Consider the following 44,202-nt stretch of genomic DNA (forward strand, 5'->3'; position numbering starts at 1 on the left):
TACTACCAGCTGCGCTGGGAACTGCTGCGTAAACCCTTCAATCTGCCCGTCGGTTCCGAACGGGACGAATACGATACCGTCGCCATCCACCGCCTGATGCTGGCCCCTGATGGCACGCCCATTGCCGTCGGCCGGCTGTTTGTCGGTGGTGATGAGGCCCAGATCCGCTTTATGGCGTTGCGCCCCGAGTTTCGCGGTCAGGGGCTGGGTGCCCGCATGGTGGAAGATCTCGAACAACTGGCCCGCAGCGAGAAGGTGAAGCGGCTGGTGATGAATGCCCGCCAGGAGGCGGTGGAGTTCTATCGCAAGTGCGGCTTCCTCGAAGTGGGGGAAGGCCCCGTCTCTTTTGGCCGCATTCCGCACCGCCAGATGATCAAGTCTCTCAGCCCCTTGCAGACCATCCAGTATCGCCCCGAGTGGTGTCAGGACCTGACCACCCGCTGGTCGCGGGGCATCCCCATCAGCGAGAAAATGGGGGTACACATCACCCACTACGACGGCCAGACCTTCCATCTCAAGGCCAATCTGGCGGCCAACCTCAACGTGCACGACACCATGTTTGCCGGCAGCATCTACAGCCAGTGCGTGCTGGCGGGATGGGGCCTGATCTGGTTGCAGCTCAAGGAGGCGGGTCTGGTGGGGGATACTGTGCTGGCGGAGGGGAACATCAAGTATTACCGCCCGGTCAACGAGGAGCCGGAGGCGCGGGTGGCCCGCGAGGGAATGCCCGCCGTGCTGGCGCCGCTCAAGGTGGGAGAGTCGGCCAAGTTCAGCCTCAAGATCAAGCTGTTCAGTGGTGACAAGCTGGCGGCCGAGTTCCTCGGCCACTACGTGGTGCAGCCCATCAAGCGGCCCGGTCAGCAGGCCTGACGTTTTTCTCCTCGCAAGATTGCAACAAGGCCTCATGATGAGGCCTTGTTCGTTTTACTGCTCGCTGGCCGGCGTGGGCGCTTGGGCGGGCTGTGCCGGTCGCCAGAGCGGGCTGTTGCGCCCCTGGGCCGGATAGCGCACCCCCACCTCCCAGCCACAGGAGGCCTGCTTGGCCGGGAACTCCCAGCTTAGCACGGGGGCATCGAGCGGGCCGCGCCAGTGGCTCAGCAGCTCGGCGCAGCGCTGGCCATTCAGGGCGCCGAGATCCAGCTGCCACTGTTCGTTGACCAGGTCTATGCCTCCCTGCAGGGCGAGCAGGTGAGTGATGGTGGAGGCGCCGGCCTGTTCTATCTGCAACTGGCCCTGCTCCACCTTGCCCTGCAGCTTGATGCGGTAGAAGGGGGTGTCCCCCGCCTGCATGGCCTGCCACAGCTGATCCGGGCTGAGGGTAGGCGGGGTGGTGCCCTTGAACCACTCATCCAGCAGGGGATCTATCTGCACCTTGTCCCAGAAGGGTTCGTTGGCATCGAGGGCAAAGCTTCCCTGCAGAGTGCTGCGCCACTCGCCTGACGTGTTGCCGTGCAGGGCTTGCAGGTCGGCGCTCAGATCGACCTTGCCGGCGAAGGAGATGGGTGAGTGCAGCAGCTTGCTCCACTGCACCAGATCCAGCTTCTCCCCCTTGAGCTGCAACCGGCTGGTCTGGCCCGGTTCCTTGCCCCACTGGCCGCTCAGGCTGAGGGAGCCCTCGTCGGGCAGCGAGCTGGTCAGCTTGTTGAGCAGCCAGGCACTGGGGGTCAGCTCGCCGTCCAGCTCGCCGTTGCGGGCACTGAGGCCATCCCACACCAGCTCGAACCACTGGCTCTCTATCCTGGCCCGGCCGAGCAGGGGGGCGGGCTGTTGGCCCCGTAGGCCGAGATCGGTCAGATAAAGCTGCCAGCCGGTCAGCGACAGCGGCAGGGCATCGTCGAACGAGAGCACCTTGAGCTTGTCGAATGCCAGCTTGCGGATGTCGATCTGCTGTGGCCGCCAGCTCTGCCAATCCTGCCACCACCCCTGTGGCAGGCTGATGTCCATGCCGCTCAGGGCCATGTCTTTCAGGGTCAGCTTCTGCTGCTGGGTATCCATCGCCAGCTCCAGATTGAATTCGCCTTCATAGGCCTTGCCCTGCACCTCGGCGTCGATCTGCTGGGGCGAGAAGGAGACACGTCCCTTGAGATCTTCCAGCTGGAACAGGCCGCGGCCGAGATCGCCGAGGGCGCCTTCGATGTAGCCGGTCGGCGTGCTGCCGGCCTGCCAGCTGAAGGCGGTGAGCTGACCGTTGAAGTTGTTGAGGGAGATCTCCTGTGCGATGGCGCTGATGCTCACATCACGTATCTGCCCCACGTCCAGGCTGATGCGGCGCAGCGGCAGCGCCTGGTGTCCCGCCTGTCCCCACTCGACCCGCATGCCCTGCGCCTTCAGATTGCTCAGCCGCAGGCTGCGGGCGGGCCAGTCCAGCTCCATGCCGGTTTCCAGCAGGCCGTCGAACAGGTTGGTGGTCAGCTTGTCGGTGCTCAGCACCTGGCCTTCCAGCCGGCCCTTGAGGTTGAGGCGGGAGAGGGCAAAGGCGGGGGTTGTCAGCTGATTGATGTTGAGGCTCAGGTTGGCCTGGGATGGCCGCACCGGATTGAGCAGTTGCCAGTCGTTGAGCGTGGCGTTGAGGCCGCTCAGGGTCAGCTCGTCACTCTGCAGGCTGAGCCGATCGATGGTGCTGTCGCTGATGGTGAGGGAGCGCACCGGCAGGTTCGGCAGCTGGTTGGGCAGCGGCAGCCTGATGACGGGGCGGATGAGATCGAGGTGGGCGATGCGCACGTCCCGGTTCAGCCAGTCGATGCTCTCTATCTCCAGATAGAGTTTGTCGAGGGTGACGGCGTCGCCATAGCTCACCTGCTCGGCCAGCAGGGTGTAGGGATGGAGCGGGTTGAACACCAGCCGCCCTATGGTGACGGGCACCCCTGTCTGCTGGCTGATCCAGCTGGCGATGGGGCCCTTGGCCCGCTCTGCATCGAACAGGCCGAGGCCGACCCAGACAAACAGCAGCAGGAAGGCAAATGTATAGAGCAGGCCGCGTAGCCAGGAATTCATGGGGGCTTTCCTCCTGTTTCGGGATGGTTGTCAGGCGTTGGAGTAGTGATCTCGCAGACCCAGCCAGCGGCGGATCAAGGGGTCCACGTGGGAACCGTGTCTGTCCATCAGGCAATGTGCCCATCTTCTGCATTTGCCTTGGTCAGGCATTGGAATAGTGATCCCGTAAACCGAGCCAGCGCCGTATCAAGGGATCGACATGGTTTGGATGACGGTCCATGAGGAAGCGCGCCATCTTCTGCACCTGCGGGATGAGCGACTGGTCACGCACCAGGTCGGCGATCTTGAGATCGGCGAGGCCGGTCTGGCGGGTGCCGAGCAGTTCCCCCGGGCCGCGCAGCTCGAGATCGCGCTGGGCGATCAGGAAGCCGTCGTTGGTCTCCCGCAATACCCCGAGCCGGCTCTGGGCCGTTTTGGACAAGGGGGCATGATAAAGCAGCACGCAGTGGGAGGCCACAGAACCGCGACCGACCCGGCCGCGCAGCTGGTGCAGCTGGGCCAGTCCGAGCCGCTCCGGGTTTTCGATGATCATCAGGCTGGCGTTGGGCACGTCCACTCCCACCTCGATGACGGTGGTGGCGACCAGCAGCTGCAAAATGCCCGCCTTGAACTCCTCCATCACCCGCTGCTTTTCGACCGGCCGCATCCGGCCGTGCACCAACCCGATATGCAGGCCGGGCAGCTGGTTTTGCAGCTCGGCGGCAGTATCCTCGGCGGCCTGGCACTCCAGCGCCTCGGACTCCTCGATCAGGGTACAGACCCAGTAGGCCTGCTTGCCCTCTTCACAGGCCAGCTTGACCCGCTCGATCACATCCGGGCGACGGCTGTCCGGCAGCGCCACCGTGGTGATGGGGGTGCGGCCCGGTGGCAGCTCGTCGATGATGGAGGTGTCGAGATCGGCATAGGCGGTCATCGCCAGGGTGCGGGGTATGGGAGTGGCGGTCATGATGAGCTGATGGGGATGGACTCCCTCCCGCTCCCCTTTTTCGCGCAGGGCGAGGCGCTGGTGCACCCCGAATCTGTGCTGTTCATCGATGATCACCAGCGCCAGGCGCTGGAATACCACCTGCTCCTGGAAGATGGCGTGGGTGCCCACCACCATCTTGACGCTGCCGTCGGCGATGGCGGCGAGCTGAGCCTCCCGCGCCTTGCCCTTCTGCTTGCCCGCCAGCCAGCCGACTCCGATGCCGAGCGGTGCCAGCCAGTGGCCGAAGTTGATGGCGTGTTGCTCGGCCAGCAGCTCGGTCGGGGCCATCAGCCCCACCTGGCAGCCGTTGCCGATGGCTTGCAGTGCCGCCAAGGCCGCGACCAGCGTCTTGCCTGAGCCCACGTCGCCCTGCACCAGCCGCATCATGGGGTAGCTGCGTTGCAGATCCTGGCCGATCTCCGCGACTACCCGGTTCTGGGCGCCGGTGGGAGTGAATGGCAGGGCGCCGAGCAGTTGTTCGACCAGCGCGGGCGCCGGCTTGAGGACGCGGGCCAGCTGGGTTTGCGCCTGGGCACGGACTTTCAGTACCGAGAGGTTGTGGGCCAGCAGTTCCTCCAGCACCAGTCGCTGCTGGGCCGGGTGTTGGCCGCTTTCGAGCAGCGCCAGCGCCGCCGAGGGGGGCGGGCGATGAAGCAGGCGCAGGGCGGCGGCCAGTTCGATCTGCTGGGGATAGAGGCCGGCGGGCAGCAGCTCTTCCACTCCGTACAGGTCGAGCTGGGCCAGCGCCTGATCGGTGAGGTTGCGCAGGGTGAGCTGGCGCAGCCCTTCCGTGGTGGGGTAGACGGGGGTGAGCGCCTCTTCGGTCTGACCGGCTTGTTCTTCGCCGAGCAGCTTGTACTCGGGGTGGGCCATCTCCAGCCCGTATTTGCCGGGGCGCACCTCGCCGAAGCAGCGGATCAGGCGGCCCTGGCCCAGGCTGTTCTTCTGGGCGGCGGTGAAGTTGAAGAAGCGCAGGGTCAGGGTGCCCGTGCCGTCGCTGATGCGACAGACCAGCATGCGGCGGCGGCCTATCACCAGCTGAGTGTCCTGGATTTCGCCCTCGACGGCGCCGTGCAGCCCGGGCGGCAGATCGCCGATGGGCCACACCTGGGTACGGTCCTCGTAGCGCAGGGGGAGGTGGAACAGCAGATCCTGTACCGTCGCCAGCCCCAGCCGCTCGAGTTTCTCCTGCATCTTGCTGCCGACGCCCTTGAGGCTGTCGAGGGAGATTTTATCCAATTTCATCAATTAGATGCCCGAAAACACTGTAAATATGTCCAGATGATAGGGGTTGTTGATGGCTCGATGCAAGCCGCGTTGCAGTGAGTCGGGCCGGCTGGGCGGCTGGAAAAAGGCGGTAGCCGCATGTGACAAAGGCCTGCCGAAAAACGGGAGGCCTTTGTTGCAGCTGCCTGCGGGCGGAAGCGGGGGCGATGCGCTCCGGCGTCAGATGATGCGTTTGAGCAGGATATGAGCCCTGACCCTGTGGATCCGGGCCAGCAGCTTGCGCACCTGTTCCGGGTAGTCCTTGATCTGCTCAATCTGATCGAAGTGGCTGATCCGCTTGGTGTTGGCGAGTATGTTCTCCCGCTCCCCGTTGAACTGGGCACGCAGGTGATGGCGACGATCGTACACCAGCAGACCGTTCTCCAGATCCAGCGCCCAGGCGCGGGGGTTCAGGTTGTTGCCGGTGAGCAGCGCCCACTCGTCATCCACGAAGATCCCCTTGAGGTGGTAGGAGTTGCGCTCGCAGCACCACAGCATCAGGTTGAGACGGCCGGCATCGATGTGATGCTGGTTGCGCTCGGCAAACTTGCGCAGATTGGTCTCGTACAGATAGGGCAGGCCGCCTATGGTGGTGAATTTCTCCTCCGGCGGGATGAAGAAGTCGTTGGCCGTCTTGTCACCCACCACTATGGTCACCTTGCAGCCGCGCTTGAGCAGGGCCTCGATGTCCTTGTTCAACTCCTTGGGCGGGTTGAAATAGGGGGTGCAGATGAAGATCTCCCGCTCGGTGGCACGCACCAGGGTACGGATCATCTTGTTGAGCTGATTGCCCCGCTTGCCCAGTCCCGTCATCGGAGTGATGGCGATTTCCTGGCTGTTGACCGGCATGCTCTCGAAGCGGTACTGGCCCAGGCGCAGGTTGTGCTTGAAGCGGCGGATCGGCCCCTTCAACTGCTTGGCAGTGGGGATGTCGGTGCGATCCAGCCGCTGCACCGCTTCGCTCTTGAGGAAGAGATCGTCCACATAGTGGACCATGCAGCGGGTCAGCTCAGGGCTGGTGATCTGGTGATAACGGTCGAAACGGTAGCGATCCTGCTGATGCAGGTAGATGTCGTTGAGGCTGGCACCCGAGTAGAGCAGGGTGTCATCGAAGATGAAGCCCTTGAGGTGCAGCACGCCGAGCAGTTCGCGCCCCTTCACCGGCACGCCGTAGATAGCGATCTGGTGTTCGTGGCGGGCGGCCATTTCCTGATACATCAGGTGGTTGCCCCCCTGCTTGCCCTTGCCGATCAGACCGCGCTGGGCACGGTGGAAGTCGACGAAGAGCTTGATGTCCAGGGCCGGATTGCGCTGCTTGGCGGCGTAGAGGGCGGACAGTATCTCCCGTCCCGCTTCGTCATCCTGCAGGTAGAGGGCCACCAGATAGATGCGGTGAGTCGCGCTGGCGATGAGCGAAAGGATCCGGCTCTTGAAGTCCCGGGCGCTGTTGAGCACCTGAAACTGATCTGCGGCGACGGCGATCTGGGGCAGACGAGCCAACAGCTGTCGATAGTGTGCCGATGAATGCATAGAGAAACCTGAAATCACTGCGTTAAGCGTTCCACTCGGAGCGATGGATAGGCGATTCTAGCAACCTCGACCTGTTAGCCAAAGAAAGAATCGTCATAAAGATGAAAAAGGCCTCACATTGGAGGCCTTTTTGACAGCAGTTATGTTCAAAGGAAGCTGTAGATGATCATCGCCATGACGCCGCCGGTGGTGCCTATGATGGTCTCCATCACAGTCCAGGTCTGCAGGGTCTGCTTCTCGGAGAGGCCGAGATAGCGGTTGGCCAGCCAGAAGCCGGAGTCGTTGACGTGGGAGAGCACTATGGCCCCGCCACCGATGGCAATGGTCACGGCGGCCAGCTGGGCACCGTTCAGCCCGAGCGGTTCCAGCATGGGCAGCAGCAGGCCACAGGCGGTCAGCATGGCGACGGTGGCGGACCCCTGAATGACCCGCACCGCGGCCGCCAGTATGAAGGCCAGCGCGACTATGGGCAGGCCGGAATCCGCCAGCATGTTGCCGAGGGCGGCACCCACCCCGGAATCCACCAGGATCTGCTTGAACACGCCACCGGCGCCGGTCACCAGTATGATGACGCCGGCTGGCTGGATGGCACTGTTGCAGACGCTCATCACCTCATCACGGGACATGCCACGGCGGATCCCCAGCAGATAAAAGGCGGCCAGACAGGCGACCATGATGGCGGTGAAGGGGTGACCGATGAACTCCAGCCAGTTGTGCAGGGTGGATCCTGCCTCGACGAAGCGGCCGACTATGGTCTTGAGACCTATCAGCAGCAGCGGCAGACCGATCAGGCCCATGGCCAGTCCGAATGAGGGCAGGGTCTTGCAGTCGTCGTGGGCGCTGCTCTGGGCATCGGCGGGCAGCGGTACATCCACCACCTTGCTGATCAGCTCCCCGAACAGCGGGCCTGCCAGGATCAGGGCCGGCACGGCGGCGATCAGGCCGAACAGAATCATGTAGCCAAAATCGGCCCCCAGCTGGGATGCTACCAGAATGGGGCCCGGTGCCGGAATAAGGAACGCCTGGCAGGTGGCGATGCCCGCCAGCAGCGCTATGCCTATCTTCACCACGCTGCCGCCGCCGCGACGGACGATGGCAAAGGCCACCCCGATCAGCAGCACCACGGCCACGTCGAAGAAGAGCGGCAGAGCGCAGATGAAGCCGGTCAGTGACATGGCCCAGTTGGCGCGCTTGACGCCGAAGGTACCGAGCAGGGTATGGGCCACCCGGTCGAGGGCACCGGTGACCTCCATCACCTTGCCGAACATGGCGCCCAGCGCCACCACCACGGCGACGAAGCCCAGGGTGCCGCCCATCCCTTTCTGGATGGTGTTGGCGATCTCGGCCGGGTTCATGCCGGCGGCGAGGCCGGCCACCATGGAGACCAGGATGAGGGAGACGACCGCGTGCAGGCGGGCCTTCATCACCAGAAAGAGCAGCAGCACTATGGAGCCGGCGGCCGTCATGATCAGGGAGAGGTCAGACATTGTTGTGCGTTCCTTGTTCCAGATTCAGTATCGACACCCTGCCGATCCGTCGGTAGGCCATATCTTTATGATTTATTTAGATTTATGGCCAGGGCGCAAGCTCGCTTGCCCAGGTGACTGTGAGTTCGCTCAGTCTGTGGCAGACTTCACATTTCTTGTTGTTACCGGTAACATGTTACCGGTAACGTGCTAAGTTAGAACCCATCGGCAGCACGATTTTTGAAAAATGGGATAGAGGTCAAACAATGGCGGGCAAGAGCATTATCGTGATGGGTGTGTGTGGTAGCGGCAAGTCCAGCGTCGGCCTCAAGGTGGCCCAGGCGCTGGGTGCCAAGTTCATCGATGGTGATGACCTGCATCCCAGAGCCAATATCCAGAAGATGGCCGGTGGCAACCCGCTCAACGACGAGGATCGCGCCCCCTGGCTGGAGCGGATCCGTGATGCGGCGTACAGCCTGGAACAGAAGAACGAGGTGGGCGTCATCGTCTGCTCGGCCCTCAAGAAGCAGTACCGCGACCAGATCCGCGAGGGCAATGACTCGGTGCATTTCCTGTTTCTGGACGGTGATCAGGCACTTATCCTCGAACGTATGCGGGCACGCAAAGGCCATTTCATGCGGGAAACCATGGTACAAAGTCAGTTCGATACCCTGGAGCGCCCGGATGGCGAGGCCGGTGTATTTCACATCGATATAGATGGCACCTTCGAGCAGGTGGTTGATCGGGCCGTCACAGCATTGGAGCAAGCCCAATGATCCATCAGGTTATTTCCAGCGTCACTGCCCGCATTCGCGAGCGCAGTGCCGCCCGTCGCCAGGCGTTCCTGGCCCGTATTCAGCGCCAGGCCGAGCAGGGCAAGACCCGCGCCGCCCTGGCTTGCGGCAACCTGGCCCACGCCGTGGCCGCCTGCAGCAGTGACGAGAAGGGTCGTATCCTCGACATGACCCGCGCCAACGTCGGCATAGTCACCGCCTACAACGACATGTTGAGTGCCCATCAGCCCTATCAGGGCTACCCGGACATCATCAAGGCCGCGCTGGCCGAACTGGGTCACAGCGCCCAGGTGGCGGGTGGCGTACCGGCCATGTGCGACGGCGTGACTCAGGGTCAGCCAGGGATGGACATGTCCCTGTTTTCCCGCGATCTTATCGCCCAGGCAACCGCGCTCTCCCTCTCTCACAACACCTTTGACGCCACCCTGCTGCTCGGTATCTGCGACAAGATAGCACCTGGCCAGATCATGGGGGCGCTCTCCCACGCGCACCTGCCCACCGCCTTCGTGCCGGCCGGCCCCATGGCCAGCGGCATCAGCAACGATGACAAGGTGAAGGTGCGCCAGCAGTACGCCGCCGGTGAACTGGGCCGCGATGCCCTGCTGGAGATGGAGTGCGGCGCCTATCATGCGCCGGGCACCTGCACTTTCTACGGCACTGCCAACACCAACCAGCTGGTGTTCGAGGCCATGGGCCTGATGCTGCCGGGCTCCGCCTTCGTCCATCCTCACAGCGAGTTGCGCCACGCGCTCACTGAAGAAGCCGCCCGTCGCATCAGCGCCATGATCCCTGGCTCCCCTGCCTACCGCCCCTTGAGCGAGGTGCTGGACGAGCGCGCCCTGGTCAACGGGCTGGTGGCCCTGCTCGCCTCCGGCGGCAGCACCAACCACAGTATCCACATGGTGGCGCTGGCGCGGGCTGCCGGCCTGCACCTGACCTGGGACGACATCAGCGATCTCTCCGATGTGGTGCCGCTCTTGGTGCGCATGTACCCGAACGGCCCGGCCGATGTGAATGCCTTCGAACAGGCGGGCGGCGTGCCCGGCCTGATGCGTCGTCTGGCGCAAGAGGGGCTGATCCACATGGATGCCACCCCTGTGTTTGGCGAGATGCAGGATTACCTCAGCCGTCCGGCTCTGGTGGATGGCGAGCTGGTGTGGCAGCCAGTGGGTGAAAGCACGGATCCGAGCGTGCTCTCACCGACCGGTTCCGTGTTCCAGGCCACCGGCGGCACCAAGCTGCTGGCGGGTAATCTGGGCCGCGCCGTGGTCAAGGTCTCCGCCGTGGCCCCCGAGTATCGCGTTATCGAAGCGCCCGCCCGGGTTTTCTCCTCCCAGCATGCGGTGGAGGCGGCCTACAAGGCTGGCAGCCTCAATCAGGATGCCGTTATCGTGGTGCGCCACAACGGCCCGGCGGCCAACGGCATGCCGGAGTTGCACAAGCTGATGCCTGTGCTCGGCAACCTGCAGAAGGCAGGTTACAAGGTAGCACTGGTCACCGATGGTCGCCTCTCAGGCGCCTCCGGCAAGATCCCGGCTGCCATCCATGTCACCCCGGAAGCCTTGCACGGCGGCGCCATTGGCCTGCTGCGCGATGGCGATCTGCTGCGGGTGGACGCGGTGACTGGCCGCCTCGATTGCCTGACCGATTTGAGTGGCCGTACCCAGGCCGAGATTGACCTCACTCTGGAACAAGAGGGGTGGGGCCGTGAACTGTTCAGCGTGATGCGTCGCGCGGTATCGAGCGCCGAGTGCGGCGCCACCATCTTTGATTAAGGAAGCGTTATGCAAAACTGGAAAGTGACCCCTGCCGAGGTGTTTGCCGCCTCCCCGCTGGTTCCTGTGATGGTCATCAACGAGCTGGAGCAGGCCCTGCCAATGGCCAAGGCGCTGCTCGACGGCGGCATCTCGGTATTCGAGATCACCCTGCGCACCCCGGTGGCGCTCGATGCCATCGCCCTCATCGCCAAGGCGATGCCGGATGCCATGGTCGGTGCAGGCACAGTGCTCAACTGCGCGCAGTTTGACGCAGCCGTGGCCGCCGGTGCCCGCTTCGTCATCTCCCCGGGGATGACACCGGCGCTGCTGGCCCATGCGGCCAACAGCACGGCGCCGCTGATCCCGGGCGTTGCCACTGCCTCCGAGGTAATGCAGGCGCTGGAAGCGGGTTATGATCACTTGAAGTTCTTCCCGGCCGAAGCGAACGGCGGCACCAAGGCGCTGGCTGCCATTGCAGCACCGCTTCCCCAGATCAAATTCTGCCCCACCGGTGGCATAGGCCCGAAAAACGTGGCCGACTATCTGGCGCTGAAATGCGTCGCCACCGTCGGCGGTTCCTGGATGCTGCCGGCCGATGCGGTCAAGAGCGGCAACTGGGAGGAGGTGACTCGCCTCTCTCGCGAAGCGGTCGAGCTGGTTAAACGCTAAGCGCCAGTAGTGCAGAAAAATCATACAGGCCACCCTAGGGTGGCCTGCTTTTTGGTCGTCCTAATGGTGAAAAAGCCATTTGCAGCACGCAGCCTGCTCCCTTATGGTTATGGCCGGTTTCTCTCCGGCTGGCCGACATGTCCTTTCTCCATCGTTCCTGCCCGCAAGGGCACTTCACCCCGCTGCACTGCCATCCACAGGCCCAGTATTGCTACATGCACGATGGCGGCGGCGTCATCACTGGAGGCGGTGCCAGCGAGCTGCTGGTCGCCGGCCAGCTCTGTTTTATTCCTACGGGCTGGGAGCACGAGTTTCGCACGCTGCGCCACACCCGTATCTCGCTCATCTATACAGCGCCGTCCGGGCATGACCCTTTTGGCCTGCGTCAGGTGACCCCATTGCTGGCCGGTCTCTTTGCCCGTCTTACCGAGTTGGGGGAGGGAAGCGAGCGCGAGGCCTATTTGATGGTGATCGGCCACGAACTGGCACGCGCTGTCCCCCAGGCGGCTCAGCCTGCGCTTGCAGCCAATCTCGATCCACGCCTGCTGCGGGTGCTGGAGCGGGTCTGTCAGGCTCCCTCTGTCAACATTGTACTGGCGATGCTGGCAGAGGATTGCGGCGCCTCGGTACGCACCCTCAACCGACTCTTTCTCCAGCAGTTGGGTTGCACCTTTCGTCAGTGGCGGGAGCAGGTGGTGATGGGACGGGCGCGTCAGCTACAGCATCAGGGGCTAACCTTGGCGCAGATCGCCGACCAGCTCGGCTATGAGGATCCTGGTGCCTTCTCTCACGCTTTCCAGCGCTTTGTGCGGTGCGACTCAGCGCCGTGAACCTATGTCCTCGTCCTGCGCGCTGCCAGTCAGCAGGCAGGTTACCTCGTCGGTCTGGCAGATCTTGCCGTGGTGAAAGGTAAAGAGGCCGCTTACCTTGCAAACGAGGGGGAGGCCATCGTGACGGGTGGCCCGCACCACATGGGTCGAGTGCACCCTATCCCCCTGCGCGATTGAGGCGACGAACTCGATGGTGGCTTTGGCCAGATGATCTCTCAGCGCCGCAATGTGCTGGCGGAAAGCCGCGTAGTCGAGCTGCTCGCCATTCACTTGCTGGCAGTAGTCCGGAGTGAACCACTGGTCGAGTTCGGCAAGGGTAAAGCTGGGATCGCAGATCACGTGTTGCAGGCAGGTTTGCAATCTCTCGGTGTTGTTCATCTTCTGCTCCTGATGATGTGGTCGGGATGTCGGGCCAGCATAGATCAGGGGACGGAGAGAACAGGCGGGAGGATGCGCCATCATGGCTGGTAAATGCGCCATGATGACAGGGGTCAGCCCAGGCTGTCCCCTTCATAGAGAGAGAAGCCCATATCCTTGCGGGTGTCGGGCAGTGGCTGGCCGCTGAGTCGGGCCAGCAGCATGGTCGCCGCCTCGCGGCCTATCTCCTTGCGCGGGGTGACGATACTGGCCAGCTTGGGGGTCATGGCATGGCCTATGTCGAGGGCGTTGCTGCCGGCGATGGCGATCTGCTGGGGCACGGGTATCCACTTGGCCTGACACTGCAGCAGGGCGCCCACCGCCAGGTCATCGTTGGTGCAGAACAGGCCGTCGAGGTCGGGGTAGCGCACCAGCGCCTGATCCAGCAACTGACCACCCAGGGTGAAGCTGGAGGACTGCTCGGTCAGCAGGTGCTGGCCGGTCAGGCCATAATCGCCCATCGCCTGGTAGTAACCCTCCATCCTCAGCTGGGTGCGCACGTCGAGACGTGCCCCCAGGTAGACCAGCTTGCGTCGGCCCCGGCGCAGCATCTCTGTTACCATGGCCCGGGCGGCGGCCCTGTGATCCATCCCCACCACCATGTCGATGGGGGTTTGCGGCAGATCCATGGTTTCCACCACAGGAATGCCGGCGGTGGCGATCATTTTGCGGGTGCGCTCCGTGTGCTGGCTGTCGGAGAGGATCAGGCCGTCCACGTGATAGGAGAGCAGGGAGGCCACCTGCTCCTCTTCCCGTTCCGGGTTGTAGCCGTAGTGGGCGAGCAGGGTCTGGTAGCCGGCGGGCCGGGTCACCGACTCTATGCCATGCACCACGGCGGAGAAGACCTGGTTGGAGAGGGAGGGGATCAGGATGCCGATCGCTCTACTGGTGGCGTTGGATAGAATGTCCGGCGCCCGGTTGGGGATGTAGCCCAGCGCCTCCACTGCGGCGGCGATCCGCTCACGGGTGCCCTCGGCCACGGCCTGCGGATCGCGCAGGTAGCGGCTGACGGTCATCTTGGTGACCCCGGTCTGGTCGGCTATGTCCTGCAGAGTTGGGCGGCGCTTTCGGGTATCGTTCATCTCGGGATCCGGCAAAAATGTTACAGGTAACATTACCGTTTTTGTTTAACAAAGTCAGCATATGACGCCATCGGCAGAGGACTATTCGCATGATCAAGGGCAAGTGCTTCGAGGGGAAGCGTTTCGAACAGCAGGATGTGGCGCAAGAGTGCTTCACTGAGTGCCGCTTCATCGACTGCAACTTCTCCTGGCTGGACTTGAGCGAGAGCCGCTTCGTCGACTGCAGTTTCTACGAGCGGGAGCGCGAGCTGGGCTGCCAGCTGCAGGGCTGCGATCTGCGGGAGGCGAGCTTTCTGCGCTGCGATCTGACCCTAGCGGATCTCAGCCGCAGCCAGTGTCTGGGGCTGGAGATGCGTGACTGCCAGGCCATGGGCATCAACTTTGCCCGCGCCAGCTTCGCCAACCAGATCACCGTCAAGAGCTACTTCTGCGAGGCGCATCTTACCGGCAACAATTTCAGCTACGCCAACTTCGATGGCTGCCTGCTGGAGCGCTGCGAGCTCAGTGGCAATCGCTGGCAGGGAGCCAGCCTGCTGGGGGCCTCGCTGGCCGGCTCCGATCTGAGCGGTTCAGAGTTCGGCCAGATAGAGTGGACCAGCTTCAACCTGCAGGGCTGCGATCTGCGCCAGTGCGATCTGCCCGGGCTGGATCTGCGCCGGGTCAAGCTGGACGGGGTGCAGATCAATGAAGAGCAGCAGCAGGGGCTGCTCGAACAGCTCGGCCTCATCGTCTTCCCCTGATCCCGGTGGTCGAAAACGGGGTAAGTTTTCGTCATTCGATGCCGCCGACAGGGTCGTCGGCGACGATCAAAAAAGCCTGCGTCATGCAGGCTTTTTGCCATCTAGTGGGCGGGATCAGCGTTTGGCCAGCCACTTGGTCGGGTTGATGGCTTCACCCTGATAGCGGATCTCGAAGTAGAGGCCGGGTCTGTCCTGGCCGCCACTGTCGCCGACCAGCGCCACGGGTTCGCCCTGTTCCACGCTCTGACCCACCTGACGCAGCAGCGACTGGTTGTGACCGTAGAGGCTCATGTAGCCACGGCCGTGGTCGATCACCAGCAGCATGCCGAAGCCATCCAGCCAGTCGGCGTAAACCACCTGGCCCGGTGCGACCGCCTTGACCTGGGTTCCTTCGCTGGCGCCAATCAGGGTGCCCTTCCACTTTAGCTCGGCGGTGCGGGCTGAACCGTAGGAGATAAGGATCGGGCCCTGCACCGGCCAGCGCAGGCTGCCGTTGGTGCTGAGACCGCCGTAGCCGCCACTGCTTGGCTTGGAGCTGCTGCGCGCGGCGGCTTGCTGCTCCGCCACCCGGTTCTGTTGTTCGGTTACTTTTTGCTGTTGGGCGGCGAGCCGTTGTTGCTCGCCGACCTTCTGCTGCTCGGCCGCGATCCGCTGCTGTTCTGCAATCCGTTTCTGCTCGGCGGCCAGGCGTTGGGCCTCCAGGCGGCGCTGGCGCTCCTGTTCGGCTTTCAGCTTGGCCAGCCGCTCCCGCTCGGCCCGCTCACGACGCTCCTGCTCTTCCCGCTGGCGACGCAGCTCTTCCAGCCGGGCCTTCAGGGCTTTCTCCGCCTTGACCAGCTTGGTCAGCTTCTGTTCGTCGTTTTGCACCGATTGTTGCAACTGGTTGCGTACCTTGGCGCGGCTCTGTTGGCTGGCCAGCAGGGCCTGATGGTGCTCCTGCTGTTCGCTTAGCAGGGCTTGCAGCTTGCTCTCGGTCTCTTTGGTAGCCAGCTGGTTTTTGGCCAGCTTGGTGCGGGTCGCACGCAGGGCGTCGATGGCCTCGATGCGAGCCTTGTTGAGGTAGTCATAGTAATCGAGAGAGCGGCTCAGTTTGGCCGGATCCTGCTGATTGAGCAGCAGTTTGAGGTAATCGTGGTTGCCCGCCTGGAAGGCGCTTTCCGCCTGCTTGGCCAGCAACTGCTTCTGATGGCTGGCCTGTTGTTCCAGATCCAGCTTGTCCTGTTGCAGGCCAACCAGTTTTTGCTGATTCTGTTTCAGCTGTTGTTTGGTCTGCTCGAGCTTGGCCGCCGCGGCCGAGATGGCCTGCTCATCGGCCTTGAGCTGGGTGTTGAGTTTGGCCAGCTCCTGCTTGCTGAGCTTGATGGTTTTCTGTTGCTCTTTGATCTGGGACTGCATGGTGCCGAGCTGCTGATTGGCAGCCAGGGCCTTGCCAGCGACAAACGACAGGCAAAAAAACAGCGCGCCGGCCAACAGGCCGACGCGACTGGTTTTGTTTGAAATAACTTCGCATCCCCGCATGGGGAAGGATTATTTCAGAATCATCAGGGGCTTGCCAGTCATTTCCGGCGGTACCGGCAGACCCATCAGGGTCAGCATGGTTGGAGCCAGATCGGACAGTTTTCCACCTTCAACCACCTCGGACTTGCGACCGAAATAGATGAGGGGAACCGGCAGGTTGGTATGGGCTGTGTGGGCTTGACCCGTCTCTTCGTCCAGCATCTTCTCGGCGTTGCCGTGGTCGGCGGTGATCAGGCATTCGCCACCGACTTCGGCCAGGGCCTCGGTGACGCGACCGATGCAGTGGTCAACCGCTTCACAGGCTTTGACGGCCGCATCGAACACGCCGGTGTGGCCGACCATGTCGCCGTTCGGGTAGTTGCAGATGATGGTGTCGTACTTGCCGCTCTTGATGGCAGCAACCAGTTTGTCGGTCAGCTCTTCGGAGCTCATTTCCGGCTGCAGGTCATAAGTCGCCACTTTCGGGCTGGCAACGATTTCGCGGTCTTCACCGGTGAAGCAGGACTCTTCGCCACCGTTGAAGAAGAAGGTGACGTGGGCGTACTTCTCGGTTTCGGAGATGCGCAGCTGGGTCTTGCCCTGCTTGGCCAGCCACTCACCCAGGGTGTTCACCAGGGCAGTCGGCGGGTAGGCACAGGCAGTTTTGATGTCGGCCGCGTATTCGGTCAGCATCACGAAGTTCAGCGCAGGGGTGGCGGCACGGGCAAAGCCGGTGAAGTCACTGTCAACGAAGGCGCGGGTGATTTCACGGGCGCGGTCGGCACGGAAGTTCATGAAGATCAGGGCATCGCCATCCTGCATGGGGGCGGCAGCACCGATGCGGGTGGCCTTGACGAACTCGTCGTTCTCGTCGCGGGCATAGGCGGCGGCCAGGGCTTCGCTGGCGCTGTCGGCGGTGAACTCGCCCTTGCCCTGAGTCATCAGGTCATAAGCTTGCTGCACGCGATCCCAGCGGTTGTCACGGTCCATGGCAAAGTAGCGGCCGATCATGGAGGCGAAACGACCCTTGCCCAGACGGGCAAACAGGGCATCGAACTGTTCGATGGAGGACTGGGCGGAGCGCGGCGGTACGTCGCGGCCATCCAGGAAGGCGTGGAAATAGATCTGCTCGGCGCCACGTTTGGCGGCCATCTCGATCATGCCCATGATGTGCTCTTCGTGGCTGTGTACGCCACCCGGGGACATCAGACCCATGATGTGAACGGCTTTGCCCTTGGTCACGGCAGAATCGACAGCCTTGGCCAGTTCGACGTTCTGGAAGAAGTCGCCGTCCTTGATCTCTTTGGAGATGCGGGTCAGTTCCTGATAGACGATGCGACCTGCGCCAATGTTGACGTGACCCACTTCGGAGTTACCCATCTGACCATCCGGCAGACCCACGTCCAGGCCGGAGCCGGAGATCAGGGTGCTGGTGTAGTCACGGGCGAGACGGTCGAGGTTGGGAGTCTTGGCGGCAGCGACGGCATTGTGCTCTTGCTTGGTGCTGTAGCCCCAACCGTCCATGATGACCAGAACCAAAGGTTTCTTAGCTGTTGACATAAGGCTATGTCCTCTCGGATAGGAATGAATTGCGGGAAGTGAAACTAGCGTAATATTACTACATCTGCCGAAATAGTCACCTGATAGCCAAGCCCAGACCCGCCGTCGTTCAGGACTGTTGCCAGCCTGTTTCCCCTTTGTCGCCGGCTTGTCTCCCGGCTCGACGAATCCCACTCCCAAAGCGTCGGACGCCACTTTTTATTCCGATCCTTTATCGTGCCCCTGCCCGATGGGAGCTCGCTCCCGCTTTGCCGCCAAGATGGCTGATCTTGGTGGGGTCCCCATGTATACTCGGGCCCTTGTCTTGGTCCCTGGATAGTAGAAGATGCAAGAGTATTTGGATTTTGCGGCCCGTAACCCGCTGCTGACCGCAGCCTGGTTCGGCCTGGCAGGCACTTTGGTTTACACCACTGTGCGTGCTCGTTTTTCTCCGGTTAAGACGGTGAACAACCACACGGCTACCCTGCTGATCAACCGTGAAAATGCCACTGTGGTGGACATTCGCAGTCAGGAAGAGTTTGCCAAGGGTCATCTGGCCGGTGCCCAGCACCTGCCGCTCAGCCAGATCCAGAGCAATAACCTGGGTCCGGTTGAAAAGCATAAAGATGCCCCCATCATAGTGGTGTGCGAGTCGGGGATGACCGCTGGTGGCGCGGGTCGCCAACTGAGCAAGGCCGGTTTCAAGCAGGTGTATGTGCTCAGCGGTGGCATGGCCCAGTGGCGTGCAGATAATCTGCCGGTGACCAAAAAACGCTGATTTAAGGGCCTGCGCCCACATATTTTCTTAAAAAGGAATCAAACGAAATGGCTGACGAAATCAACAACCAGGAAGTACAACCGGAATTCCACATCCAGCGTGTCTACACCAAGGATGTCTCTTTCGAAGCCCCGAATACCCCGCACATCTTCCAGAAAGAGTGGCAGCCGGACGTCAAGCTGGATATGGACACCAAGACCAACATCCTGGCTGACGGCGTGTATGAGGTTGTGCTGACCCTGACCGTGACCTGCAAGCTGGAAACCGAGACTGCCTTCCTGTGTGAAGTGCAGCAAGCCGGTATCTTCACCATAGGCAACCTGCCGGAGCCGCAACTGGCTCACTGCCTGGCCGCCTTCTGCCCGAACATCCTGTTCCCGTATGCCCGCGAAGCTGTGGCCAACATGGTGAGCAAGGGTTCCTTCCCGCAGCTGAACCTGGCACCGGTCAACTTCGATGCCCTGTTTGCCCAGCACATGGCGCAAGCACAGGCCCAGCAGGCGACTGCGGAAGCCTGATAATGGCTGACCAGATCGCTATCTCGGTCTTGGGGGCGGGGTCTTATGGCTCCGCCCTTGCCATTTCTCTGGCGCGCAACGGTCATCCGACCCTGCTGTGGGGTCATGACCCTGCCCATGTCGCCGAGCTGGAACAAGACCGCTGCAACAAGGCTTTCCTGCCGGATGTCCCTTTTCCCGCCGATCTGCAACTGACCGCCGATCTGCAGGCGGCGGTGCAAGCCGCGCCCGTGCTGCTGCTGGTGGTGCCGAGCCATGTGTTCGGCCAGGTGCTGGCTCAGATCAAACCCTTCCTGCGCCCCGATACCCGTATCGCCTGGGCCACCAAGGGGCTGGAACCTGACAGTGGCCGCCTGCTGCAAGACGTGGCCCGTGAGGTGCTGGGTGAGGCGATCCCGCTGGCGGTGATCTCCGGTCCCACCTTCGCCAAGGAGCTGGCCGCCGGCCTGCCGACCGCCATCTCGGTGGCGTCGACTCACGATGGCTTCGCCGATGACCTCTCGCTGTTGCTGCACTGCGGCCGCTCGTTCCGGGTCTATACCAATCCGGACTTCGTCGGTCTGCAGCTGGGCGGCGCCGTCAAGAACGTCATTGCCATCGGCGCCGGTCTATCCGACGGGCTGGGATTTGGCGCCAACGCCAGAACCGCGCTCATCACCCGGGGTCTGGTGGAGATGCAGCGTCTGGGGGCGGCCCTGGGTGCCGATGCCAAAACCTTCATGGGGATGGCGGGGCTCGGGGATCTGGTGCTGACCTGTACCGACAACCAGTCGCGCAACCGTCGCTTCGGTCTGGCTCTCGGGGCCGGTAAGAGCGTGGATACCGCCATGGCCGAGATAGGTCAGGTGGTGGAAGGTTATCGCAACACCAAGGAGGTACATCTGCTGGCGGCCCGTTGTGGCGTCGAGATGCCCATCTGCGAGCAGATCTTCCAGGTGCTCTATCAGGACAAGAACCCGAAAGAGGCCGCCATCGCCCTGCTCAGCCGGGACAAGCGCGACGAATAAGCCATCCGCTGATGCCTGATAGCAAAAGGCCCCGCCAGATTGGCGGGGCCTTTTCATGTGTGGTCGAAGGGGAGCAACTCTGATGGATACTCGCCACTGGCACGGGATCAATAGTAGGAGTGATCGCCGCGCTGGTGCTCGGTGGCATCTTTGACGCCGTTGAGCTCGCCCGGGAATTTCTCCAGCAGCTGCTTCTCGATCCCCTCTTTCAGGGTGTAGTCGACCATGGAGCAACCGTTGCAACCGCCGCCAAACTGCAGGATGGCCAGCTTGTCTTCGGTCAGCTCGACCAGGGTGACCTTGCCGCCGTGACCGGCCAGCATGGGGTTCACCTCGGACATCAGCACATATTCGATGCGGTCGATCAGGGGGGCATCGTCGGCCACTTTGCGCATCTTGGCGTTTGGCGCTTTGAGGGTGAGCTGGGAGCCCATCTGATCGGTGACGAAGTCGATGGTGGCATCGACCAAGAAGGGGGCGCTCAGAGGGTCGACTAGGCAGTCGAAGCCGCTGAAGGGCAGGTGCTGATCTTCCGGATCGACCGCGTCGGGTGGGCAATATGATACGCCGCACTCGGCATTCTGGGTTCCCGGATTGACCACAAACACCCGGATATTGGTGCCATCAGGCTGTTTTTCCAGCAGTTTACGGAAATGGGCCTGGGCGGTGTCGGAAATGCTGATCATCACTATCCTCATAAACCTGAGTGTACGACTAGGGTATTCATGATAACTCGCTTGGCAGTGCTTGGGTAGCATGCAGATGGCGCCGAGCATATGTCAAATATACCTATGGCCGCCTGATGTAACTGAGCCTGCGGGATACATGCCGAGGATTATTGAGGATGTTTGCGGGGGCTGCATACATCTCTATGGCAGCCTGATATGCCTGCTCTTGCGGTATCCATATTTGAGTGTCACTTGAGGTGTTTGAGCGTGCGGCAAATGGCCCACACCTCCACTTTCGCGATGCCGCTCTCGTGCAGCACGCGGGTGAGCTGACCCGCCGTCGCCCCTGTGGTCACCACATCGTCGAGCAGGGCTACGTGCCGATAGTGGTGGGGCTGGATCTGGAAGGCGCCGCGCAGATTCCGTCGCCGCTGAGCGGCACTGAGCCGGGTCTGCTGCGGGGTGGCCCGGGTTCTGCGCAGCAGCCGGGTGTCGCAGGGGATACCGGTGATCTCGCTAAGGGTGATGGCTATCTCCTCCGCCTGATTGAAACCGCGCCACCACTGTCGCCACCAGTGCAAAGGAACCGGAATGATGGCCTCGGGGAGATCGTCTCTCTCCAGATGATCGGCCAGCAGACGGGCGAGCAGCGGCGCCAGCAGGATCTGGCCAGAATATTTCAGCTGCGGTATGAGCATGGAGTAGGGGGTCTGGTAATCGCCAATGACCTGCAGCCGCTGCCAGGGCGGTGGCTTGCGCTGGCAGCGCCCGCAGACAGGTTCGGTTTCTCCGCCAGGTTCCGGCAAGGGGGACGCACACAGGCTGCATTTGCGATAGGGCTGGTGGAGGGCCTGCTGGCACCAGCTGCAGAGCAGCGGCTGTGTATCGCAAGGCTGTTGGCAGAGCAGACAGTGGCCCTGCCAGTCGGCATGGTTGCCAAGGATCGGACTTGCTTTGGCGAGCAGCCGCTTTAACATGCTGACCCCAAGAGAATGAACAGGGATCTTGAGTCTAGATGAGCGTATCGGTAGAGCGATGTGGTCAGGGGCCCGATCTGGTGCTGTTGCACGGATGGGGCATGAATGGCGCAGTCTGGCATGGTATTGCCCAGCAGTTGGCGGCCCATTATCGGCTGCATCTGGTGGACTTGCCCGGGTTTGGCAACAGCCCGCTGGCCGACGGGATTGATTACTCCTTGCCATGGCTGGCGGAGCAGGTCGCTGCCGTCTTGCCGCAGAAGTGCCATCTGCTCGGCTGGTCCCTCGGTGGTCTGGTAGCGAGTCAGTTGGCGCTGACCGAGCCTGAGCGATGCCATTCGCTCATCACGGTAGCCAGTTCCCCCTGCTTCATGGCCCGTGACGACTGGCCGGGGATCGCCCCCAAGGTGCTGATGGGCTTCAATCAGATGCTGGCGGGGGACTTCAAGCAGACCATAGATCGTTTCCTCGCGATCCAGGCCATGGGCAGCGAACATGCCCGGGATGATATTCGCCAGCTGCGCCACTGGTTGGCAGAGCGCCCGGCCCCCCGGCTCGCCGCGCTGGAGGCTGGACTCGGTCTGCTGGCGGACGTTGATCTGCGCGATGAGCTGACGACACTGAGCCTGCCCTGGCTGCGGGTCTATGGCCGGCTGGATTCGCTGGTGCCCAAGGTGGCCATACCGCTGCTGGACGAACGCTACCCGGCCAGTCACAGCCTGGTGCTGGAAAAGGCCTCGCACGCGCCCTTTATTTCCCACCCACAGCAGTTCGTTGAAATCATTCGACATTTTGTTGGTTGAAAAACAACCTATTTACTTCATTAATCCTCTGGCGTGACGGATAATTAATCCAGCGTCAGAGGAGCGTCATCATGCGTATAGATTCTGCATTGAACAGCGGAGTACAAGGGTTTCAGCGAGCGGAACAGATTGCCGACAAGGCATCAAGCCAGATCGCCCGGCTCAACACCCCGAGCGGTGATCAAGTACAACTGCCCGATGAACTGGTCAACCTCAAGGTGGCCGAAGTACAGGCCGGAGCATCTGCCAAGGTGATCCAGACCGCCAGTGATGTTATGGGTACCCTGATCGATATCCGGGTGTGACATGAACATCAATGTCAGTCTGCCGACCATTATTCCTAATCAGCTGCAACCGCAGACGGAATCGGCACGTACTGATAATCGCCGTGCAGCCCTCGTTCCCCAGACCCGTCAGAGCGAGGCATTCAATGCCGAGCCTGAAGTCGGCTCACAGAAAGACAAGTCCAAGGCCAGCCAGGCCAATCCCAACCAGACCTCCCAGCAGACGCGGGACGTTTCCCAGACCACCGGTAATCCGCAAACGCCGGTTGATCACCGCTTCGTGGAGGCCACGGGGGAAGAGGGGCAGCGTAACAAGCAGCAGGATCCCAGACAACAGGAGCAACAGCAGAAGCAGGAGTTGCAGGTCAAGGAGCTGGCCGACAGGGATCAGGAGGTGCGCACTCACGAGCAGGCGCATCAGAGCACTGGTGGCCAGTATGCCGGCAGTCCTACCTATGAGTTTGCCATGGGGCCGGATGGCAAGCGTTACGCCACCGGCGGGGGCGTTTCCATCGATATCGGGACCATCCCCGGCGATCCCAGAGCGACCATCGCCAAGATGCAGCAGGTGCGTGCCGCCGCCCTGGCCCCGGCCGATCCTTCCGCACAGGATCTGAGCGTGGCCAGAAGTGCCGCCGCCAAGGAGGCCCATGCCCGCAAGGCGCTGCTCTCATCCGACCCAGACTCAGCCCTGGCGGTCGATGGCAGCGCCAAGACGGGTGTGTTGAGCGGCTACATGGAGCAGCGCAATCAGGTCATTGCCCAGCGTTATCAACAGGCGGTCAGGCCTGCTGCGCAGCAGGGTTTCAGTCTGAACGTCTGAGCGCGGCGCCGCTCTTCCCCCTGATTTTTCGATCACGCCCTGGGCATTTGCAACTAATCTGAGGGGTAATCCCATTCATCCTCACAGGAGTCGTCATGCACTTTGATGAAGTCAAACCGGAAGACTTTGCCACCTTCTCCCGCGTTCCCCCTCCTCACCTTCAGATGGAACAATTTTTGATGCAGCTTGGTGGTGGCGGAACCGAAGGTACGCACTTCAAGAAGAAAGTCATGCTGGCGGCCGGTTGGAGCCATACCGGCGTGGTTTCCTATGGCAAGTACCCGCAGGAGGCCTGCAAGGCATTCAATCGACTGCGGGAGGTGCTGGCCCGGCATCAGGATCCTGAAAGTATTCTGGCCACCCTCAGTCAATGAGTCTTGGCGTTTTGTAAAAAAGCCCCTTTCGGGGCTTTTTTCATTTCTTGACGGCTTATTTCTTGGTTTTGGAGAGGGCTGCCGCGAAGGCGTTGCCCATGGCTCCGCCCACCTGCGTGCTTGGGCGCGGCGCCTGCCTCGGCTTGGCACTGCCAGCATTCGCGTTGCGGGATTCCGCAGGCTTGCGGACCGGTTGTCCGGCTTTTTCGTCCAGCCGCATGGTCAGGCTGATCCGCTTGCGCGGGGCATCCACTTCCAGCACCTTGACCCTTACTATGTCCCCTGCCTTGACCACCTCGCGGGGATCCTTGACGAAGCGATCCGTCAGGGAGCTGATGTGTACCAGCCCATCCTGATGGACGCCGATGTCGATGAAGGCGCCGAAGTTGGTGACGTTGGTGACCACGCCTTCCAATATCATCTCGGGCACCAGGTCGCTGATCTTCTCCACCCCATCCTTGAAGGTGGCGGTCTTGAACTCGGGGCGCGGGTCGCGGCCCGGCTTGTCCAGTTCACCTATGATGTCGGTGACAGTGGGCACGCCGAACTGCTCATCCGTGTAGTCGGCCGGCTTCAGGCTGCGCAGCAGGCTGCCGTTGCCGAGCAGGCTTTCAACTTGCTGCTGGAGTCGCGCCAGGATCCTCTCAACCACAGGGTAGGATTCCGGGTGGACCGCCGAGCTGTCGAGAGGGTTGCTGCCGCCGCGAATGCGCAGGAAGCCGGCGCACTGTTCAAAGGCTTTGGGGCCGAGGCGGCTGACTTTCAGCAGTTGCTGACGGCTCTGGAAGGCGCCGTGCTCGTCCCGATAGGCGACGATATTCTGGGCCAGGGTCTGGGAGAGACCGGACACCCGATTCAGCAGGGCGACCGAGGCGGTATTCACATCCACTCCGACCGCGTTCACGCAATCCTCGACCACGGCGTCCAGCCGGCGGGCCAGCTGGCTCTGGCCGACATCGTGCTGGTACTGGCCCACACCTATGCTCTTGGGATCTATCTTGACCAGCTCGGCCAGGGGATCCTGCAGGCGGCGGGCGATGGAGACGGCGCCACGGATGGAGACATCCAGATCCGGGAACTCCTGAGAGGCAAGTTCGGAGGCGGAATAGACAGAGGCCCCCGCTTCGCTCACTACTATCTTCTGCGCCTTGGCGGCGGGGTAGCGTTCGAACAGATCGCTCACCAGCCGGTCTGTCTCTCGCGAGGCGGTGCCGTTGCCTATGCTGATGAGCTCGACCTTGTGCTTCTGGCACAGCTCGCTCAGGGTGCGCAGACTCTGATCGACCTGTTTCTTCGGCTCGAACGGGTAGATGGTGGCGTGATCGACCAGCTTGCCGGTGGCGTCGACCACGGCCACCTTGACCCCGGTACGGATGCCCGGATCCAGCCCCATGGTGCAGCGCATGCCCGCCGGCGCCGCCATCAGCAGATCCTGCAGGTTCATGGCGAACACCTTGATGGCCTCGTCTTCTGCCGATTCGCGGATACGGCCGATCAGCTCGGTCTCCATCTGCAAGGAGAGCTTGATCTTCCAGGTCCAGCTCACCACCCCCTGCAGCCACTTGTCGGCCGGGCGGTTTTGCAGATTCAGTTTGAGGTGGTGGGCAATGATGCCTTCACAGGGGCTGGCGCCCTCGTCTTCACCTGTGATCAACGCCAGATTGAGAATGCCCTCGTTACGACCGCGCAGCATGGCCAGCACCCGATGGGAGGGGGCCTTGTGCAGCGGCTCGTCATGCTCGAAGTAGTCCTTGAACTTGGCTCCTTCCTGCTCCTTGCCTGCCACCATGCGGGCGCGCAGGGTGGCGTTGTGCCACAGGTAGTCACGCAGCTTCTCCAGCAGGTCTGCCTGTTCGGCGAAACGCTCCATCAGGATATAGCGGGCACCGTCGAGGGCGGTCTTGCTGTCAGTGATGCCGTGATCGCTATTGAGGAAGGCGGCCGCGGCCTGTTCGGGCTCCTGCATCGGCTCCGTGAGCAGCAGGCTCGCCAGCGGTTCCAGTCCAGCTTCGATAGCCATCTGTCCCTTGGTGCGACGCTTGGGCTTGTAGGGGAGATAGAGATCTTCCAGCCGGGTCTTGCTGTCGGCACCGTTCAGCTCTCGCGCCAGTTCCGGGGTGAGTTTGCCCTGCTCCTCGATGGAGCGGAGGATCACCTGGCGGCGATCCTCCAGCTCGCGCAGATAGCCGAGGCGGCTCTCCAGGGTGCGCAGCTGGCTGTCGTCCAGGCCACCGGTCGCCTCTTTGCGATAACGGGCGATAAAGGGCACGGTCGAACCTTCATCCAGCAGGCGCACGGCCGCCTGCACCTGTTCCGGACGGGCATTCAGCTCACCGGCAATCTGTCTCTCTATTACATGGCTGTGCATCTGGGATCTCTGTGGTCGCTTCTATCCAACTGGCCTGGGGTTGGCTGTGGCCGCGTATGCTGCTCGTCAGCTCGCCGCCTCTCTACATGATGAGGGGGCCGCATGGTGTGCATTGAGCGTCGCCGGGACTGGCCCATACCCAAGGCACCAAATGTGAGCACTATATGGGGTCGGGCGGCGCTATGCCACCCTGCTGAAATGACATGCATGGCTGTGGGGCCGAATGGCGGGAGAGGGGCTGGCCACCCAGATCCTTGTCATGGGGGCTCGTTGCTTGGACGGGTAGGGCATCAGCCCTGCCCATGGCGGGGAGGCAAGCGCTTTTCGCACCCGTCACTTCGGATAACTGATCTCGTTGACATACCAACAGACGTCACCGACTGGCGTAGGCACTATGGCCTCATCCCCGACCTCCTTCTTGAGCAGGGCGCGGGCCATGGGGGAGTCGATGGAGATGTAATCCTTGCGGCCAAAGATCTCGTCATAACCGACAATGCGAAAGCGCTTGGTCTCGCCCTCGTCGTTCTCCACCTTGACCCAGGCACCGAAAAACACCTTGCCCTCCTGGGCGGGAGCATAATCAACGATCCCCAGCTCCTCGAGGCATTTGCGCAGGTAGCGTACCCGCCTGTCGATCTCCCGCAGCCGCTTCTTGTTGTACTGGTAGTCGGCATTCTCGCTGCGATCGCCGAGGCTGGCGGCCCAGGCCACCTTGCGGGTGGTCTCGGGGCGCTCTTCACGCCACAGGAAATCGAGCTCTTCTTTCAGCTTGTTGTAGCCTTCGCGGGTGATCAGCTTGGTCTTCATGGATTTCAAGTACCTGCGTCAATGTGGGCTGATGGGCCTCTGGTGGCCCGGCCGATCTTATCCGCTGTCGCCTTGCTGTCGAGCAAAACCTGTATCGTCATGGGAGAGGACGTGGGCCGAGGCGCACAAGGCGGCCATGGGCAATAACCAGTAACATATTTATGCTTTGCCGTTGGGTGCCCGGGCTCTAGTATTGGCAACATATCGATAGGAGAGGCAAGCAATGAGTCAGCAATACAAGGTTCTGGTCGTCGACGATGATTTGAAATTACGTTCCCTGTTGGAGCGCTATCTGACCGAACAGGGATTCGTGGTTCGGGGCGTCGCCAATGGTGAACAGGCCGATCGCCTGCTGACTCGTGAAAATTTCAGCCTGATGGTGCTGGACTTGATGCTGCCGGGGGAGGATGGCCTCTCCATCTGTCGCCGCCTGCGCGAGGCCGGCAATCAGATCCCGGTGCTGATGCTCACCGCCAAGGGCGATGAGGTGGATCGCATCGTCGGGCTCGAGATGGGGGCCGATGACTATCTTCCCAAGCCATTTAATCCCCGTGAGCTGCTGGCGCGGATCCGCGCCGTGCTGCGCCGTCATACCGTAGAACTGCCCGGGGCTCCCTCGACTGCCGAGAAGATGGTGACCTTCGGCAGTTATCAGCTCAACCTGGCGACCCGTGAACTCAGCCGTGATGGCGAGCCGGTGGCCCTGACCAGCGGCGAATTTGCCGTGCTGAAGGTGCTGGTCAGTCATCCCCGCGAGCCCCTCTCCCGCGACAAGTTGATGAATCTGGCCAGAGGGCGCGAGTACACGGCGACCGAGCGCAGCATAGATGTGCAGGTCTCCCGCTTGCGCCGCTTGCTGGAGCAGGACCCGGCCCAGCCGCGTTACCTGCAGACCGTCTGGGGCCTGGGTTACGTCTTCGTGCCGGACGGTGATGGCGAATGAAGAAAGTGAGCAGCATGTTTTCCCGCATGCTCTGGTTTCTGGCCGCCGTGCTGGTGGTCTATCAGTTTGTCTCCTATGCCACCTTCTACAACTATCTGCTGGCGCCGACCGTCAAGCAGATTAGCCACCTGCTGGCCAATCAGGTCAAACTCATTTTTCCGGTCGAAAGCAACCAGCTGGCGCTGAGCGAGGATGCCGAGGCGCTGGTCTATGTGGCGACCGGCAGCGACATCTATACCCAGACAGAGGCGGAGCAGCACGGGCTCAAGGACTCCAAGCCCTACACCTATCTGGAAGAGAGCATCAGCCGCGAGCTGGGGGGCAAGACCAAGGTGCGGGTCGAGATCCAGGATCACTACATCATCTGGATCCAGCCGCCCCAGGCCAATCAGGTGTGGGTTCGCATCCCGCTGACCGAGATTGAGGATGACGACATAGAGCCGCTGATCCTCTACATGAGCGTGCTGCTGGTGGTGACCCTGTTCGCCGCCTGGCGGTTTGCCCGCCAGCTGGTGCGTCCGCTGGAGGATCTGGAGGCCGGTGCCGTGGCCGTGGCCCGTGGCAACTTCCCCGATGCGCTGGGGGAGCTCGGCTCACGGGAGGTACGCCGGTTGACCCGCACCTTTAACCACATGTCGAGCTCGATCAAGGGGTTGATCGAGGAGCGCAACCTGATGATGGCCGGGGTCTCCCACGATCTTCGCACCCCCTTGACCCGCATCCGGCTGGCGACCGAGATGATGTCGTCCGGCGATGAGTATCTCAAGGAGAGCATCAACGCGGACATTGACGAATCCAACGGCATCATAGATCAGTTCATCGACTACATTCGGCCGGACGAGGGGCTGGATACCCAGCAAATCGACCTGACCCAGCTGATCCACGACGTGCTGCTGGTGCAGACCGATCAGGGGCTGGAGGTGGATCTCGAATTGCCGGAAGAGGCGGTGCGGGTGGCCTGCAATCCCATCAGCATCCGGCGCATCCTCAACAACCTGTCGGGCAACTCGTTGCGCTATGGCGCGAGCCGCTTGCATGCCGAGCTGAAGGATGATGGCCACTGGGTGCGGCTGCGGCTGTCAGACAACGGCCCCGGAATCCCGGAGCAGGATTACTACCGGGTGCTCAAGCCTTTTACCCAGGGCAACGAGGCCCGCACCGGCAGCGGCAGCGGCCTGGGGTTGGCCATAGTCGCCAAGATTGTCTCCCAGCACCATGGCACCATACGGCTGGGTCGCTCGGAACTGGGGGGCTTGCTGGTGGAGATCCGGCTACCCAAGAACCAGCCACTGGAGTGGATGGATTGAGAGAAGGGCGTATCCGTGGATACGCCCTTCTGCATTGTCAGGCTTGCGGCTCGGTGCTCTTGCGGTAGCGCTTGCCGTATTTGAGCTGCTGGATCAGCAGGGCGGCCACGATCAGCCCGAGCCCTATGGGGGTGGCCGGGTGTATGGCTTCGCCGATCAGCAGGTTGAGCAACACCAGGGAGGCAAACGGCGAGATGAAGATGAGGTTGCTGATGGGGGCTGTGTTGGTGGCGTGGCGCAGGGCCATCAGCCAGAGCACGAAGCCGAAACCCATCTCGAACAGGCCCACATAGATGGCGCCGGCCCAGCCCTGCCAAGCGGTCATGGCAAAATCGGAGAGCAGCCAGGTCGCCGCGATGATGAAAGGAAGACTGATGATGAAGCCGAGCAGCAGGCTGACGATGGGGTCTCCCTGATTGCGGGTGTTGAGGATCCAGTAGCTGGCCCAGATTAGGGTCGATACCAGCGCCAGCGTCACCCCGAGCGGGCTGTCGAACTGCAGGCCGAACACATCTCCCCGGGTGGCGATCACCAGAGCGCCGAAGTAGCCCAACACGATAGCCACGCCGTCGCGGCGGCGCAGCTTCTGGCCGAGAAAGGGAACGGCCAGCAGGCTGAGGGTGATGGCCCAGGTGTAGTTGAGAGTCTGCGCCTGTTGTGCGGGCAGCAGATCATAGGCCTTGAACAGCAGCAAGTAATAGAGGAAGGGGTTCAATACCCCCAACGCCAAGTAATAGAAGGGGCGGGCCTTGAGGTAACTCAGCAGCAGCGCCAGCTTGCCCTGTTTGGCAACGATGGCGCCGAGAGTCAGGGTCGAGGTGAAGGCGGCCACAAGCAGCAGCTGCACAGGCTCGAAGTAGGCGAGGGAAATCTTGAAGGCGGTGGCGACCGTCGACCAGAGGGCAACGGCGCAGAGTCCATATTGATAGGCTTTCTTTTGATCTTTGAGCATCGGATGTCGTTCCACTGACGGAGGCAGGCGCACAGTCTACCAGCCTGTTTGTAACATTGTCGTTACCCCCGGTTGGCAGGGAATGGCGTCACCGCCAGCGAGATCCATCTGTCACATAAAACTGCGCACAATCTGTTCGCTCTCCCTTGCGAAAATTTGAAAAATCCGTATAATCCTCTCCGCTTGCCCATGAGGTAAGCCAGACGATATGTCTGCTGCTGAGTTGTTTGTTTACTGACAGCCGGCCATACAGTCCTCCCGATATGGGGGGAAACGTGAAAAATCACACCTCTGGCGGGATTGCTCCCGGTCGGGCGGTGTTGATTTATGTTCTTTTATCTATTGGAGCTCTGTCAATGCAGAACCAAAGAATCCGTATTCGCCTGAAGGCTTTTGATCATCGCCTGATTGATCAATCCACAGCGGAAATCGTTGAAACTGCAAAGCGCACCGGCGCGCAGGTTCGCGGTCCTATCCCGCTGCCGACTCGCAAAGAGCGCTTCACCGTCCTGATCTCCCCGCACGTCAACAAAGATGCGCGTGATCAGTACGAGATCCGCACTCACAAGCGTCTGGTAGACATCGTTGAACCGACTGACAAGACCGTTGACGCTCTGATGCGTCTGGATCTGGCAGCTGGTGTAGACGTCCAGATCAGCCTGGGTTAATTACGGAAAGAGGTTGATAACAATGACAATCGGTCTTGTAGGTCGCAAAGTGGGTATGACTCGCATCTTCACTGAAGATGGCGTTTCTATCCCGGTGACTGTTATCGAAGTTGAAGCTAACCGTGTAACTCAGGTCAAATCTGTAGAAACCGACGGCTACAACGCTATTCAGGTTACCACTGGCGCCAAAAAAGCCAGCCGTGTGACCAAGCCGGAAGCTGGCCACTTTGCCAAAGCTGGTGTAGAAGCCGGTCGCGGTCTGTGGGAATTCCGCTTGAACAACGGTGAAACTTTCACTGTTGGTAGCGAGCTGAAAGTAGATCTTCTCGCTGACGTTAAGATGGTAGACGTTACCGGCACATCCAAGGGTAAAGGTTTTGCGGGCACTGTAAAGCGCCACAACTTCCGCACCCAGGATATGACCCACGGTAACTCCTTGTCTCACCGCGCTCCGGGTTCTATCGGTCAGAACCAGACTCCGGGTCGTGTATTCAAGGGCAAAAAGATGGCTGGTCACATGGGTGCTGAGCGTGTAACGACTCAGAACCTGGAACTGGTTCGTGTTGACGCTGAACGTAACCTGCTGCTCATCAAAGGTGCAGTCCCAGGTGCAACCAACGGCAACGTGATCGTCAAACCTGCCGTCAAAGCGTAACGTCTGAGGAGATAGTAATGGAATTGGTAATGAAAGACGCCAAGAGCGCTCTTGAAGTTTCCGAGACTACCTTCGGGCGCGAATTCAACGAAGCTCTGGTTCACCAGGTCGTCGTTGCATATGCCGCAGGTGCCCGTCAGGGTACTCGCGCGCAGCTGACTCGCTCTGAAGTGTCTGGTGGCGGCAAAAAGCCGTGGCGTCAGAAGGGTACTGGTCGTGCCCGTGCTGGCTCCATCCGTTCGCCCATTTGGCGTTCCGGTGGTGTGACTTTTGCTGCTAAGCCGCAAGATCACAGCCAAAAAGTAAACAAGAAGATGTACCGCGGCGCTATCCGTAGCATCCTGTCCGAACTGGTACGTCAAGAGCGCCTGATCGTTGTCGAGAAATTCGGCATCGAAGCGCCGAAGACCAAAGAACTGATCGCCAAGCTGAAAGAGATGGAACTGACTGACGTTCTGATCGTGACAGCTGAAGTCGATGAGAACCTGTTCCTGGCTGCTCGCAACCTGTACAAAGTTGACGTGCGTGACGTTGCCGGTATCGACCCGGTCAGCCTGATCGCTTTCGACAAGGTTCTGATGACTGCTGATGCAGTTAAGCAAATCGAGGAGATGCTGGCATGATCCGCGAAGAGCGTCTGTTGAAAGTTCTGAAGGCTCCGCATATCTCTGAAAAGAGCACCATGGTCGCCGAGAAGCAGAACACTATCGTGTTCAAAATTGCTGTCGACGCCACCAAGGCGGAAGTCAAAGCTGCAGTTGCGAAACTGTTCGAGGTCGAAGTTGAGACCGTCCGTACCCTGAACATGAAGGGTAAAACCAAGCGCGCAGGTGCACGCGTAGGCCGTCGTTCCGATTGGAAAAAGGCTTATGTGACCCTGAAAGCTGGTCAGGACATCGACTTCATGGGCGCAGCCGAGTAAGAGGAGTTCTGAAAAATGGCAATCGTTAAGTGCAAGCCTACTTCTCCGGGCCGCCGCCACGTCGTTAAGATCGTCAATCAAGAGCTGTACAAGGGTAAGCCCTTTGCCGCTCTGCTGGACAGCAAGAGCAAGTCCGGTGGTCGTAACAACAACGGTCGTATCACTACCCGTCATATCGGTGGTGGTCACAAGCAGCATTACCGTATCGTCGACTTCAAGCGCGACAAAGACGGTATCCCGGCCAAAGTAGAGCGCCTGGAATACGATCCTAACCGTACCGCTAACATCGCTCTGGTGTTGTATGCAGACGGTGAGCGTCGTTACATCCTGGCTCCGAAAGGCCTGAAAGCTGGTGACGCTATCGCTTCTGGTGCTGATGCCGCAATCAAGGTAGGTAACACCCTGCCGATGCGCAACATCCCGGTCGGTTCGACTGTTCACGCCGTTGAGATGAAACCTGGTAAAGGTGCCCAGCTGGCTCGTTCCGCTGGTACTTTCATCCAGATCCTGGCTCGTGAAGGTAACTATGTAACTCTGCGTCTGCGTTCCGGCGAAGTACGTAAAGTTCTGGCCGAGTGCCGCGCCACTATCGGTGAAGTCGGTAACTCCGAGCACATGTTGCGTCAACTGGGTAAAGCCGGTGCCAACCGCTGGCGTGGTATTCGTCCGACCGTTCGCGGTATGGCGATGAACCCGGTCGACCACCCGCACGGTGGTGGTGAGGGTCGTAACAAGGGCATGCAGCCTGTGTCCCCATGGGGCCAGAAGGCTAAAGGCTTCAAGACCCGTAAGAACAAGCGTACCGACAAGTACATCGTACGTCGTCGTAACAAGTAATTGTTAACATAGAGGAATCACCATGCCACGTTCTCTCAAGAAGGGTCCATTTATTGACCTGCACTTGCTGAAGAAGGTAGAGAAAGCGGTGGAAAGCGGGGATAAAAAGCCGGTTAAGACCTGGTCCCGTCGTTCAATGATCATCCCGAACATGATCGGTTTGACCATCGCTGTCCATAATGGTCGTCAGCACGTTCCGGTTTTCGTTACCGAAGAAATGATCGGTCACAAACTGGGTGAATTCGCACCGACTCGTACTTATCGCGGCCATGCTGCTGATAAGAAGGCTAAGAAGCGCTAAGGGATAAATGATGGAAGCTATCGCTAAACACCGTTATGCCCGTACTTCTGCCCAGAAAGCTCGTCTGGTAGCCGATCAAGTACGTGGTCTGTCTGTAGACAAGGCTCTGAATCTCCTGACCTTCAGCCCGAAAAAGGCTGCTGTGCTGGTTAAGAAAGTGCTGGAATCTGCCATTGCAAACGCTGAGCACAACGAAGGCGCCGACATCGACGCCCTGCGTGTTGCTACTATCATGGTCGACGAAGGTCCCTCCATGAAGCGCATCCGTCCGCGTGCCAAAGGTCGTGCGGATCGTATCCTCAAGCGTACCGCTCACATCACTGTAGTGGTATCCGACGCTAAGGCTGGGAGATAAGCAATGGGTCAGAAAGTACATCCTAATGGCATTCGCCTGGGTATTACCAAGCCTTGGAATTCTACCTGGTTCGCGAACACCAAAGACTTCGCTGACAACCTGTACAGCGATTTTCAAGTACGCCAGTTCCTGACCAAGGAGCTGAAAAACGCTTCCTTGTCCAAGATCACTATCGAGCGTCCGGCCAAGAGCATCCGTGTGACCATTCACACCGCTCGTCCGGGTGTCGTGATCGGCAAGAAAGGCGAAGACGTTGAGAAACTGCGCAAAGCCGTCGCCGTAATTGCTGGCGTGCCTGCTCAGATCAACATTTCCGAAGTCCGCAAGCCGGAGCTGGATGGCAAACTCGTTGCCGACAGCATCACTTCCCAGCTGGAACGTCGCGTTATGTTCCGTCGTGCTATGAAGCGCGCCGTACAAAACGCCATGCGCCTGGGTGCCAAGGGCATCAAAGTGGAAGTGTCCGGTCGTCTGGGCGGCGCTGAAATCGCGCGTACCGAATGGTACCGTGAAGGTCGTGTGCCTTTGCACACCCTGCGTGCCGACATCGACTACGCAACTTCTGAAGCCCACACCACTTACGGTGTGATCGGCGTCAAAGTTTGGATCTTCAAGGGCGAAGTTCTGGGCGGTCTGGCTGCAGTCAATGCTGCCGCTGCTCAAGAGCAAGCTCCTGCAAAGCCCAAGCGTGACAACAAGCGCCGCGCTGCTAAGTAAGGAGATCGGTAAATGTTGCAACCTAAGCGTACTAAATTCCGCAAGACCCATAAGGGTCGTAACCGCGGTCTGGCCACCTCTGGTAACGAAGTATCCTTCGGTACCTTTGGCCTGAAGGCGACATCTCGTGGTCAACTGACTGCTCGTCAAATCGAAGCAGCCCGTCGTGCCATGACCCGTCACGTTAAGCGTCAAGGTAAGATCTGGATCCGTGTATTCCCGGACAAGCCCATCACCGAAAAGCCCCTCGAAGTTCGTATGGGTAAAGGTAAGGGTAACGTGGAATATTGGGTCTGCCCGATCCAGCCTGGCAAGGTTCTGTACGAGATGGACGGTGTACCTGAGGCTCTGGCGCGTGAAGCGTTTGCCCTGGCCGCAGCTAAGCTGTCTGTTCAGACCACTTTCGTAATTAAGACGGTGATGTGATGAAAGCCCAAGATCTGCGTCAAAAGAGCGTCGATGAACTGAACCAGGAGCTGCTGGGCCTGCTGCGTGAGCAATTCAACATGCGCATGCAAGCGTCCACCGGCCAGCTGGCTCAGACTCACACTCTGAAACAAGTGCGTCGTGACGTCGCACGTATCAAGACTGTACTGACTGAGAAGGCAGGTGCGTAATGACTGACAAGATCCGTACTCTGCAAGGTCGTGTAATTAGCGACAAGATGGAGAAATCCATCACTGTTGCTATCGAGCGCAAGGTAAAGCACCCGATCTACGGTAAGATCATCAAGCGCACTACCAAGCTGCACGTACATGATGAGAACAACGAGTGTAAAGCTGGCGATCTCGTGGAAATCCGCGAGTGCCGCCCGCTGTCCAAGACCAAGTCTTGGACCCTGGTTGCGATCTTAGAAAAGGCCTAATCGGTACTTTTTAGCCCAAACGGCCCCTTAGCGGGGCCGTTTGTTTTTTAGGCTACCTTTTCTAAAAATCCTGTGTTATAGTTTCGCGCCTTTTGAAGGCAGCCAGATCCCGAGAGGGATAAGAAGTAAACAAAGCGGAGCACTAAAATGATCCAGATGCAAAGTATGCTGGGCGTAGCCGACAACTCCGGCGCTCGCAGTGTAATGTGTATTAAGGTTCTGGGTGGCTCGCACCGCCGTTACGCCGGCATCGGCGACATCATCAAAGTTTCCATTAAGGAAGCCATTCCTCGCGGTAAAGTGAAGAAAGGTGATGTGTATAACGCGGTGGTCGTACGCACCCGTAAAGGCGTTCGTCGTCCGGACGGCTCAGTCATCCGTTTCGACAACAATGCGGCTGTGTTGCTTAACAACAACCAACAGCCAATCGGTACTCGTATTTTTGGCCCGGTGACCCGTGAACTCCGTAATGAGAAGTTCATGAAGATTGTGTCCCTGGCACCCGAAGTACTGTAAGGAGTCGAACGATGGCAGCTAAAATCCGTCGCGAAGACGAAGTGATTGTTCTTACCGGCAAAGACAAGGGCAAGCGTGGCAAAGTCACTCAAGTCCTGGTAAGCGAAGGTAAGGTATACGTTGAAGGCATCAACCTGGTGAAGAAACACCAAAAGCCGGTACCCGCACTGGGTCAGGCTGGCGGTATCATCAGCAAAGAAGCCCCAATGGACGTTTCTAACGTAGCGCTGTTCAACTCTGCCGCTGGCAAGGCTGATCGCGTTGGTTTCCGGATTGAAGACGGCAAAAAAGTTCGTTTCTTCAAATCCACCGGCGAACTTGTGAAGTAATTGGAGTTTAACGATGGCGAAACTGCATGATTACTACAAATCCGATGTAGTAAATGAACTGGCCAAACAGTTCGGTTACAAGACTATCATGCAAGTCCCTCGGATCGAGAAAATCACCCTGAACATGGGTGTTGGTGAAGCTATCTCTGACAAAAAGCTGTTGGAAAATGCCGCCGCCGATATGGCTGCCATTTCCGGTCAGAAGCCGCTGATCACCAAAGCTCGCAAATCTGTTGCGGGCTTCAAGATTCGTGAAGGCTACCCGATAGGTTGTAAAGTAACCCTGCGTGGCGAGCGTATGTGGGAGTTCCTGGAACGGCTGATTTGCATCTCCGTACCGCGTATCCGTGACTTCCGTGGCCTGAACGCTAAAGCGTTCGACGGTCGTGGTAACTACTCCATGGGCGTGCGTGAGCAAATCATCTTCCCGGAAATCGACTATGACAAAGTCGATCGCGTTCGTGGTCTGGATATCACCATCACCACTTCCGCGAATACCGATGAAGAAGGCCGTGCTCTGCTGGCTGCCTTTAACTTCCCATTCCGCAAGTAAGGTTAGGGTTATGGCTAAAACATCCATGAAAGCACGTGAAGCAAAGCGTGCGAAGCTGGTAGCCAAGTTCGCGACCAAGCGAACCGAGCTGAAAGCTATCATCGTTGATATGAACGCTTCTGAAGAAGCGCGTTGGGATGCTGTCTTGCAACTGCAACAGCTGCCCCGTGATTCCAGTCCGTCCCGCCAGCGTAACCGTTGCAATATTACTGGTCGTCCGCACGGTTTCCTGCGCAAGTTTGGCCTGTCTCGCATCAAGGTGCGTGAGCATGCCATGAAGGGCGAAATTCCAGGCCTCAAAAAGGCCTCTTGGTAAGAATCTCGGGAGTTAGACTATGAGCATGCAAGATCCGATCGCGGACATGCTGACCCGCATCCGTAACGGTCAGGCGGCGAGCAAAGTTGCGGTTTCCATGCCTTCTTCCAAGCTGAAAGTGGCAATCGCCAAAGTGCTGAAAGAAGAAGGTTACATCGCTGGCTACTCCGTAGCGGGTGATGTGAAGCCGGAACTGGAAATTGAATTGAAATATTTCCAGGGCAAACCGGTTGTAGAACTGATCCAACGCGTGAGCCGTCCCGGCCTGCGTATTTACAAGCGCACTACTGATCTGCCGAAAGTTATGGGCGGTCTCGGTGTTGCTATCGTGTCCACGTCTAAAGGTGTGATGACCGACCGTGCTGCCCGCAAGGCAAGCATGGGCGGTGAGATCATCTGCTACGTCGCTTAATAGGAGGTCGGAAATGTCTCGCGTTGCTAAGGCACCCGTCACTATTCCTGCTGGCGTAGAGGTGACTCTGAACGGTCAGGAACTGTCCATCAAAGGTGGTAAAGGTTCTCTGGTTCGTTCCATCCACGCCGGTGTAGAAGTGACCAAAGAAGACAATGTACTGAAGTTCGCCCCGCGCGACGGCATCGCTGGTGCTGACGCTCAGGCCGGTACTGCACGTGCATTGGCTAACAACATGGTAATCGGTGTTACCCAAGGCTTCGAGCGTAAGCTGCAGCTGGTTGGTGTAGGTTACAAAGCCTCCATCAAGGGCAATGCTGTCGCGCTGGCCCTGGGCTTCTCTCACCCGGTAGAGCATGCGCTGCCGGCTGGTGTCACCGCTGAATGCCCGACCGCTACAGAGATCGTTCTGCGCGGTGTGGACAAGCAGCTGGTTGGCCAAGTCGCCGCCGATATCCGTTCTTACCGCGCTCCGGAGCCCTACAAGGGCAAGGGTGTACGCTATGCCAACGAGCAAGTGCGTACTAAAGAAGCTAAGAAGAAGTAAGGTAACACTATGGACAAGAAAGCAGCTCGTCTCCGTCGTGCTACTCGTGCTCGGAAGAAGATGCAGGAACTGGGAGCTACCCGTCTGGTTGTTCACCGTACCCCGCGTCATATCTACGCGCAGGTTATCGCAGCCAACGGTTCCGAAGTTCTGGCCTCTGCTTCTACAGTAGAGAAAGCCATCAGTGAAGGGCTCAAACACTCCGGTAATGCTGATGCAGCTACCGCAGTGGGTAAAGCAATCGCTGAGCGTGCTATTGCCAAAGGCGTTCAGAACGTATCTTTCGATCGTTCCGGTTTCAAGTATCACGGTCGTGTAGCCGCTCTGGCTACCGCTGCTCGTGACGCTGGTCTTCAGTTCTAAGCTAGGAGTCGAAGATGGCTAAAGTCGAATCTCAAGCCGGCGAACTGCAAGAAAAGCTTATTGCAGTAAACCGTGTTTCGAAAACTGTTAAAGGTGGTCGTATCATGTCCTTCACCGCGTTGACCGTGGTGGGTGATGGTAACGGCCGTGTAGGTTACGGTTACGGTAAGGCCCGTGAAGTTCCGGCCGCTATTCAAAAAGCGATGGAACAGGCTAAACGTAACCTGAGCAAGGTAGAACTGAACAATGGCACTCTGCACCACCCGGTGCGCGGTGTTCACTCAGGTTCCACCGTGTTCATGAAGCCGGCCTCACAAGGTACTGGTATCATTGCAGGCGGCGCCATGCGTGCTGTTCTGGAAGTTGCTGGTATCCACAACGTGCTGGCCAAGACCTACGGTTCCACCAACCCAATCAACGTTGTTCGCGCAACTGTCGACGCTCTGGTACAGGGTCAATCCCCGGCCCAGATCGCTGCCAAGCGTGGTCTGCGCGTTGAAGAAATTCTGGGGTAATGCGACATGGCTAACACTGTAAAAGTAACTCAAACTCGCAGCTCTATCGGCCGTCTGCCAAAGCACAAGGCGACTCTGCGTGGTCTGGGTCTGCGTCGCATTGGTCACACCGTTGAGCTGGAAGATACTCCCTGCGTACGCGGTATGATCAACCAGGTTTATTACATGGTTAAGGTGGAGGGCTAAGCATGCGTCTGAATACTCTGTCTCCGGCCGCTGGTTCCAAGCCTGAAAAACAACGTCGTGGCCGTGGTATCGGCTCCGGCCTGGGCAAGACTGGTGGTCGTGGTGTGAAAGGTCAAACCTCTCGTTCCGGTGGCGGTAAAGTCCGCGCTGGTTTCGAAGGCGGCCAGATGCCTTTGAAAATCCGTCTGCCGAAGTTCGGTTTCTTCTCTCGCAAATCTTTGGTTTCTGCCGAAGTGCGTCTGAACGAAATCGCCATGGTAGAAGGTGATGTGGTCGATCTGAGCACTCTGAAGCAAGCCGGTGTTGTTACTAAGAACATCGTTTTCGCTAAAGTTGTTCTGTCTGGCAACATTGACCGTGCTGTGACCGTTCGTGGTGTGTCCGTCACCAAAGGTGCACGTGCAGCCATCGAGGCCGCTGGCGGTAAAATCGAGGAATAATCAGTACAATGGCTAAGAAACCAGGATTGGATGTTAAAGCACAGGGTGGTCTGAGTGAACTGAAGAGCCGTCTGCTCTTCGTTCTCGGGGCGATTATCGTTTTCCGTGCAGGCTCTTATGTGCCGATTCCTGGTATTGACGCCGCCGTACTGGCCGAGTTGTTCCAACAACAGAAGGGCACCATCATTGAGATGTTCAACATGTTCAGTGGTGGTGCACTCTCGCGTGCTTCTATTCTTGCGCTGGGGATCATGCCGTACATTTCGGCGTCGATCATTATTCAGCTGCTGACTGTGGTTCACCCCGCTCTTGCTGAACTCAAGAAAGAAGGTGAATCTGGCCGTCGCAAGATTAGCCAATATACCCGTTGGGGCACGCTGGTTTTGGGAACTTTCCAGGCCATTGGTATTGCAACCGGTCTGCCGAATATGATGCAAGGACTCGTGACTCATCCGGGTTTGGGCTTCTATTTCACGGCCGTTGTGAGTCTGGTCACCGGTACCATGTTTTTGATGTGGTTGGGTGAGCAGATTACCGAGCGTGGGATCGGTAATGGTATCTCGTTGATTATTTTCACGGGTATCGTTGCTGGTTTGCCGCATGCCATTGGTGCTACGGCCGAACAGGCACGTCAAGGGGAATTGCACATCCTGCTGTTGTTGTTGCTGGGCTTGATTGTTTTCGCAGTGACTTACTTTGTGGTGTTCGTGGAACGTGGTCAGCGTCGTATCGTCGTTAACTACGCCAAGCGTCAACAAGGCCGCCAGGTATTCGCCGCGCAAAGCACACACCTGCCGTTGAAGGTGAATATGGCCGGTGTGATTCCTGCGATTTTCGCATCCAGCATCATCCTCTTCCCAGGGACCATTACCTCTTGGTTTGGTCAGGGCGAGGGCAAGATCGCTGATATCCTGCAACAGGTCTCTATGGTCCTGCAGCCAGGTCAGCCCTTGTATGAGATGTTGTATGCAGCAGCCATTATCTTCTTCTGTTTCTTCTATACCGCGCTGGTGTTCAACCCCCGCGAGACAGCAGACAACCTGAAGAAGAGTGGAGCCTTTATCCCGGGGATCCGCCCGGGCGAGCAGACAGCACGTTACATCGATAAGGTTATGACTCGCCTGACATTGGCAGGTGCACTCTATATAACCTTTATCTGTCTGGTACCCCAGTTCTTGATGACTGCCTGGAACGTACAGTTCTACTTCGGTGGCACTTCGCTGCTGATTATCGTGGTAGTTATCATGGACTTCATGGCTCAGGTACAAACCCATATGATGTCTCATCAATATGGCGACGTCCTGAGGAAGGCCAACCTGAAGGGCTACGGCCGCTAAAGGTCGGCGTAGTTACGGAGTTAAGCAATGAAAGTTCGTGCTTCCGTTAAGGCAATCTGCCGTAACTGCAAAATCATCAAGCGTCACGGTGTGGTGCGTGTGATTTGCAGCGAGCCAAAGCATAAACAGCGCCAAGGCTAATTTTTTACGGTTAGTACTTGCAACAAATAGTTGTGCTGGCTAATATAGCCAGCCAACTTTTGTTGTGTATTGGTTGACCGCCACGTATCCGCTCACGGGCTTTGTGGTGGTCGTTATCTACGCTACGTAGGAGTGAACAGTGGCCCGTATCGCTGGCATTAACATTCCTGACCATAAGCATGCAGTCATTGCGTTGACTGCGATTTATGGCGTCGGTCGTACCCGCTCCAAGGCCATCTGTGCCGCAGCCGGTATTGCTGAGAATGTGAAAATTAAAGACTTGGACGAAGCTCAGATCGAAAGTCTGCGCGAGCAAGTAGGTAAATTCACCGTTGAAGGTGACTTGCGTCGTCAGATTTCCATGAACATCAAACGCTTGATGGATCTGGGTTGCTACCGTGGTTTGCGTCACCGTCGTAGCCTGCCTGTTCGTGGTCAACGTACCAAGACCAACGCTCGTACCCGTAAGGGTCCGCGCAAGGCTATCAAGAAGTAACGGGAAGGTAGAAAATGGCTAAAACTCCGACTCGTGCTCGCAAGCGCGTTAAAAAGCAAGTGAGCGACGGTATTGCGCACGTTCATGCATCTTTCAACAACACAATCGTGACCATTACTGACCGTCAGGGCAATGCTCTGTCATGGGCTACCTCCGGTGGTTCAGGTTTCCGTGGTTCCCGTAAGTCCACTCCGTTTGCTGCCCAGGTAGCTGCTGAGCGTGCTGGTGAGATCGCCAAAGAATACGGCGTGAAGAACCTGGAAGTCATGGTCAAAGGTCCGGGTCCCGGTCGTGAGTCTTCCATCCGCGCTCTGAACGCGGCTGGTTTCCGCATCACTAATATTACTGATGTGACTCCGATCCCGCACAACGGTTGTCGTCCTCCCAAGAAGCGCCGCGTATAACGCTGTAGCTACTTGGTCTAGGATTGTTGGAGAAAGAAGATGGCAAGATATATCGGTCCTAAGCTTAAGCTTAGCCGTCGTGAGGGCACCGACCTCTTCCTGAAGTCTGGTGTTCGTGCGATTGATTCTAAGTGCAAGATTGACACCGCCCCTGGTCAGCACGGTGCGCGTAAAGCGCGTCTGTCCGACTACGGTGTTCAGCTGCGCGAGAAACAAAAAGTTCGTCGTATCTACGGCGTATTGGAAAAACAGTTCCGCAACTACTACCGCGATGCTGCCCGTCAAAAGGGTAACACCGGTGAAAACCTGTTGCAGCTGCTGGAAGGTCGTTTGGACAACGTTGTTTACCGTATGGGCTTCGGCGCTACCCGTGCTGAATCTCGTCAGCTGGTGAGCCACAAAGCCATCATGGTAAACGGTCGCGTTGTGAACATTCCTTCTTTCCAGGTTTCCCCTGAGGACGTGATCTGCGTTCGTGAGAAGGCTAAGAAGCAAGCGCGTATCAAAGCTTCCCTGGAAGTTGCTGGTCAGCGTGAGAAGCCGACTTGGGTAGAGGTTGATGCCGCTAAAATGGAAGGTGCTTTCAAGCGTCTGCCAGAGCGTTCCGACCTGTCTGCCGACATTAACGAACAGCTGATCGTCGAGCTTTACTCCAAGTAAAGCTAGCTTCTAAAGAGAGGACACAATGCTGGGTTCTGTAACAGATTTTCTTAAACCGCGGCTAGTTGACATCGAGCAAGTTAGCCCGACTCATGCGAAAGTGACTCTTGAGCCACTCGAGCGTGGCTTTGGTCACACGCTGGGCAACGCCCTGCGTCGTATTTTGCTGTCATCTATGCCCGGTTGTGCAGTTACTGAAGTCGAAATTGACGGGGTACTGCATGAGTACAGCAGCAAAGAAGGTGTACAGGAAGACATTCTTGAAATCCTGCTCAACCTGAAAGGTATAGCTGTAAAGCTGGAAGGCAAGGACGAGGTAACTCTGTCCCTGACCAAGTCTGGAACAGGCCCCGTTACCGCTGGTGATATCACTCACGGTGATGAAGTCGAGATCGTAAACCCGGAGCACGTAATCTGCCACCTGACTGGCGCCAATGCTGAAATCAGCATGCGGCTGAAAGTTCAGCGCGGTCGTGGTTATGTGCCTGCTTCTGCTCGTGTTCACAACGATGACGAAGAGCGTCCGATCGGTCGCCTGCTGCTGGACTCCGCGTTCAGCCCCATCGTTCGTATTGCCTACAATGTTGAGGCAGCACGTGTGGAACAGCGTACCGACTTGGACAAGCTGGTCATCGACATGGAGACCAATGGTACTCTGGATCCTGAAGAAGCTATCCGTCGTTCAGCCACTATTCTGGCCGAACAACTGGAAGCCTTCGTGGATCTGCGCGATGTCAGCGTGCCCGAGAAGAAAGAAGAGAAACCCGAGTTTGATCCGATTCTGCTGCGTCCTGTCGATGATTTGGAGCTGACAGTTCGTTCTGCGAACTGTCTGAAGGCAGAAGCTATCCACTATATTGGTGATCTGGTACAGCGTACCGAAGTTGAGTTGCTTAAGACTCCTAACCTCGGTAAGAAGTCCCTGACTGAGATCAAGGACGTGTTGGCCTCCCGTGGTCTGTCTCTTGGCATGCGCCTCGAGAATTGGCCGCCCGCCAGCATCGCTGACGAGTAATCCAGATTACGGGTTTCACAGATTTAGTTAGAAGGATAAGGTCATGCGCCATCGTTTGAGTGGTCGTCAACTGAACCGGAACAGCAGCCATCGTCAGGCTATGTTCCGCAACATGGCCAGCTCCCTGGTTCGTCATGAGATCATCAAGACGACTCTGCCTAAGGCAAAAGAGCTGCGTCGTGTAGTTGAACCGCTGATCACCCTTGCCAAGACTGATAGCGTTGCTAATCGTCGCCTGGCATTTGCCCGTACTCGCGATAACGCGATCGTGGCTAAGCTGTTCAATGAACTGGGCCCGCGCTACCTGGAGCGCGCCGGCGGTTATACTCGCATTCTGAAATGCGGTTTCCGTGCAGGCGACAACGCTCCTATGGCTTACATTGAGCTGGTAGACCGCCCGGCCGCTGCTGAAGCAGCTGCTGAGTGATAAGAAAAAGCCGGGCTTGTCCCGGCTTTTCTTTTAATGAATTCTGATACTGCCTCAACTGCCTCAAC

At 59.2% G+C, this 44,202-nt stretch carries 56 protein-coding genes; 43 read left to right on the plus strand and 13 right to left on the minus strand.

Annotation, left to right across the window (positions count from 1 at the left end; translation table 11 throughout):
• On the plus strand, nucleotides 1-870 hold an 870-nt coding region (locus BN1128_RS05600; protein ID WP_082030363.1), incomplete at its 5' end, for a bifunctional GNAT family N-acetyltransferase/hotdog fold thioesterase.
• A gap of 54 nt (nucleotides 871-924) precedes the next feature.
• Here BN1128_RS05600 and BN1128_RS05605 read toward each other — a convergent pair.
• The 4 genes from BN1128_RS05605 to gntU all read right to left on the minus strand — a co-directional run bounded on the left by BN1128_RS05605 (nucleotide 925) and on the right by gntU (nucleotide 8,244).
• A complete protein-coding gene (locus tag BN1128_RS05605; RefSeq protein WP_042866928.1) occupies nucleotides 925-2,994 on the minus strand; it encodes an AsmA family protein in 2,070 nt (689 codons plus the stop codon).
• Between the two features lie 142 nt (nucleotides 2,995-3,136).
• Complete coding sequence (gene recG / locus BN1128_RS05610) at nucleotides 3,137-5,206, minus strand: ATP-dependent DNA helicase RecG (RefSeq protein ID WP_042866931.1); 2,070 nt, start codon at nucleotides 5,204-5,206, stop codon at nucleotides 3,137-3,139.
• A gap of 201 nt (nucleotides 5,207-5,407) precedes the next feature.
• A complete protein-coding gene (gene pssA / locus BN1128_RS05615; RefSeq protein ID WP_042866933.1) occupies nucleotides 5,408-6,757 on the minus strand; it encodes a CDP-diacylglycerol--serine O-phosphatidyltransferase in 1,350 nt (449 codons plus the stop codon).
• A gap of 146 nt (nucleotides 6,758-6,903) precedes the next feature.
• On the minus strand, nucleotides 6,904-8,244 hold the full coding sequence (gntU, locus tag BN1128_RS05620) for a gluconate transporter (RefSeq protein WP_042866935.1): 1,341 nt from the start codon (nucleotides 8,242-8,244) through the stop codon (nucleotides 6,904-6,906).
• 245 nt (nucleotides 8,245-8,489) lie between these two features.
• Between gntU and BN1128_RS05625 the strand changes: the two genes are divergently transcribed.
• From BN1128_RS05625 to BN1128_RS05640, 4 genes are all read left to right on the plus strand, one after another.
• Nucleotides 8,490-8,999: a gluconokinase gene (locus BN1128_RS05625; protein WP_042866937.1), complete on the plus strand. Its 510-nt coding sequence runs from the start codon at nucleotides 8,490-8,492 to the stop codon at nucleotides 8,997-8,999.
• Entirely contained in the window at nucleotides 8,996-10,792 is a 1,797-nt protein-coding gene (gene edd, locus BN1128_RS05630; RefSeq protein ID WP_042866939.1) for a phosphogluconate dehydratase, read from the plus strand. Before BN1128_RS05625 ends, edd begins: the two co-directional genes overlap by 4 nt.
• Nucleotides 10,793-10,801: 9 nt before the next feature.
• A complete protein-coding gene (locus BN1128_RS05635) occupies nucleotides 10,802-11,443 on the plus strand; it encodes a bifunctional 4-hydroxy-2-oxoglutarate aldolase/2-dehydro-3-deoxy-phosphogluconate aldolase (protein WP_042866942.1) in 642 nt (213 codons plus the stop codon).
• A gap of 137 nt (nucleotides 11,444-11,580) precedes the next feature.
• Nucleotides 11,581-12,273, plus strand: coding sequence for a helix-turn-helix transcriptional regulator (locus tag BN1128_RS05640; RefSeq protein ID WP_042866944.1), 693 nt, complete (start codon nucleotides 11,581-11,583; stop codon nucleotides 12,271-12,273).
• On the opposite strand, the gene BN1128_RS05645 is transcribed toward BN1128_RS05640, so the two are convergent.
• Nucleotides 12,262-12,651 (minus strand): nuclear transport factor 2 family protein, encoded by a 390-nt coding sequence (locus BN1128_RS05645; RefSeq protein WP_042866947.1) that lies wholly within the window; start codon nucleotides 12,649-12,651, stop codon nucleotides 12,262-12,264. The genes BN1128_RS05640 and BN1128_RS05645 overlap by 12 nt on opposite strands.
• Before the next feature lie 113 nt (nucleotides 12,652-12,764).
• Nucleotides 12,765-13,772, minus strand: coding sequence for a substrate-binding domain-containing protein (locus BN1128_RS05650; protein WP_042866948.1), 1,008 nt, complete (start codon nucleotides 13,770-13,772; stop codon nucleotides 12,765-12,767).
• An 89-nt stretch (nucleotides 13,773-13,861) separates the two neighbouring features.
• Here BN1128_RS05650 and BN1128_RS05655 point away from each other — a divergent pair, with 89 nt between their 5' ends.
• A complete protein-coding gene (locus BN1128_RS05655) occupies nucleotides 13,862-14,512 on the plus strand; it encodes a Qnr family pentapeptide repeat protein (RefSeq protein ID WP_042866949.1) in 651 nt (216 codons plus the stop codon).
• Between the two features lie 114 nt (nucleotides 14,513-14,626).
• Here the strand turns inward: BN1128_RS05655 and BN1128_RS05660 are convergent, their stop codons facing one another.
• The gene (locus BN1128_RS05660) at nucleotides 14,627-16,030 is read right to left on the minus strand and encodes a peptidoglycan DD-metalloendopeptidase family protein (protein ID WP_042866951.1); all 1,404 of its coding nucleotides are present in this window, start codon (nucleotides 16,028-16,030) and stop codon (nucleotides 14,627-14,629) included.
• Between the two features lie 9 nt (nucleotides 16,031-16,039).
• Nucleotides 16,040-17,569, minus strand: coding sequence for a 2,3-bisphosphoglycerate-independent phosphoglycerate mutase (gpmM, locus tag BN1128_RS05665; protein WP_042866953.1), 1,530 nt, complete (start codon nucleotides 17,567-17,569; stop codon nucleotides 16,040-16,042).
• Between the two features lie 325 nt (nucleotides 17,570-17,894).
• Between gpmM and BN1128_RS05670 the strand changes: the two genes are divergently transcribed.
• From BN1128_RS05670 to gpsA, 3 genes are read left to right on the plus strand one after another with little or no spacing between them, the layout of a single operon-like run.
• Nucleotides 17,895-18,326 (plus strand): rhodanese-like domain-containing protein, encoded by a 432-nt coding sequence (locus BN1128_RS05670; protein WP_042866955.1) that lies wholly within the window; start codon nucleotides 17,895-17,897, stop codon nucleotides 18,324-18,326.
• A 47-nt stretch (nucleotides 18,327-18,373) separates the two neighbouring features.
• On the plus strand, nucleotides 18,374-18,844 hold the full coding sequence (gene secB, locus BN1128_RS05675) for a protein-export chaperone SecB (RefSeq protein WP_005319808.1): 471 nt from the start codon (nucleotides 18,374-18,376) through the stop codon (nucleotides 18,842-18,844).
• Between the two features lie 2 nt (nucleotides 18,845-18,846).
• On the plus strand, nucleotides 18,847-19,851 hold the full coding sequence (gpsA, locus tag BN1128_RS05680; RefSeq protein WP_042866958.1) for an NAD(P)H-dependent glycerol-3-phosphate dehydrogenase: 1,005 nt from the start codon (nucleotides 18,847-18,849) through the stop codon (nucleotides 19,849-19,851).
• Nucleotides 19,852-19,958: 107 nt separating this feature from the next.
• On the opposite strand, the gene nfuA is transcribed toward gpsA, so the two are convergent.
• Together nfuA and BN1128_RS05690 are read right to left on the minus strand one after the other, a co-directional pair.
• A complete protein-coding gene (nfuA, locus tag BN1128_RS05685) occupies nucleotides 19,959-20,537 on the minus strand; it encodes a Fe-S biogenesis protein NfuA (protein WP_011704302.1) in 579 nt (192 codons plus the stop codon).
• A 230-nt stretch (nucleotides 20,538-20,767) separates the two neighbouring features.
• Nucleotides 20,768-21,496: a ComF family protein gene (locus BN1128_RS05690; RefSeq protein WP_042866960.1), complete on the minus strand. Its 729-nt coding sequence runs from the start codon at nucleotides 21,494-21,496 to the stop codon at nucleotides 20,768-20,770.
• A gap of 38 nt (nucleotides 21,497-21,534) precedes the next feature.
• Between BN1128_RS05690 and bioH the strand changes: the two genes are divergently transcribed.
• From bioH to BN1128_RS05710, 4 genes are all read left to right on the plus strand, one after another.
• The gene (gene bioH, locus BN1128_RS05695; protein ID WP_042866963.1) at nucleotides 21,535-22,299 is read left to right on the plus strand and encodes a pimeloyl-ACP methyl ester esterase BioH; all 765 of its coding nucleotides are present in this window, start codon (nucleotides 21,535-21,537) and stop codon (nucleotides 22,297-22,299) included.
• A 71-nt stretch (nucleotides 22,300-22,370) separates the two neighbouring features.
• Complete coding sequence (locus BN1128_RS05700; RefSeq protein WP_042866965.1) at nucleotides 22,371-22,604, plus strand: hypothetical protein; 234 nt, start codon at nucleotides 22,371-22,373, stop codon at nucleotides 22,602-22,604.
• 1 nt (nucleotide 22,605) lies between these two features.
• Nucleotides 22,606-23,406 carry a putative metalloprotease CJM1_0395 family protein gene (locus BN1128_RS05705; RefSeq protein ID WP_042866967.1) on the plus strand — a complete coding sequence of 267 codons (801 nt, stop codon included), beginning with the start codon at nucleotides 22,606-22,608 and terminating at the stop codon, nucleotides 23,404-23,406.
• Between the two features lie 95 nt (nucleotides 23,407-23,501).
• On the plus strand, nucleotides 23,502-23,780 hold the full coding sequence (locus BN1128_RS05710; RefSeq protein WP_042866969.1) for a hypothetical protein: 279 nt from the start codon (nucleotides 23,502-23,504) through the stop codon (nucleotides 23,778-23,780).
• 55 nt (nucleotides 23,781-23,835) lie between these two features.
• On the opposite strand, the gene BN1128_RS05715 is transcribed toward BN1128_RS05710, so the two are convergent.
• Complete coding sequence (locus BN1128_RS05715; protein ID WP_042866971.1) at nucleotides 23,836-26,148, minus strand: Tex family protein; 2,313 nt, start codon at nucleotides 26,146-26,148, stop codon at nucleotides 23,836-23,838.
• 333 nt (nucleotides 26,149-26,481) lie between these two features.
• Nucleotides 26,482-26,955 carry a transcription elongation factor GreB gene (greB, locus tag BN1128_RS05720; RefSeq protein WP_042866973.1) on the minus strand — a complete coding sequence of 158 codons (474 nt, stop codon included), beginning with the start codon at nucleotides 26,953-26,955 and terminating at the stop codon, nucleotides 26,482-26,484.
• Between the two features lie 223 nt (nucleotides 26,956-27,178).
• On the opposite strand from greB, the gene ompR reads away from it, so the two are divergent.
• Nucleotides 27,179-27,898, plus strand: coding sequence for an osmolarity response regulator transcription factor OmpR (gene ompR / locus BN1128_RS05725; RefSeq protein WP_005319762.1), 720 nt, complete (start codon nucleotides 27,179-27,181; stop codon nucleotides 27,896-27,898).
• The gene (envZ, locus tag BN1128_RS05730) at nucleotides 27,895-29,205 is read left to right on the plus strand and encodes a two-component system sensor histidine kinase EnvZ (RefSeq protein ID WP_042866975.1); all 1,311 of its coding nucleotides are present in this window, start codon (nucleotides 27,895-27,897) and stop codon (nucleotides 29,203-29,205) included. Before ompR ends, envZ begins: the two co-directional genes overlap by 4 nt.
• A gap of 37 nt (nucleotides 29,206-29,242) precedes the next feature.
• On the opposite strand, the gene BN1128_RS05735 is transcribed toward envZ, so the two are convergent.
• Nucleotides 29,243-30,157 (minus strand): DMT family transporter, encoded by a 915-nt coding sequence (locus BN1128_RS05735; RefSeq protein WP_042866977.1) that lies wholly within the window; start codon nucleotides 30,155-30,157, stop codon nucleotides 29,243-29,245.
• A gap of 356 nt (nucleotides 30,158-30,513) precedes the next feature.
• Here BN1128_RS05735 and rpsJ point away from each other — a divergent pair, with 356 nt between their 5' ends.
• The 28 genes from rpsJ to rplQ all read left to right on the plus strand — a co-directional run bounded on the left by rpsJ (nucleotide 30,514) and on the right by rplQ (nucleotide 44,134).
• Nucleotides 30,514-30,825: a 30S ribosomal protein S10 gene (gene rpsJ, locus BN1128_RS05740; RefSeq protein ID WP_005307944.1), complete on the plus strand. Its 312-nt coding sequence runs from the start codon at nucleotides 30,514-30,516 to the stop codon at nucleotides 30,823-30,825.
• A gap of 22 nt (nucleotides 30,826-30,847) precedes the next feature.
• Nucleotides 30,848-31,480 carry a 50S ribosomal protein L3 gene (gene rplC / locus BN1128_RS05745; protein ID WP_005319753.1) on the plus strand — a complete coding sequence of 211 codons (633 nt, stop codon included), beginning with the start codon at nucleotides 30,848-30,850 and terminating at the stop codon, nucleotides 31,478-31,480.
• 17 nt (nucleotides 31,481-31,497) lie between these two features.
• Nucleotides 31,498-32,103 (plus strand): 50S ribosomal protein L4, encoded by a 606-nt coding sequence (rplD, locus tag BN1128_RS05750; protein WP_005340616.1) that lies wholly within the window; start codon nucleotides 31,498-31,500, stop codon nucleotides 32,101-32,103.
• On the plus strand, nucleotides 32,100-32,402 hold the full coding sequence (gene rplW, locus BN1128_RS05755; protein WP_042019359.1) for a 50S ribosomal protein L23: 303 nt from the start codon (nucleotides 32,100-32,102) through the stop codon (nucleotides 32,400-32,402). The genes rplD and rplW overlap by 4 nt, the downstream gene beginning before the upstream one ends.
• 15 nt (nucleotides 32,403-32,417) lie before the next feature.
• Entirely contained in the window at nucleotides 32,418-33,239 is an 822-nt protein-coding gene (gene rplB / locus BN1128_RS05760; protein ID WP_005319743.1) for a 50S ribosomal protein L2, read from the plus strand.
• Between the two features lie 22 nt (nucleotides 33,240-33,261).
• Nucleotides 33,262-33,540, plus strand: coding sequence for a 30S ribosomal protein S19 (gene rpsS, locus BN1128_RS05765; protein ID WP_005307960.1), 279 nt, complete (start codon nucleotides 33,262-33,264; stop codon nucleotides 33,538-33,540).
• Nucleotides 33,541-33,550: 10 nt separating this feature from the next.
• Nucleotides 33,551-33,895, plus strand: coding sequence for a 50S ribosomal protein L22 (rplV, locus tag BN1128_RS05770; protein ID WP_033130007.1), 345 nt, complete (start codon nucleotides 33,551-33,553; stop codon nucleotides 33,893-33,895).
• Between the two features lie 3 nt (nucleotides 33,896-33,898).
• Nucleotides 33,899-34,612 (plus strand): 30S ribosomal protein S3, encoded by a 714-nt coding sequence (rpsC, locus tag BN1128_RS05775; RefSeq protein WP_033130008.1) that lies wholly within the window; start codon nucleotides 33,899-33,901, stop codon nucleotides 34,610-34,612.
• Nucleotides 34,613-34,624: 12 nt separating this feature from the next.
• Entirely contained in the window at nucleotides 34,625-35,038 is a 414-nt protein-coding gene (rplP, locus tag BN1128_RS05780; RefSeq protein ID WP_005340612.1) for a 50S ribosomal protein L16, read from the plus strand.
• Complete coding sequence (gene rpmC / locus BN1128_RS05785) at nucleotides 35,038-35,229, plus strand: 50S ribosomal protein L29 (RefSeq protein WP_005319733.1); 192 nt, start codon at nucleotides 35,038-35,040, stop codon at nucleotides 35,227-35,229. Before rplP ends, rpmC begins: the two co-directional genes overlap by 1 nt.
• Nucleotides 35,229-35,477 (plus strand): 30S ribosomal protein S17, encoded by a 249-nt coding sequence (rpsQ, locus tag BN1128_RS05790; protein WP_005319730.1) that lies wholly within the window; start codon nucleotides 35,229-35,231, stop codon nucleotides 35,475-35,477. The genes rpmC and rpsQ overlap by 1 nt, the downstream gene beginning before the upstream one ends.
• Nucleotides 35,478-35,624: 147 nt before the next feature.
• The gene (gene rplN / locus BN1128_RS05795; protein WP_005307975.1) at nucleotides 35,625-35,993 is read left to right on the plus strand and encodes a 50S ribosomal protein L14; all 369 of its coding nucleotides are present in this window, start codon (nucleotides 35,625-35,627) and stop codon (nucleotides 35,991-35,993) included.
• Nucleotides 35,994-36,004: 11 nt separating this feature from the next.
• A complete protein-coding gene (gene rplX, locus BN1128_RS05800; protein ID WP_042033862.1) occupies nucleotides 36,005-36,322 on the plus strand; it encodes a 50S ribosomal protein L24 in 318 nt (105 codons plus the stop codon).
• Nucleotides 36,323-36,335: 13 nt separating this feature from the next.
• Nucleotides 36,336-36,875, plus strand: coding sequence for a 50S ribosomal protein L5 (gene rplE, locus BN1128_RS05805; protein ID WP_005319725.1), 540 nt, complete (start codon nucleotides 36,336-36,338; stop codon nucleotides 36,873-36,875).
• 10 nt (nucleotides 36,876-36,885) lie between these two features.
• Nucleotides 36,886-37,191, plus strand: coding sequence for a 30S ribosomal protein S14 (rpsN, locus tag BN1128_RS05810; RefSeq protein WP_005319722.1), 306 nt, complete (start codon nucleotides 36,886-36,888; stop codon nucleotides 37,189-37,191).
• A 19-nt stretch (nucleotides 37,192-37,210) separates the two neighbouring features.
• The gene (gene rpsH, locus BN1128_RS05815; RefSeq protein WP_005307980.1) at nucleotides 37,211-37,603 is read left to right on the plus strand and encodes a 30S ribosomal protein S8; all 393 of its coding nucleotides are present in this window, start codon (nucleotides 37,211-37,213) and stop codon (nucleotides 37,601-37,603) included.
• Nucleotides 37,604-37,616: 13 nt separating this feature from the next.
• Entirely contained in the window at nucleotides 37,617-38,150 is a 534-nt protein-coding gene (rplF, locus tag BN1128_RS05820) for a 50S ribosomal protein L6 (RefSeq protein ID WP_005319720.1), read from the plus strand.
• 9 nt (nucleotides 38,151-38,159) lie between these two features.
• A complete protein-coding gene (gene rplR, locus BN1128_RS05825; protein WP_042033858.1) occupies nucleotides 38,160-38,513 on the plus strand; it encodes a 50S ribosomal protein L18 in 354 nt (117 codons plus the stop codon).
• A gap of 14 nt (nucleotides 38,514-38,527) precedes the next feature.
• A complete protein-coding gene (gene rpsE, locus BN1128_RS05830) occupies nucleotides 38,528-39,028 on the plus strand; it encodes a 30S ribosomal protein S5 (RefSeq protein WP_042010196.1) in 501 nt (166 codons plus the stop codon).
• 6 nt (nucleotides 39,029-39,034) lie between these two features.
• Nucleotides 39,035-39,214 carry a 50S ribosomal protein L30 gene (rpmD, locus tag BN1128_RS24460; protein ID WP_005307985.1) on the plus strand — a complete coding sequence of 60 codons (180 nt, stop codon included), beginning with the start codon at nucleotides 39,035-39,037 and terminating at the stop codon, nucleotides 39,212-39,214.
• A gap of 2 nt (nucleotides 39,215-39,216) precedes the next feature.
• Nucleotides 39,217-39,654, plus strand: coding sequence for a 50S ribosomal protein L15 (rplO, locus tag BN1128_RS05835; RefSeq protein ID WP_005319708.1), 438 nt, complete (start codon nucleotides 39,217-39,219; stop codon nucleotides 39,652-39,654).
• A gap of 8 nt (nucleotides 39,655-39,662) precedes the next feature.
• The gene (secY, locus tag BN1128_RS05840) at nucleotides 39,663-40,991 is read left to right on the plus strand and encodes a preprotein translocase subunit SecY (protein WP_010672567.1); all 1,329 of its coding nucleotides are present in this window, start codon (nucleotides 39,663-39,665) and stop codon (nucleotides 40,989-40,991) included.
• A gap of 27 nt (nucleotides 40,992-41,018) precedes the next feature.
• A complete protein-coding gene (rpmJ, locus tag BN1128_RS24465) occupies nucleotides 41,019-41,132 on the plus strand; it encodes a 50S ribosomal protein L36 (RefSeq protein WP_005319705.1) in 114 nt (37 codons plus the stop codon).
• A 139-nt stretch (nucleotides 41,133-41,271) separates the two neighbouring features.
• Nucleotides 41,272-41,628 (plus strand): 30S ribosomal protein S13, encoded by a 357-nt coding sequence (rpsM, locus tag BN1128_RS05845; RefSeq protein ID WP_005307991.1) that lies wholly within the window; start codon nucleotides 41,272-41,274, stop codon nucleotides 41,626-41,628.
• Nucleotides 41,629-41,642: 14 nt separating this feature from the next.
• A complete protein-coding gene (rpsK, locus tag BN1128_RS05850) occupies nucleotides 41,643-42,032 on the plus strand; it encodes a 30S ribosomal protein S11 (protein ID WP_005319702.1) in 390 nt (129 codons plus the stop codon).
• Between the two features lie 39 nt (nucleotides 42,033-42,071).
• Nucleotides 42,072-42,692 carry a 30S ribosomal protein S4 gene (gene rpsD, locus BN1128_RS05855; RefSeq protein WP_005340600.1) on the plus strand — a complete coding sequence of 207 codons (621 nt, stop codon included), beginning with the start codon at nucleotides 42,072-42,074 and terminating at the stop codon, nucleotides 42,690-42,692.
• 25 nt (nucleotides 42,693-42,717) lie between these two features.
• Nucleotides 42,718-43,707 (plus strand): DNA-directed RNA polymerase subunit alpha, encoded by a 990-nt coding sequence (locus tag BN1128_RS05860; RefSeq protein WP_005307997.1) that lies wholly within the window; start codon nucleotides 42,718-42,720, stop codon nucleotides 43,705-43,707.
• Between the two features lie 43 nt (nucleotides 43,708-43,750).
• Nucleotides 43,751-44,134, plus strand: coding sequence for a 50S ribosomal protein L17 (gene rplQ / locus BN1128_RS05865; protein ID WP_005307999.1), 384 nt, complete (start codon nucleotides 43,751-43,753; stop codon nucleotides 44,132-44,134).
• The last annotated feature ends 68 nt before the right edge of the window (nucleotides 44,135-44,202 follow it).

It is taken from the genome of Aeromonas piscicola (assembly GCF_000820005.1).
In the GTDB taxonomy this organism is placed as follows: Bacteria; Pseudomonadota; Gammaproteobacteria; order Enterobacterales; family Aeromonadaceae; genus Aeromonas; species Aeromonas piscicola.

What these genes read in the sequence shown, in the direction of transcription:
- BN1128_RS05605 (WP_042866928.1), bottom strand. Translation starts at nt 2,994, where the DNA reads ATGAATTCCTGGCTACGCGGCCTGCTCTATACATTTGCCTTCCTGCTG.
- recG (WP_042866931.1), bottom strand. Translation starts at nt 5,206, where the DNA reads ATGAAATTGGATAAAATCTCCCTCGACAGCCTCAAGGGCGTCGGCAGC.
- pssA (WP_042866933.1), bottom strand. Translation starts at nt 6,757, where the DNA reads ATGCATTCATCGGCACACTATCGACAGCTGTTGGCTCGTCTGCCCCAG.
- gntU (WP_042866935.1), bottom strand. Translation starts at nt 8,244, where the DNA reads ATGTCTGACCTCTCCCTGATCATGACGGCCGCCGGCTCCATAGTGCTG.
- BN1128_RS05625 (WP_042866937.1), top strand. Translation starts at nt 8,490, where the DNA reads ATGGCGGGCAAGAGCATTATCGTGATGGGTGTGTGTGGTAGCGGCAAG.
- edd (WP_042866939.1), top strand. Translation starts at nt 8,996, where the DNA reads ATGATCCATCAGGTTATTTCCAGCGTCACTGCCCGCATTCGCGAGCGC.
- BN1128_RS05635 (WP_042866942.1), top strand. Translation starts at nt 10,802, where the DNA reads ATGCAAAACTGGAAAGTGACCCCTGCCGAGGTGTTTGCCGCCTCCCCG.
- BN1128_RS05640 (WP_042866944.1), top strand. Translation starts at nt 11,581, where the DNA reads ATGTCCTTTCTCCATCGTTCCTGCCCGCAAGGGCACTTCACCCCGCTG.
- BN1128_RS05645 (WP_042866947.1), bottom strand. Translation starts at nt 12,651, where the DNA reads ATGAACAACACCGAGAGATTGCAAACCTGCCTGCAACACGTGATCTGC.
- BN1128_RS05650 (WP_042866948.1), bottom strand. Translation starts at nt 13,772, where the DNA reads ATGAACGATACCCGAAAGCGCCGCCCAACTCTGCAGGACATAGCCGAC.
- BN1128_RS05655 (WP_042866949.1), top strand. Translation starts at nt 13,862, where the DNA reads ATGATCAAGGGCAAGTGCTTCGAGGGGAAGCGTTTCGAACAGCAGGAT.
- BN1128_RS05660 (WP_042866951.1), bottom strand. Translation starts at nt 16,030, where the DNA reads ATGCGGGGATGCGAAGTTATTTCAAACAAAACCAGTCGCGTCGGCCTG.
- gpmM (WP_042866953.1), bottom strand. Translation starts at nt 17,569, where the DNA reads ATGTCAACAGCTAAGAAACCTTTGGTTCTGGTCATCATGGACGGTTGG.
- BN1128_RS05670 (WP_042866955.1), top strand. Translation starts at nt 17,895, where the DNA reads ATGCAAGAGTATTTGGATTTTGCGGCCCGTAACCCGCTGCTGACCGCA.
- secB (WP_005319808.1), top strand. Translation starts at nt 18,374, where the DNA reads ATGGCTGACGAAATCAACAACCAGGAAGTACAACCGGAATTCCACATC.
- gpsA (WP_042866958.1), top strand. Translation starts at nt 18,847, where the DNA reads ATGGCTGACCAGATCGCTATCTCGGTCTTGGGGGCGGGGTCTTATGGC.
- nfuA (WP_011704302.1), bottom strand. Translation starts at nt 20,537, where the DNA reads ATGATCAGCATTTCCGACACCGCCCAGGCCCATTTCCGTAAACTGCTG.
- BN1128_RS05690 (WP_042866960.1), bottom strand. Translation starts at nt 21,496, where the DNA reads ATGTTAAAGCGGCTGCTCGCCAAAGCAAGTCCGATCCTTGGCAACCAT.
- bioH (WP_042866963.1), top strand. Translation starts at nt 21,535, where the DNA reads ATGAGCGTATCGGTAGAGCGATGTGGTCAGGGGCCCGATCTGGTGCTG.
- BN1128_RS05700 (WP_042866965.1), top strand. Translation starts at nt 22,371, where the DNA reads ATGCGTATAGATTCTGCATTGAACAGCGGAGTACAAGGGTTTCAGCGA.
- BN1128_RS05705 (WP_042866967.1), top strand. Translation starts at nt 22,606, where the DNA reads ATGAACATCAATGTCAGTCTGCCGACCATTATTCCTAATCAGCTGCAA.
- BN1128_RS05710 (WP_042866969.1), top strand. Translation starts at nt 23,502, where the DNA reads ATGCACTTTGATGAAGTCAAACCGGAAGACTTTGCCACCTTCTCCCGC.
- BN1128_RS05715 (WP_042866971.1), bottom strand. Translation starts at nt 26,148, where the DNA reads ATGCACAGCCATGTAATAGAGAGACAGATTGCCGGTGAGCTGAATGCC.
- greB (WP_042866973.1), bottom strand. Translation starts at nt 26,955, where the DNA reads ATGAAGACCAAGCTGATCACCCGCGAAGGCTACAACAAGCTGAAAGAA.
- ompR (WP_005319762.1), top strand. Translation starts at nt 27,179, where the DNA reads ATGAGTCAGCAATACAAGGTTCTGGTCGTCGACGATGATTTGAAATTA.
- envZ (WP_042866975.1), top strand. Translation starts at nt 27,895, where the DNA reads ATGAAGAAAGTGAGCAGCATGTTTTCCCGCATGCTCTGGTTTCTGGCC.
- BN1128_RS05735 (WP_042866977.1), bottom strand. Translation starts at nt 30,157, where the DNA reads ATGCTCAAAGATCAAAAGAAAGCCTATCAATATGGACTCTGCGCCGTT.
- rpsJ (WP_005307944.1), top strand. Translation starts at nt 30,514, where the DNA reads ATGCAGAACCAAAGAATCCGTATTCGCCTGAAGGCTTTTGATCATCGC.
- rplC (WP_005319753.1), top strand. Translation starts at nt 30,848, where the DNA reads ATGACAATCGGTCTTGTAGGTCGCAAAGTGGGTATGACTCGCATCTTC.
- rplD (WP_005340616.1), top strand. Translation starts at nt 31,498, where the DNA reads ATGGAATTGGTAATGAAAGACGCCAAGAGCGCTCTTGAAGTTTCCGAG.
- rplW (WP_042019359.1), top strand. Translation starts at nt 32,100, where the DNA reads ATGATCCGCGAAGAGCGTCTGTTGAAAGTTCTGAAGGCTCCGCATATC.
- rplB (WP_005319743.1), top strand. Translation starts at nt 32,418, where the DNA reads ATGGCAATCGTTAAGTGCAAGCCTACTTCTCCGGGCCGCCGCCACGTC.
- rpsS (WP_005307960.1), top strand. Translation starts at nt 33,262, where the DNA reads ATGCCACGTTCTCTCAAGAAGGGTCCATTTATTGACCTGCACTTGCTG.
- rplV (WP_033130007.1), top strand. Translation starts at nt 33,551, where the DNA reads ATGGAAGCTATCGCTAAACACCGTTATGCCCGTACTTCTGCCCAGAAA.
- rpsC (WP_033130008.1), top strand. Translation starts at nt 33,899, where the DNA reads ATGGGTCAGAAAGTACATCCTAATGGCATTCGCCTGGGTATTACCAAG.
- rplP (WP_005340612.1), top strand. Translation starts at nt 34,625, where the DNA reads ATGTTGCAACCTAAGCGTACTAAATTCCGCAAGACCCATAAGGGTCGT.
- rpmC (WP_005319733.1), top strand. Translation starts at nt 35,038, where the DNA reads ATGAAAGCCCAAGATCTGCGTCAAAAGAGCGTCGATGAACTGAACCAG.
- rpsQ (WP_005319730.1), top strand. Translation starts at nt 35,229, where the DNA reads ATGACTGACAAGATCCGTACTCTGCAAGGTCGTGTAATTAGCGACAAG.
- rplN (WP_005307975.1), top strand. Translation starts at nt 35,625, where the DNA reads ATGATCCAGATGCAAAGTATGCTGGGCGTAGCCGACAACTCCGGCGCT.
- rplX (WP_042033862.1), top strand. Translation starts at nt 36,005, where the DNA reads ATGGCAGCTAAAATCCGTCGCGAAGACGAAGTGATTGTTCTTACCGGC.
- rplE (WP_005319725.1), top strand. Translation starts at nt 36,336, where the DNA reads ATGGCGAAACTGCATGATTACTACAAATCCGATGTAGTAAATGAACTG.
- rpsN (WP_005319722.1), top strand. Translation starts at nt 36,886, where the DNA reads ATGGCTAAAACATCCATGAAAGCACGTGAAGCAAAGCGTGCGAAGCTG.
- rpsH (WP_005307980.1), top strand. Translation starts at nt 37,211, where the DNA reads ATGAGCATGCAAGATCCGATCGCGGACATGCTGACCCGCATCCGTAAC.
- rplF (WP_005319720.1), top strand. Translation starts at nt 37,617, where the DNA reads ATGTCTCGCGTTGCTAAGGCACCCGTCACTATTCCTGCTGGCGTAGAG.
- rplR (WP_042033858.1), top strand. Translation starts at nt 38,160, where the DNA reads ATGGACAAGAAAGCAGCTCGTCTCCGTCGTGCTACTCGTGCTCGGAAG.
- rpsE (WP_042010196.1), top strand. Translation starts at nt 38,528, where the DNA reads ATGGCTAAAGTCGAATCTCAAGCCGGCGAACTGCAAGAAAAGCTTATT.
- rpmD (WP_005307985.1), top strand. Translation starts at nt 39,035, where the DNA reads ATGGCTAACACTGTAAAAGTAACTCAAACTCGCAGCTCTATCGGCCGT.
- rplO (WP_005319708.1), top strand. Translation starts at nt 39,217, where the DNA reads ATGCGTCTGAATACTCTGTCTCCGGCCGCTGGTTCCAAGCCTGAAAAA.
- secY (WP_010672567.1), top strand. Translation starts at nt 39,663, where the DNA reads ATGGCTAAGAAACCAGGATTGGATGTTAAAGCACAGGGTGGTCTGAGT.
- rpmJ (WP_005319705.1), top strand. Translation starts at nt 41,019, where the DNA reads ATGAAAGTTCGTGCTTCCGTTAAGGCAATCTGCCGTAACTGCAAAATC.
- rpsK (WP_005319702.1), top strand. Translation starts at nt 41,643, where the DNA reads ATGGCTAAAACTCCGACTCGTGCTCGCAAGCGCGTTAAAAAGCAAGTG.
- rpsD (WP_005340600.1), top strand. Translation starts at nt 42,072, where the DNA reads ATGGCAAGATATATCGGTCCTAAGCTTAAGCTTAGCCGTCGTGAGGGC.
- BN1128_RS05860 (WP_005307997.1), top strand. Translation starts at nt 42,718, where the DNA reads ATGCTGGGTTCTGTAACAGATTTTCTTAAACCGCGGCTAGTTGACATC.
- rplQ (WP_005307999.1), top strand. Translation starts at nt 43,751, where the DNA reads ATGCGCCATCGTTTGAGTGGTCGTCAACTGAACCGGAACAGCAGCCAT.